This is a genomic window from Parasediminibacterium schistidii (assembly GCF_046546515.1).
Lineage (GTDB): Bacteria > Bacteroidota > Bacteroidia > Chitinophagales > Chitinophagaceae > Parasediminibacterium.
The window spans coordinates 57,672-114,141 of record NZ_JBKHKJ010000017.1 but is presented as its reverse complement, the minus strand read 5'-3'; the positions used below and the strand labels follow the sequence as shown (position 1 = coordinate 114,141).

General features: G+C 40.4%; 51 protein-coding genes and 2 tRNA genes (1 of these 53 running past the window's edge). 18 read left to right on the top strand and 35 right to left on the bottom strand.

The window, feature by feature from the left end; translation table 11 throughout:
• Both ACHFIY_RS11415 and ACHFIY_RS11410 read left to right on the top strand, forming a co-directional pair.
• Positions 1–374 (top strand): PIN domain-containing protein (locus ACHFIY_RS11415; RefSeq protein ID WP_410846222.1); only part of this gene is annotated, 374 nt, incomplete at its 5' end.
• 79 nt (positions 375–453) lie between these two features.
• Positions 454–1,464, top strand: coding sequence for an alpha/beta hydrolase (locus ACHFIY_RS11410; protein ID WP_410846221.1), 1,011 nt, complete (start codon positions 454–456; stop codon positions 1,462–1,464).
• Positions 1,465–1,505: 41 nt separating this feature from the next.
• On the opposite strand, the gene ACHFIY_RS11405 is transcribed toward ACHFIY_RS11410, so the two are convergent.
• The 8 genes from ACHFIY_RS11405 to ACHFIY_RS11370 all read right to left on the bottom strand — a co-directional run bounded on the left by ACHFIY_RS11405 (position 1,506) and on the right by ACHFIY_RS11370 (position 9,867).
• Complete coding sequence (locus ACHFIY_RS11405) at positions 1,506–1,760, bottom strand: SemiSWEET family sugar transporter (RefSeq protein WP_410846220.1); 255 nt, start codon at positions 1,758–1,760, stop codon at positions 1,506–1,508.
• 144 nt (positions 1,761–1,904) lie between these two features.
• Complete coding sequence (gap, locus tag ACHFIY_RS11400) at positions 1,905–2,909, bottom strand: type I glyceraldehyde-3-phosphate dehydrogenase (protein WP_410846219.1); 1,005 nt, start codon at positions 2,907–2,909, stop codon at positions 1,905–1,907.
• A gap of 133 nt (positions 2,910–3,042) precedes the next feature.
• Positions 3,043–3,219 (bottom strand): DUF4926 domain-containing protein, encoded by a 177-nt coding sequence (locus ACHFIY_RS11395; protein WP_410846226.1) that lies wholly within the window; start codon positions 3,217–3,219, stop codon positions 3,043–3,045.
• A 781-nt stretch (positions 3,220–4,000) separates the two neighbouring features.
• The gene (locus ACHFIY_RS11390) at positions 4,001–6,646 is read right to left on the bottom strand and encodes a PKD domain-containing protein (RefSeq protein WP_410846218.1); all 2,646 of its coding nucleotides are present in this window, start codon (positions 6,644–6,646) and stop codon (positions 4,001–4,003) included.
• A gap of 136 nt (positions 6,647–6,782) precedes the next feature.
• Positions 6,783–7,523 carry a ParA family protein gene (locus ACHFIY_RS11385; protein WP_410846217.1) on the bottom strand — a complete coding sequence of 247 codons (741 nt, stop codon included), beginning with the start codon at positions 7,521–7,523 and terminating at the stop codon, positions 6,783–6,785.
• Between the two features lie 199 nt (positions 7,524–7,722).
• Positions 7,723–8,421, bottom strand: a complete 699-nt coding sequence (locus ACHFIY_RS11380; protein ID WP_410846216.1) for a LytR/AlgR family response regulator transcription factor — start codon at positions 8,419–8,421, stop codon at positions 7,723–7,725.
• 116 nt (positions 8,422–8,537) lie between these two features.
• Positions 8,538–8,864: a DUF4907 domain-containing protein gene (locus ACHFIY_RS11375; RefSeq protein WP_410846215.1), complete on the bottom strand. Its 327-nt coding sequence runs from the start codon at positions 8,862–8,864 to the stop codon at positions 8,538–8,540.
• Positions 8,857–9,867 carry a Kelch repeat-containing protein gene (locus tag ACHFIY_RS11370; RefSeq protein WP_410846214.1) on the bottom strand — a complete coding sequence of 337 codons (1,011 nt, stop codon included), beginning with the start codon at positions 9,865–9,867 and terminating at the stop codon, positions 8,857–8,859. The genes ACHFIY_RS11375 and ACHFIY_RS11370 overlap by 8 nt, the downstream gene beginning before the upstream one ends.
• 317 nt (positions 9,868–10,184) lie before the next feature.
• On the opposite strand from ACHFIY_RS11370, the gene ACHFIY_RS11365 reads away from it, so the two are divergent.
• The 3 genes from ACHFIY_RS11365 (at position 10,185) to ACHFIY_RS11355 (ending at position 14,288) form a co-directional block, all read left to right on the top strand.
• The gene (locus tag ACHFIY_RS11365; protein WP_410846213.1) at positions 10,185–11,525 is read left to right on the top strand and encodes a DUF4270 family protein; all 1,341 of its coding nucleotides are present in this window, start codon (positions 10,185–10,187) and stop codon (positions 11,523–11,525) included.
• Positions 11,526–11,538: 13 nt separating this feature from the next.
• Positions 11,539–12,789 carry a BamG family beta-barrel-assembly machinery protein gene (bamG, locus tag ACHFIY_RS11360; protein WP_410846212.1) on the top strand — a complete coding sequence of 417 codons (1,251 nt, stop codon included), beginning with the start codon at positions 11,539–11,541 and terminating at the stop codon, positions 12,787–12,789.
• A gap of 128 nt (positions 12,790–12,917) precedes the next feature.
• Positions 12,918–14,288: a peptidylprolyl isomerase gene (locus tag ACHFIY_RS11355; protein ID WP_410846211.1), complete on the top strand. Its 1,371-nt coding sequence runs from the start codon at positions 12,918–12,920 to the stop codon at positions 14,286–14,288.
• Positions 14,289–14,640: 352 nt separating this feature from the next.
• Here ACHFIY_RS11355 and ACHFIY_RS11350 read toward each other — a convergent pair whose 3' ends face one another.
• From ACHFIY_RS11350 to dusB, 9 genes are all read right to left on the bottom strand, one after another.
• A complete protein-coding gene (locus tag ACHFIY_RS11350; protein WP_410846210.1) occupies positions 14,641–14,904 on the bottom strand; it encodes a hypothetical protein in 264 nt (87 codons plus the stop codon).
• A 252-nt stretch (positions 14,905–15,156) separates the two neighbouring features.
• Positions 15,157–15,420 carry a hypothetical protein gene (locus ACHFIY_RS11345; RefSeq protein WP_410846209.1) on the bottom strand — a complete coding sequence of 88 codons (264 nt, stop codon included), beginning with the start codon at positions 15,418–15,420 and terminating at the stop codon, positions 15,157–15,159.
• A 481-nt stretch (positions 15,421–15,901) separates the two neighbouring features.
• Entirely contained in the window at positions 15,902–18,130 is a 2,229-nt protein-coding gene (locus ACHFIY_RS11340; RefSeq protein WP_410846208.1) for a hypothetical protein, read from the bottom strand.
• The gene (locus ACHFIY_RS11335; protein WP_410846207.1) at positions 18,127–19,146 is read right to left on the bottom strand and encodes a COX15/CtaA family protein; all 1,020 of its coding nucleotides are present in this window, start codon (positions 19,144–19,146) and stop codon (positions 18,127–18,129) included. Before ACHFIY_RS11335 ends, ACHFIY_RS11340 begins: the two co-directional genes overlap by 4 nt.
• Before the next feature lie 240 nt (positions 19,147–19,386).
• Positions 19,387–20,673, bottom strand: coding sequence for an anthranilate synthase component I family protein (locus ACHFIY_RS11330; protein WP_410846206.1), 1,287 nt, complete (start codon positions 20,671–20,673; stop codon positions 19,387–19,389).
• 180 nt (positions 20,674–20,853) lie between these two features.
• Positions 20,854–21,309 carry a hypothetical protein gene (locus tag ACHFIY_RS11325; protein ID WP_410846205.1) on the bottom strand — a complete coding sequence of 152 codons (456 nt, stop codon included), beginning with the start codon at positions 21,307–21,309 and terminating at the stop codon, positions 20,854–20,856.
• Positions 21,310–21,431: 122 nt separating this feature from the next.
• Entirely contained in the window at positions 21,432–22,694 is a 1,263-nt protein-coding gene (locus tag ACHFIY_RS11320; protein WP_410846204.1) for an adenylosuccinate synthase, read from the bottom strand.
• Positions 22,695–23,980: 1,286 nt separating this feature from the next.
• On the bottom strand, positions 23,981–24,667 hold the full coding sequence (locus ACHFIY_RS11315; RefSeq protein WP_410846203.1) for a lipoprotein signal peptidase: 687 nt from the start codon (positions 24,665–24,667) through the stop codon (positions 23,981–23,983).
• 276 nt (positions 24,668–24,943) lie between these two features.
• Positions 24,944–25,981, bottom strand: coding sequence for a tRNA dihydrouridine synthase DusB (gene dusB, locus ACHFIY_RS11310; RefSeq protein ID WP_410846202.1), 1,038 nt, complete (start codon positions 25,979–25,981; stop codon positions 24,944–24,946).
• Positions 25,982–26,209: 228 nt separating this feature from the next.
• Here dusB and ACHFIY_RS11305 point away from each other — a divergent pair, with 228 nt between their 5' ends.
• From ACHFIY_RS11305 to ACHFIY_RS11295, 3 genes are all read left to right on the top strand, one after another.
• Positions 26,210–27,205 carry a CPBP family intramembrane glutamic endopeptidase gene (locus ACHFIY_RS11305; RefSeq protein ID WP_410846201.1) on the top strand — a complete coding sequence of 332 codons (996 nt, stop codon included), beginning with the start codon at positions 26,210–26,212 and terminating at the stop codon, positions 27,203–27,205.
• Positions 27,206–27,213: 8 nt separating this feature from the next.
• Complete coding sequence (locus ACHFIY_RS11300; RefSeq protein ID WP_410846200.1) at positions 27,214–27,420, top strand: putative signal transducing protein; 207 nt, start codon at positions 27,214–27,216, stop codon at positions 27,418–27,420.
• Between the two features lie 145 nt (positions 27,421–27,565).
• Positions 27,566–27,639 (top strand) — tRNA-Gln (locus ACHFIY_RS11295).
• A gap of 327 nt (positions 27,640–27,966) precedes the next feature.
• Here ACHFIY_RS11295 and ACHFIY_RS11290 read toward each other — a convergent pair.
• The 7 genes from ACHFIY_RS11290 to rpoB all read right to left on the bottom strand — a co-directional run bounded on the left by ACHFIY_RS11290 (position 27,967) and on the right by rpoB (position 35,487).
• Positions 27,967–29,184 (bottom strand): BaiN/RdsA family NAD(P)/FAD-dependent oxidoreductase, encoded by a 1,218-nt coding sequence (locus tag ACHFIY_RS11290; protein ID WP_410846199.1) that lies wholly within the window; start codon positions 29,182–29,184, stop codon positions 27,967–27,969.
• A 29-nt stretch (positions 29,185–29,213) separates the two neighbouring features.
• Positions 29,214–29,612 (bottom strand): VOC family protein, encoded by a 399-nt coding sequence (locus ACHFIY_RS11285; protein WP_410846198.1) that lies wholly within the window; start codon positions 29,610–29,612, stop codon positions 29,214–29,216.
• A gap of 99 nt (positions 29,613–29,711) precedes the next feature.
• Entirely contained in the window at positions 29,712–29,984 is a 273-nt protein-coding gene (locus ACHFIY_RS11280; protein WP_410846197.1) for a hypothetical protein, read from the bottom strand.
• Positions 29,985–30,062: 78 nt separating this feature from the next.
• Positions 30,063–30,278, bottom strand: coding sequence for a hypothetical protein (locus ACHFIY_RS11275; RefSeq protein ID WP_410846196.1), 216 nt, complete (start codon positions 30,276–30,278; stop codon positions 30,063–30,065).
• 64 nt (positions 30,279–30,342) lie between these two features.
• A complete protein-coding gene (locus tag ACHFIY_RS11270) occupies positions 30,343–30,714 on the bottom strand; it encodes a sulfatase-like hydrolase/transferase (RefSeq protein WP_410846195.1) in 372 nt (123 codons plus the stop codon).
• Between the two features lie 131 nt (positions 30,715–30,845).
• Positions 30,846–31,292 (bottom strand): sulfatase-like hydrolase/transferase, encoded by a 447-nt coding sequence (locus ACHFIY_RS11265; protein WP_410846194.1) that lies wholly within the window; start codon positions 31,290–31,292, stop codon positions 30,846–30,848.
• Between the two features lie 391 nt (positions 31,293–31,683).
• Positions 31,684–35,487 (bottom strand): DNA-directed RNA polymerase subunit beta, encoded by a 3,804-nt coding sequence (rpoB, locus tag ACHFIY_RS11260; RefSeq protein ID WP_410846193.1) that lies wholly within the window; start codon positions 35,485–35,487, stop codon positions 31,684–31,686.
• Positions 35,488–35,889: 402 nt separating this feature from the next.
• Between rpoB and ACHFIY_RS11255 the strand changes: the two genes are divergently transcribed.
• Positions 35,890–35,963, top strand: a tRNA-Met gene (locus tag ACHFIY_RS11255).
• Here ACHFIY_RS11255 and ACHFIY_RS11250 read toward each other — a convergent pair.
• Positions 35,923–36,099: a DUF4172 domain-containing protein gene (locus tag ACHFIY_RS11250; RefSeq protein ID WP_410846225.1), complete on the bottom strand. Its 177-nt coding sequence runs from the start codon at positions 36,097–36,099 to the stop codon at positions 35,923–35,925. The genes ACHFIY_RS11255 and ACHFIY_RS11250 overlap by 41 nt on opposite strands.
• Positions 36,100–36,393: 294 nt before the next feature.
• Here ACHFIY_RS11250 and rnhB point away from each other — a divergent pair, with 294 nt between their 5' ends.
• A complete protein-coding gene (rnhB, locus tag ACHFIY_RS11245) occupies positions 36,394–36,981 on the top strand; it encodes a ribonuclease HII (RefSeq protein WP_410846192.1) in 588 nt (195 codons plus the stop codon).
• 96 nt (positions 36,982–37,077) lie between these two features.
• Here the strand turns inward: rnhB and ACHFIY_RS11240 are convergent, their stop codons facing one another.
• The 5 genes from ACHFIY_RS11240 to ACHFIY_RS11220 all read right to left on the bottom strand — a co-directional run bounded on the left by ACHFIY_RS11240 (position 37,078) and on the right by ACHFIY_RS11220 (position 43,796).
• Positions 37,078–38,613: an ArnT family glycosyltransferase gene (locus tag ACHFIY_RS11240; RefSeq protein ID WP_410846191.1), complete on the bottom strand. Its 1,536-nt coding sequence runs from the start codon at positions 38,611–38,613 to the stop codon at positions 37,078–37,080.
• 103 nt (positions 38,614–38,716) lie between these two features.
• Positions 38,717–39,832 (bottom strand): redoxin domain-containing protein, encoded by a 1,116-nt coding sequence (locus ACHFIY_RS11235; RefSeq protein ID WP_410846190.1) that lies wholly within the window; start codon positions 39,830–39,832, stop codon positions 38,717–38,719.
• 982 nt (positions 39,833–40,814) lie between these two features.
• Entirely contained in the window at positions 40,815–41,879 is a 1,065-nt protein-coding gene (gene prfA, locus ACHFIY_RS11230) for a peptide chain release factor 1 (protein WP_410846189.1), read from the bottom strand.
• 92 nt (positions 41,880–41,971) lie between these two features.
• Entirely contained in the window at positions 41,972–43,045 is a 1,074-nt protein-coding gene (locus ACHFIY_RS11225) for an iron-containing alcohol dehydrogenase family protein (protein WP_410846188.1), read from the bottom strand.
• Between the two features lie 277 nt (positions 43,046–43,322).
• On the bottom strand, positions 43,323–43,796 hold the full coding sequence (locus ACHFIY_RS11220; RefSeq protein WP_410846187.1) for a regulatory protein RecX: 474 nt from the start codon (positions 43,794–43,796) through the stop codon (positions 43,323–43,325).
• A gap of 565 nt (positions 43,797–44,361) precedes the next feature.
• Between ACHFIY_RS11220 and dnaN the strand changes: the two genes are divergently transcribed.
• Both dnaN and murA read left to right on the top strand, forming a co-directional pair.
• Positions 44,362–45,477 (top strand): DNA polymerase III subunit beta, encoded by a 1,116-nt coding sequence (dnaN, locus tag ACHFIY_RS11215; RefSeq protein ID WP_410846186.1) that lies wholly within the window; start codon positions 44,362–44,364, stop codon positions 45,475–45,477.
• A gap of 159 nt (positions 45,478–45,636) precedes the next feature.
• Entirely contained in the window at positions 45,637–46,941 is a 1,305-nt protein-coding gene (murA, locus tag ACHFIY_RS11210; protein WP_410846185.1) for a UDP-N-acetylglucosamine 1-carboxyvinyltransferase, read from the top strand.
• A gap of 155 nt (positions 46,942–47,096) precedes the next feature.
• Here murA and ACHFIY_RS11205 read toward each other — a convergent pair whose 3' ends face one another.
• The 3 genes from ACHFIY_RS11205 to ACHFIY_RS11195 all read right to left on the bottom strand — a co-directional run bounded on the left by ACHFIY_RS11205 (position 47,097) and on the right by ACHFIY_RS11195 (position 49,791).
• On the bottom strand, positions 47,097–49,196 hold the full coding sequence (locus tag ACHFIY_RS11205; RefSeq protein ID WP_410846184.1) for a peptidylprolyl isomerase: 2,100 nt from the start codon (positions 49,194–49,196) through the stop codon (positions 47,097–47,099).
• Between the two features lie 69 nt (positions 49,197–49,265).
• On the bottom strand, positions 49,266–49,652 hold the full coding sequence (locus ACHFIY_RS11200; protein WP_410846183.1) for a type II toxin-antitoxin system VapC family toxin: 387 nt from the start codon (positions 49,650–49,652) through the stop codon (positions 49,266–49,268).
• Positions 49,645–49,791 carry a hypothetical protein gene (locus ACHFIY_RS11195; RefSeq protein WP_410846182.1) on the bottom strand — a complete coding sequence of 49 codons (147 nt, stop codon included), beginning with the start codon at positions 49,789–49,791 and terminating at the stop codon, positions 49,645–49,647. Before ACHFIY_RS11195 ends, ACHFIY_RS11200 begins: the two co-directional genes overlap by 8 nt.
• Positions 49,792–50,377: 586 nt before the next feature.
• On the opposite strand from ACHFIY_RS11195, the gene nadA reads away from it, so the two are divergent.
• Genes nadA through ACHFIY_RS11180 form a run of 3 tightly spaced genes read left to right on the top strand, consistent with a single transcriptional unit; the run spans position 50,378 to position 52,268 of the window.
• A complete protein-coding gene (gene nadA, locus ACHFIY_RS11190; RefSeq protein WP_410846181.1) occupies positions 50,378–51,385 on the top strand; it encodes a quinolinate synthase NadA in 1,008 nt (335 codons plus the stop codon).
• Positions 51,386–51,436: 51 nt separating this feature from the next.
• Positions 51,437–51,760, top strand: a complete 324-nt coding sequence (locus tag ACHFIY_RS11185) for a hypothetical protein (RefSeq protein ID WP_410846180.1) — start codon at positions 51,437–51,439, stop codon at positions 51,758–51,760.
• On the top strand, positions 51,750–52,268 hold the full coding sequence (locus ACHFIY_RS11180; protein WP_410846179.1) for a hypothetical protein: 519 nt from the start codon (positions 51,750–51,752) through the stop codon (positions 52,266–52,268). The genes ACHFIY_RS11185 and ACHFIY_RS11180 overlap by 11 nt, the downstream gene beginning before the upstream one ends.
• 60 nt (positions 52,269–52,328) lie before the next feature.
• On the opposite strand, the gene mnmG is transcribed toward ACHFIY_RS11180, so the two are convergent.
• Together mnmG and ybeY are read right to left on the bottom strand one after the other, a co-directional pair.
• The gene (mnmG, locus tag ACHFIY_RS11175; protein ID WP_410846178.1) at positions 52,329–54,197 is read right to left on the bottom strand and encodes a tRNA uridine-5-carboxymethylaminomethyl(34) synthesis enzyme MnmG; all 1,869 of its coding nucleotides are present in this window, start codon (positions 54,195–54,197) and stop codon (positions 52,329–52,331) included.
• 221 nt (positions 54,198–54,418) lie between these two features.
• On the bottom strand, positions 54,419–54,847 hold the full coding sequence (gene ybeY, locus ACHFIY_RS11170) for an rRNA maturation RNase YbeY (protein WP_410846177.1): 429 nt from the start codon (positions 54,845–54,847) through the stop codon (positions 54,419–54,421).
• Positions 54,848–54,951: 104 nt separating this feature from the next.
• Here ybeY and ACHFIY_RS11165 point away from each other — a divergent pair, with 104 nt between their 5' ends.
• From ACHFIY_RS11165 to ACHFIY_RS11155, 3 genes are all read left to right on the top strand, one after another.
• The gene (locus ACHFIY_RS11165; protein WP_410846176.1) at positions 54,952–55,179 is read left to right on the top strand and encodes a FeoA family protein; all 228 of its coding nucleotides are present in this window, start codon (positions 54,952–54,954) and stop codon (positions 55,177–55,179) included.
• Positions 55,180–55,188: 9 nt separating this feature from the next.
• Positions 55,189–55,764, top strand: coding sequence for a nicotinate (nicotinamide) nucleotide adenylyltransferase (gene nadD / locus ACHFIY_RS11160; protein WP_410846175.1), 576 nt, complete (start codon positions 55,189–55,191; stop codon positions 55,762–55,764).
• Positions 55,765–55,872: 108 nt separating this feature from the next.
• A protein-coding gene (locus ACHFIY_RS11155) for a trifunctional glycoside hydrolase family 18/polysaccharide deacetylase/glycosyltransferase family 2 protein (RefSeq protein ID WP_410846174.1) crosses the window boundary here: on the top strand, positions 55,873–56,470 show its start. 2,846 nt of this gene lie beyond the right edge of the window; the window shows 598 of its 3,444 coding nt (coding positions 1–598); it begins with the start codon at positions 55,873–55,875; its stop codon lies beyond the right edge, outside the window.

Sequence of the window (56,470 nt, the reverse complement as noted above, 5' to 3'; positions counted from 1 at the left end):
CTGACGTAATCATTGATTTGATAAGTCCAGGCAACATAAGGCATATTGCCACAAAAATTGCCATTTTGGATTTGGTAACAAAACAGCAGGTTTTTATTTCTGGCATTGCCGCAATGGAGTTGCTGGTTGGTGCTACGAATAAAGCGATGCTCAAAAAACTAAAACAAAACCTTACAGCCTTTCATATCATTTATACTGAAACCTCAATAGCCAAATTAGCTGTTGATTTATTACAAGAATACAATTTGAGCCATGGCTTGCAAATACAAGATAGCTTTATAGCTGCAACCTCCTTGCTTAGCTCACTTCCTCTTTTTACTTATAACACTAAAGATTTTAAGTTCATAAAAGGGATTCAACTTTACCAGCCTTAATCTTTAATTGCGTACAAGTTAGACTTAAAAAATGCTTTGCAAACCAAAAACACCGCCTAACTTTATGTAAAGTTTTGCAATGAAAAAATGGCTAAAAATAACACTCGGATCTTTGGTTTGCCTAGTGATTGTTTATGCAGTGGGCCCGCAGCCTGCTACACCACACTATAGCCTTAACTTGCCCATTATCCATGTAAATGCAAGGGACATTGATAAATACGTAGCAGCACAAGAAGCGTTGCACAAGCTAAAGCCTGATAACCAAGCAAGGGTTGTTTGGTACAACGATAGTATTAAGCAGCCCACAGAATATGCCATCGTTTACTTGCATGGGTTTGGTGCAAGCTGGAAGGAAGGCGACCCAACGCATAAAACCATTGCCAAAATGTTTGGCTGTAACTTGTACTTGGACAGGATGGCGGAACATGGCATCGATACATCGGAACAGTTAATGAATATAACCCCTGAAAACTATTGGGCAAGTGCCAAGGAGGCTTTGGCAATAGGTAAGAAACTGGGCAAAAAAGTAATTTTGATGGGTACATCTACTGGCGGCACACAGGCTTTGCAATTAGCGGCAGCTTTTCCAAATGATGTGGCGGGATTGATTTTATATTCGCCCAACATAGCCTTGAAAGACAGCAAGGCTTGGGTACTAAACAAACCATGGGGGCTGCAAATTGCTAGGAAAGTAAGGGGCAGCAATTACTATACACCTGAGGACCAAAGAGCTATTTATAAACAATACTGGTACGCCTCTTACCGATTGGAGGCACTGGTAACTTTGGAGGAGATTTTGAATACTACCATGACTGACAGAACTTTCATGGCTATACACCAGCCAACACTTGCATTGTATTATTACAAAGACGAAGACCATCAGGACGACTTGGTGAGTATCTCTGCTATTAAAAAAATGATGAGTACACTTGCCACGCCAGATACCTTAAAACGATTAGTGGATATGCCTTATGTTGGCAACCATGTTATGGGATGCTCGCTTAAATCGAATGATGTGTATGGGGTAATAAGTGAAACCACTGGTTTTCTTGTAAAAGTAATGGGGATGAGGGTAGAAGCAAAGAAGTAATAGGAAGGAGCAAAGAACTACAGCATTGCCATTATTATAGGTTACTTATACTTTACCTTATAAGTCAAAATAATCAATGCCAATATTAAAGTAATGCCATTGGCAATAAACACTGGGTAGTTCATGCTCATCAGCCCATAGGTGAACCACAGCAAAGTACCAAAAGTAAACAGGGAATACATGGACAAGGAAATGCCCTTGGTGTCTTTTGTCTTAATCGTTTGCAAAGCTTGTGGCAGGAAAGAAGCTGTGGTGCAAAACGCGGCTGAAAGGCCAATTATAGTGGTAATATCCATTTTATAAATTTAAAATGTAAAAGACAAAATGCCATCACCCAAAACTTTAAACAAGCAATGGATGATGGCACTTTTTTAGTTATGAATTATGAGTTATAAGTTATGAGTAAAAACTAACTATAACTCATAATTTATAATTCATAACTAAGATATAAGGCTTGCGAAATATTTAACGCTGCGTACCAATTGGCTTACATAGCTCATTTCGTTGTCGTACCAGCTTACTACTTTTACCAGTTGCTTGTCGCCAACACTGATAACTTTTGTTTGTGTAGCATCGAACAAAGAACCGAAGCTGCTGCCTATAACATCGCTGCTTACAATTTCATCTTCAGTATAACCGAAACTTTCATTGCTTGCTGCTTTCATGGTAGCGTTTACTTCATCTACGGTTGTCTTTTTAGCAACAATAGCCGTTAATTCGGTAACAGAACCTGTGATAACAGGAACACGCTGTGCACTACCGTCCAGCTTGCCTTTCAACACTGGCAATACCAAGCCAATGGCTTTTGCGGCACCTGTGCTGTTAGGCACAATGTTGGCAGCAGCAGCCCTTGCACGGCGCAAATCGCCTTTGGCATGAGGGGCATCCAATGTGTTCTGATCGTTTGTATAAGCGTGGATGGTGGTCATGCTGCCAGCTTCGATGGTAAATGCATCGTTTAATGCTTTGGCCATAGGGGCCAAACAGTTAGTAGTGCAAGATGCGCAACTGATAACGGTTTCGCTGCCATCCAATATTTCATGGTTTACGTTGAAAACAATTGTTTTCATTTCGCCTGTGGCAGGAGCAGAGATAACTACTCTTTTAGCACCAGCTTTGATGTGCAATTCAGCTTTTTCTTTATCGGTAAAGAAACCAGTGCTTTCAATCACTACATCTACACCATGCTCGCCCCAAGGAATTTGGGCAGGATCCCTTTGCGCATATATCTTAACCTCATGACCGTTTACAATGATAGAGTTGTCTGTGTGCGTAACTGTTTGGCCAAACCCGCCCTGCGCACTATCGTATTTTAATAAATGCGCCAAAACTTTTGGGCTTGTAAGGTCGTTGATGGCAACAACATCTATACCTTCCATATTGAAAATTTGGCGATACACCAACCGGCCTATGCGCCCAAAACCATTAATAGCAACTTTAACCATGACTTTAATTTTAAATTGACTTTGTGAAATTCTGTTTTTAACGCCGCAAAGGTAAAGGATTGTAGGTTAATGTGGTTTCGTTTATTGAAAAGATTGGATTTATGCTCTATTTGCGGTAAAGTATGATGCAAAATTAGTATAATTCCATTTCAAAATGAAGCAGCAGCAATTCATCAGATTTTACAGCAAAAGACGAGATCGTTTCGCCGTGCTTATTGGTAAATTCTACCTCAAATATATTTGGTTGCAATTCCTCAACCAATGTACCTACTTGCCCATACACTACTTTTTTTCTGGGTAAGCCTTTAATATGGCTACAGTATCAAATAATTTTAATGCTTCCGTTTTCATTTGTTATTTTTAAGTATTCACCCATAGGACATATAGCCAATAAAGAGAGAGAGAAAACATAGGTTTTTTGTATTTGGCTTTCCTAAGCAATAAAGTTATAGATTATTGGGAAAAAACTATGTTTGGGTGCATAAAATTTTTCGCTTTTTTATTAAAAAGTCAACCTAGCCCCTCCCGAAAGACTGGGACAAGTTACCCAAAGGAAAAGGTAACAGGAACAAGGCAAAACGAAAACCCTCGCACATTTTTATAATATCTATTTTAATGGTATTTTTATTAAAATAGTTTCAGTTTTGCATTTTTTCGGTTTTTTTTCTTTTTTATTCGTTTTCCAAAATTCGTCCCCGCCGTTTTAAATCATTGATTATCAACAATATCCACAAATTTTTATGAGTGTTTTGTGAGTGTTTTGTGCGTACTTTTTGAGTGATTTATGAGTGATTTGTGAGTGATTTGTGAGAAAAAGTGAGTGGTTTGTGAGTGATTTTATGCCCATAAAACAAAACCCTATTTTGGCACTACAACTATTTTAATATTAGTAAAAAAAGAACTACGATTGGGATGCCAAGACACTAGTTTTGTAAGTAGTTTGTATCAAGTGCATTTCTAGCACAAAGATATGTTTTTTATAGATTAGGGTGTATCAGGACAAAGCGAAAAAGTTTTATGCACCCCTATGTTTTCTTTCTTTTCTATTCGCTTAAAACTATGTGGCTATGTGCCTATGTGGTGAAAAAATCTTACCTAATCAACACCACTGTGCCACTCCTGAAAACAGTGTTGCCCAAGTAATCTATGCCCCTTGCCATATACACAAAAGTACCTGAGCTTTGATCTGTGCCATTGAAGGTGCCGTCCCAGCCCTTGCCTATCTGGCTGGTTGAGAAAAGGGGTTGGCCATAGCGGTTGTATATTTTAAAATACTCAAACTTGGCAATGCCCACTGGCACAGGCATGAGTACATTGTTTATATTGCCCGAAGGGGTAAACGCTGTTGGCACAAATATGTCGGGCTTGGTGGTAAATACGCTTACCTTGATGCTCGCTGAGCCGGTGCAGCCCTGTGCCGTGCTGGCTTTTACTGTATAAGGCAATGGGTTAGGCGTGGGGGCATACTTGGCCGTGAGTATAGGGCTAGAGGTATCGGTATAATTGAGGAACGTAGCTGGCGACCAGCTATAGGTAAGTGGGTAGTGCAAGGCCGTGTCTGTAACAATGGTGTATATATGCAGTGGCTCGCCAACCACTACGGTGGTGTCGTTGCCAGCATAGATGGTAACAGGAGGCACAACATATACAGGGACGGACTCTGTAACTGTTTTAGGGCAATACAAAGTATCTCTTGCCGATAAGGTATAGGTAGTAGAACTAAGGGGCCTTACCTTGACTGCTAAAAGATTGTCATTTGCTATTGGTGTGCTACCTAGCGACCATACCTGATATGCCGCCGTTTTTGCAGCTACTAATACAGTGCTATCCCCATAACAAATAGTATTCTCAGGATTGGGGGATACAATACTTGCTTTTGGATAAGGGGATGCATATACCGTGATAGAACTATCTGCCGGGCAATGCCCAAGGTTGGCCTGGACATGGTATTTGGTAATATCTGCCGTTGGCCCTGCCTTGGGATATTTTGCAGTGTAAGTGCTTAGGGTTTTGCCGCCGCCACTTTCTGTCCATAAATAATTTAGGGCATAGCTGATGGGGCTAAGGGCGATGCTGTCCGTTTTGCAGACATGCATGGAGTCGGGTAAGAAATTGACAGTGATAAACTGCAATACATTTACTTTAATATTGGCCGAACCGATACAGCCGTTTTCGTGCACAGTAATGGTATAAGTGGCTGTGTCTTTGGGGGTTACCCTAGGCTCCAGCATGGTAGGGGCATCCAGCATATAAGTAGTGGGGCTCCATACAAAGTCGGTGCTGTGCAGCACTGCTTTTAGTGGCAATGTATCTATACTGCAAATCAAAGTGTCAGTAAAAGGCAAGTAAATATAGGGCTTGTCGTTGGCCACCACCAGCACGGCATCGCTGCCGGTGCAGCCCATGGCACTGCCTACCTGCAAAATAACGTTGGCTGTTTGCGGAGCCCCGTATGTGTGCATAGTGTTTTGGCTTTGGGAAGTATTGGTAGGTGTACCAGCGGTACTGGTATCGCCAAAATTCCATTGCCAGCTACTTATTTGGTCCAGCAAGTTTGAAACAGACTGATCGGTAAATACAAAAGGCGAAGTGTAGCAACTGCCCGTTTCAGTAAACTTGGCTTTAAAACCGGGATATATTTTTACGGTAGCTTTTGCACTATCGTAGCAATTCTTGTCATTATTTGCAACGATAAGCGATAATGTGTAAGTGCCAGCTTGTGTATAGGTATGTGTGCCTACTGAATTTGTACTGGTGGTTGCATCCCCAAAATTCCAAGTATAATAAGAAATATTAGATTGACCACCACTGGATTCATTCTTAAAAGTGAGGGTAAGGCTATCACAATTTCTATATACTGTATCTAGGGATGCGCCTAGTAAACTACAATCGTTTACAACAATTTGTAGCTCTTTTTTTATTGAGTCAATTAGCACGCCCTGCCGCCATTCTTTTACATAAACAGCTATTACGTAAGCACCTGTGGTTGAGGGTGCCGTACCAGAAATTAAGCCTGTGGCAGGGTCAATTGTTACGCCACTGCCTAATGGAGAAGTTCCTGAATACCCTGAATTATAAGATAAAGGGAGATACGGAGGTGTGTTGCCAGTATAATTTAACCCGGGAGCAAATGAATATGATAAAGAATCATGGTTTATTGTGTCAATAGCATTAAACTGGTATGAAAACTTGCCGCTGTAACAAATTACTGCTGTATCGTTAAATGGAAAGCTTGGGCTTGTATTTTGATAATATTGATTATTTGTGCCTGGTATTTGGGCAGTAATTGCCATACCCTGTTTGCTTGTAGTGCCACTTACATTTTTAATAATATCCGATCTATACTGATCTGTAACACTTATTAGGTAACCTTCTGCTGTATTTGGCAAACTAACCGTTTCTGTATATGTATATATTTGATAGCAAATGGTTGGGTAAGGTTTAGTCATGCAAGAACTAAAGCTGCCTTTTGAAACGGTATTTGCTGAAACATAGTGGAGTACATTGCTGGAAATTTTAGCATATTGGCTATTAGCATTAAAGATATTTACCCTTACCGTATCCCTTGGACCACGTGCATTGCAATCAAAAAACATGGTAACCGTTATTTTATAAGTAGATGAACTGGCATCCCCACTCTGGTATTCGTACAAGATATAACCCCCTTTTAGGTGCGATGCGTATAATTGACTTGTAAGCAACAACGATAAAACAATAAGAAAACAAACCTTTTTCATTCAGCACCTTGTTAATAGTTATACTTATCATGATAATAGTACAACTGCCAACGCTGTATGATATTTAAACTTATATCGGTGAAAAGGGGTTTTGAGCGGATTAAAATAGGGATAAGAGGTGGGTTAAACAAAGTTGTTACAAACACACTTTTTTTATTTCTGCCCATAGCTCCCGGTAGCACTGGGCAGCGGGGCTGCCTTTGGCAAAGGTTTCTAGCGGGGCTTCGTTGATGCCCATTTTTTCCACGTCGCTTAGGTAGGGTATGTAGTTTTTAAGGAAACTATTGTTGTGCTGGTAATGGTTAATAGTGGCTTGGTGCAGGTTTTTGCGGCTGTCTACCATGCTGAAAAAGCATTTAATTTTTTCTTTTTTAAACTCCTGTGCTTCAAAATAGCTTATCACGGTTTCGTAGGAGCGGATAGAAAGTGTGGTTGGCACATTGGGCATCAGCACCCAGTCTGCCGCATTAAAAACATTGTCGTGCAGCAGGGATATGCCCGGTGGTGAATCGATGATTACCAAATCGAACCCTTTTTTCAGCGAAGCCAGTAAAGTTCCCAGCCTTTTTTTTGATTGTTTGCCTTCGCTTAGCAGTACATCGGCCTGCCTGGCAGATAGGTCTGCAGGTATTACAGACAGGTTTTTATAAGCCGATGGCTGTATGGTAGTAAGCAAGTCTATATCGCTGTTGAGTACTTTTTTTGTTTCATTTTTCACAGCGGTGCTTACGCCTAGGTAAAAAGAAGCTGAACCCTGTGGGTCTAGGTCCCAAAGTAAGGTTTTGTAACCTTCTTGTGCTGCCAAGTATGCAAGGTTTATTGCGGAAGTGGTTTTGCCTACACCACCTTTCAGGTTGTAAAATGCCAGTGCTACCATAGGTTAAATATACGGCATAAAGGGCTATTTTTTTTACCGATATAAAAATTAACTTCTCTTTTCTATTGTATATTTACAATACAGAACCCTTAGGACACTCCGCCAAACGGTAGCTTTTTTTAAAAGGCTACCGTTTTTTTACTTTATTTCATTCATCCTGTTTCGAGCCTTTGTGCATTAGTGGCAAAACCCTATATAATTACGAATTTTTGCCAATGGCCTCGTCCAATACTTTCCTAAAGGCATTGCCAATAGGTATGGTATAGCTTTCTATGGTTATTTCATTCTTGCTGATATAGTCAATCTGGCTAATGGCCACTATGTACGAGCGGTGTACCCTTACAAAATCGTTTGGGGAAAGCTTGGTTTCAAATTCTTTTAGGTTTTTTAACGTAGTAAGAGGCGTTTTCTTATTTTTTAAAAACACTTGGGTGTAATCTTTTAGGCCAGACAAGAACAAAATTTCTTGAAGGTTTATTTTTATCAGTTTGTAATCGGACTTTACAAAAACAAAATTTTTCTTTTCTGCCAGTTCTGGTTTTGCTGTTTGGAAAAGGTAATCGTGGATATTTTTCTTTAGCGATAGTACCCTTTCTAGGCTTACGGGCGTTTGCAGGTAGGCAAACACCTGCTGCGTGTTCACGATATTTTCAATTTCTGCCCCTGTGCCACAGCATATAAGCAAGGGGGGATTGTGCAGTTTTTTTAGCCATTTTAAAATATTGTTTGTCAGCGAAGGTATAGAGCATATAATAGCAGCAGGCTGATCCGTATGGGTACCAAGCAAGGCGGCCTCATCTACCACCAGCACATTGTTGGAGAAATCTGTGGTGGAAAGGTAGGCTTGCAAAAAAACAGCCTCGGACAGCTGGTGGTGTACAATATAAAAATGGATCATACTATGTATTGCTTGTATTAACGTAAATGTAAGATAGTGCTAAAAACCGGTTTTTATGGTATACATAAAAAGAGGTTAATGAATGTTCATTAACCTCTTTTTAGTATTCTATATTATTACCTAGCTATGCCGAGGCTGTCTAATTCTTTTACAGTAACTGATGGCAAACCTTTGTGGTGGCTTAGCTTTTCAACTACCAAGTTGCCCACCAGCAATGCCTGTTCTTTGCTTACAAACACTTTATCGCCTTCCACGGCTGGGATATTGTTTTGGGTCAAGAAAATTTTATTGTGCAAATAAACTTCGTAGCCCCATCCATTGCCAACCTGAAATGCTTTAACCGCTGAATCGGGGTTATCTTGCTTTTTATGGGTAACCTGCATTACTAAAAATACAACTACTGAAAAGGCAAACAGCACATACACCCAATATTTTTTAATCATTGGTATTTAAAGTAACATTTGGCTGGAATTCTTCTAAGTCATCCAAATAATAAGAACTGCTTTTGCCCATGGAAACAAAACCCCTGTTTTTTAAAGTGAAAGCAACAGCCCCTTCGCGAACAGAACGCTCAAATGGCGTTTTTCGGGCCCAAGTATCGCTTGCAAAATCATATTCCCAAGTCTTTAAAGTATAGCCACTTATAGTACCCAAGGTAAGGTATGCCTTATTGTTCATAACAAAGCTTACGGCATAGTTGCGTGCAATATCGGTATAATCGTCGTCGTAGCTATCGGTACTTACATTGGTAATCCTTCTCAATTCTGTCCATGCGCCAGTAGCAGGTGTGTATTTCCAAAAATCATTCACGTTGGTTCCGCCGCTACCAATGCCTGTAAGTACATAAGCCTCATTGTTGTAAACGAAAGCTGTAGCAGCATAGCGTTTAAAACCGCCAAAGCTTATTTTTTGAGACCACGTATCTGTTGCTGGGGTGTATTGCCACAAATCTTTAAGGTAGCTATTGTCGTACCCACAAGTTATATAACCATTAGCACCGATGCCAAAAGCACTGGCTGCATAGCGGGCAGTGCCGCCAAAGTCGGCTTTTTGCACCCAAGCATTTGTTGCTGGGGAATATTGCCATGTATCTTTGTATTTTATATTGCCATCTGTGCCTGTAGCAACATATCCATTGCTGCCCACAGCAAAACCAACAGCCCCATTACGTGCTACACCAGGAAAATTAGCTATTTGTTTCCAGCCACGCGCAGAATCGTATGACCAAAAATCGTTCAGCCTATTTGTACCATCATATCCTGTACCTAAATATGCAGTATCGCCAATTACAAATGAAGCAGCTTGATACCTAGCAGCCCCATCGCTTTCAGAGCGGGTTACCCAGTTGCCACTTTGCTGTGTATCTGTACTGCTGCTTTTGTTGCATGCAATAGTTAATAAAAAAAGGCTCGCAGGTAAAAAAAAGAAGTACTTTATTCGCTTCATTATGTAAAAAATTTTGATGAAATTATAAGTGGCGGTGTTAGGCAAATAGTTAAAATGGATTTTCGACATATATTTGCTGATGAATGACGGTATTTTGTCTGCCAAACTGTGCTTTATGCAATAAAAAAAACTTAACTTCCATAAAAAAATGTGAATAGCCTTTAGGATATTGCTCTGCCGACAAAAATAGCTTAATTGTCGATATAAAAGCATCGTTCATCCATAGTAACAATTCTGTAACAGGCAGCAGATATAACATTGCCGATATTCAAATGTATTATATTACTTTTGAAAGCATCTTTTAATATATTTCTTCTATGCTATCAAAGCAAATCCTTGTTTTCGCAATATTTTTGTCCCTTTGTGTTTTTTCATGCAAGAAAGTAGATATAAACTTCGGGCAGCAATTAATAGACAACGACTACACCCAGATTATTAAAATAGACACTTTCACCGCAGACCTGTCAACAGTATATGTTGATTCGTTTGTTACCTCGGCAAAGGGTGTTACCATGCTAGGTGGCTATAACGATACTGCTTTTGGGCGGATAGATACAAAATGTTTTTTTGAAGTAGCACCACCCACTTACCAGGCCATATATGACAGCACCAAGCTAGATTCGCTTTACTTAATCTTAAAACTCAACAAAAGTTACTATGGCGATACTACCCAGCCCCTTCATATAGATGTAAACCAACTTTCGGAGCCGATAGTATTTCCCGAGAATGTATATAGTTTTTACAACAACAGGCAATTTGCTGTTTATCCAACACCTATTGGGTTTACAAATGTAATTGTTCAACCAACCAATTATACCGACTCTATTACCATCCGGCTTTCCGATGCTCTAGGCAGTACTTTGCTCAAAAAATTGCAGAACCGTGCAGACCTTGACATGCAAAGCACCTTTAGTTTTTTGCAGTATTTTAATGGGCTAAGGCTTAGTAGCAATGCCAATAGCAAAATGATATTGAACTGTACAGACCAAGTGGTGATGCGGCTGAGCTATAACAAACCCGGCATTGATAGTGCTGGGAAGTATCATACAGATTTTACACTTGCCAATAACCAGCACCATTTTAATAATATAATGGTGGACAGGAGCAAATCAGTGCTTAAAAATATTGGGCCCAATAACAAGATAATACCAAGCTCGCAATTGGGCAATAGGGCTTTTTCGCAATATGCTGCTGGCGTAATGGCAAAAGTAACATTCCCTTCGTTGAAAGAATTGTTGAAAGTACCCAATTATGCCAAGATATTAACTGCACAACTAAAGGTAGTGCCAGTAAGAAACTCGTTCGATACCCGTTTTTATTTGCCCCCTTCGGTAATGGTATCTACCACAGATATAAATAATGGCATAGGTAATCCGCTAAGCACTTATTCCAGTTCTGGTGCTTTGGTAGCGCAGGAAGGTAATTTGTACATAGACCAAACATTGGGCGACAACACTGCCTATACTTATGATATGTCTAATTTTGTAAAAGCACTTATTAAAACAAATTTCGACAATACTACCATTGGTGTTACAGGGTTATTGCTAGTGCCGCCTTTGCCTGCTTTGCAAACGCAGTTTTCCAGGCTTATTATTGGTAGCAAGTACCACCCTGTAAGCAAAACAATACTGGAGATTTATTACGTAACAGTTAAGTAAGCAAACAAGATATATGAATAGGAACCTCATTTTAAGTATTGTATCTATTGTTTGTTGGCAACAGGGTTTGTTGGCCCAAAACAACGCCTCCCCTTATTCTATTATTGGCATAGGCGATATTGAGAAAAGCAGCTTCGACAGAACGTCTAGCATGGGCCATGCGGGCATGGCCTTGTCTTCAAATAGGTTTTTTTATAATGCCAACCCGGCTTCGTATAGCGCTTTGGACGATCGGTTTTTCAATGTAGAAATAGCTGCCCGCTACAAAACCATCAGCTATTCTGGCACGCCTATCGCCCCAACGGCTAATCAATCGTCAGATTTGCAATTCAAGAAACTGGTACTTGCCATAAAAATAAAACCAAAATTGGCAGCAGCTGTAGGCATATTGCCCTTCAGCACGGCCAATTATTCTTTTTATGGCAATAAAACCGTGCAAGGCAGCAGTTTTACGGCCCCTGCTTATTACGAAGGAACTGGTGGCGTAAACCAGTTTTTTTTGGCGAGCAGTTATAAATTCTCAACGCACTTTTCCCTGGGCGCGCAAGTGTCTTATTTATTTGGTCAATTGAACCAAACAGAAACAATTGGTGCCAGTTTTAGCGACAGCTTATTGGTTACGCAACGCAAAATACCCATTGGCACCCCTTCTTTCAAGCCTGGTTTCCAGTACAATGCTAAACTAAACAAAAACTGGCAATTGTTTGTAGGCGGCACGGCTACTTTTAAAACTACTATCAACAGCAATTACCACCTCACAGTTACTGATGGCAACACCTCTTTGCCAAACAACAATGCAGAAGTAATGAAATTTACATTGCCTGCCATATATGCAGGCAGCATAGCTGCTAAGCTAAAAGACAAATACACCGTTGCCGCAGACTATTCTTTCCAAAACTGGGCAAACCTAAATTATAGTGGGCTTAGCTACAACTTGGTAAACAGTAACCACTTTGGCATTGGGTTTGAATCTGCTAAAAAACTGTATAATGGGCTTTTTAGTTTTGAGAAAAATTTTATACAAGCTGGCTTTTTTTACGACAATTCTTACTTGCGCATCAGTGGACAGCAAATTACCGATTATGGGGTAACGGTTGGCGGAGGTTTTAATTCGTTCAAAAATAATTTAGGCGTGCAGCTAGGTGCAGAAATAGGCAGGCGGGGAACCACAACAGGCGGCTTGATACAAGAAAATTACTTTCAGGTAAACGCTGCCTTTAGCTATAGGGATTTCTGGTTTGTAAAAGTGAAAAGGTTCGATTAGGGTTATTTTGAATGTTGAATTTTAAATTTTGAATGAAAGGAAGCTATATCATTTGAAATATCAATAGGTCTTTTGGGTCTATAATTTAAAATTCAAAATTCAAAATTTTAAATAATTAAAAGGTTTTTATGAAAAGATATTTGTTGGGCACAATCATTTTACTGGCTTGCCTTGGTGCTAACGCACAGGTAAAAAAAGTGCTTGCCGATAAAATTGTAGCCCAAGTGGGCGATAAAATAATACTTCGCTCAGACATTACCAATGCCATAGCCGACTATAAAAGGCAAGGCCAAGAGGCACAATTGCCTGCCAACCCAGAATGCGCTTTTTTAGAAGGGCAGCTAATACAAAAAGCTCTGGTATTGCAGGCAGAAAAAGACTCCCTTCCTGTAAGTGAAGACGAAATAGAAGCTGGGTTAGACAATCAAATACGTGGTTTTATAAACGCTTATGGCTCCAAAGACGTGCTGGAGGAAGTAGCGGGAAGAACAGTTTATCAGATTAAAGAAGATTTTAGGCAGGTATTTAAAGAAAGGAAACTGGCAGACCAAATGAGGGGGAAAATATTGGAATCGATAAAAATATCACCTACCGAAGCCAAGGCGTACTATAATAAGATACCAAAGGACAGCTTGCCTTTTTATGAAAGCGAAATAGAACTAAGCCAAGTACAGGCACAGCCAAAGGCAAGCAAGGAAATAGAAGAGTACTGCATAAAACAATTGTACGAATACAAGCGCCAAATAGAAAGTGGAGGCAAAAAATTTGAACAACTGTGCAAGCTGTACTCGGAAGACCCGGGCAGCAAAGACAATGGTGGGCAATACAACATTAACCGTACCAACAAAGAGTTTGACCCTACTTTCACGGCTACTGCTTTTAGGCTGAAAGACGGACAAATTTCAAACGTTATTAAAACCAAGTTTGGTTACCATATTATCCAGATGGTAAGCCGCTCTGGCGATGATGCCATTGTAAGGCACATATTAAAAATACCACCCGTAACAGACGATGAAATAAAAATTTCTGTTGACAAGCTGGATACTGTAAGGAACTTACTAGTGAAAGGAAAAATTACATTTGGAGAGGCTGTTGACAAATTTAGCGACGATGAGAACAGTAAGTTTAGTGGGGGCAACGTAACCGCAAGGGACGGCTCTTCTTTCCTGAATATTGATCAGCTAGACAAAGATTTGGTTATAGTGTTGAAAGACTTGAAACCGGGGCAAATTTCCAAGCCATCTATCTATACAGACGAAAGGGGCAGAAAAATGGTGCGCATTGTATATTTAAAAAACAGGACACAACCACACAGGGAAAACCTGAAAGACGATTACAATAGAGTAGCAGCAAGGGCATTGGAACAAAAAAAACAAGCCACGCTAGAGAAATGGTTTAAAGAGCATTTACCTACCTATTTTATTACCATAGACAATGAATTTAAAACTTGCAACAGCTTGTCTAATTGGTGGAAGTACGCTGCAAACGGGGCTAATTAGGGCTGTTTTTCTTTAGTTGAGTTAATAAAAAATGCCTAAGCCTATATTATAAAGGCTTAGGCCTTTTTTTAGCGGTAGTTGTTAAACCCGGATTTTGCAGTTGACTTCGTTAAGAAAGGCTCAAATGCAATAAAGACAAGTATTTGAGCCGAATTTTTGGTCGAAAACATAGTGTACTATGGCAAGGAAAAAAAATCAAGCAAATGCTTGTGTTTGAAGTATTTGTGGCTTGCAATAGATTTCAACTGCAAAATCCGGGTTTAAAACGGGGGTTAAATAGATATTACTACACTAGGCAACAGCGAAGATTTGAAATGGAGCTTAAATTTCTAGACTAGTGTACTAGTAACTACTAATAAATGCACCTGATAACGCAGCCGCCCGGGGCTTGCTTTCCCGTTTCTTCTTCTGTATAGCCATCTGCTACTGTTACCCAAAGTACATTTACGGTGTAGTAGTGGTGCAGTACCAACTGGTCGTTTTTGCAGCACGAAAAATCTTTGCTGGCTTCATAATGTTTTCCAAACATCATTGTAAAAGGTGCTGTAATAGTTGCTGTAATGATGATACCAACTGCGGCAATAAGGGCAACATTCATTTTTAAACCTGCAAGCATAGCATTTAATTTTTTCGTTTGTGAAAGAAGTTGGAATTTTTAATTTTTGAAAACAAAATTGAAGCTAAACCAAGCCCTATAAAATGCTTGGAACAGAAGCAGCTCTTTTGGAAAAACAACCATTCTGCAATAACTGCAGTAATTGATTGCTATTTTAAAAAAAATTCCTTTTACCCTCACATATACGCAATAAAAAAGCTCCCGGTTTTGGAAGCTTTAAATTTTTTTTAAATATTTCATTACTAGTATAACCTAGTCGTTGCACCTGATAACGCAACCGCCTGGGGCTTGCTTGCCAGTGTTTTCTTCTGTGTAGCCATCGGCTACAGTTATCCAGAACACGCTTACCGTGTAGTAGTGGTGCAGCACCAATGCATCTTTTTTGCAGCACGAAAAGTCTTTGCTAGCCTCGTAGTGCTTGCCAAAAATTTTGGTAAAGGGGGCGGTGATAGTAGATGTGATAATTACGCCTACGGTTGCAATAATGGCAACGTTCATTTTAAAACCTGTAAACATAAAATAATTTTTTTGTGTGAATAATATTGAAATCTTTTTGATTGATTGTTACACAAAGATGATGCTTCCTGCACACTTGCACAATCCCTTAAACTAGGGGACAGCTAATTAAATAGAAGTAATAAGCCATAATTATCTTAATATAATTCTAAGAGGGTTTCGTTCTTGCCCCTCTCCTTCGGAGAGGGGTTGGGGTGAGGTCTCTAAAATAAATAGTATTAACTTAATTATGTCTGCATACTGATAAGAAAATAAATTTTTTAAAAGGCCTTTCAAATAAGTACGGTAAATTATGTAATATGGTTGCCAAAGCGTAAAAAATACACATTACAGGTTAGTTTGGGCTTAAAACTCGATATTTTTGATACTAAAAGCAAATTAGGGAGGTATTTATAGCTAATGGATCCCTATGCTTTCGCTGTGTCATATCAATCTCAATTAACTATACGGAGAAGTTATTTAAGGTATTACCAATCGTTTTTTAGTGCTGAACTATTTGCTGCAGTTGCTGCATAGCGGCAATATTGGCACTGTCTTTTAAGGAAGCTGCAATATCTTTCTTCTCTGCGCTGGTAAGGTGGAAGCTAAGCCCTGCTGGTTTAGCATCTTTACCAGGTATATATTGGAAACATATTTTTTTAAACCCACTGCCATAGCTCTCGTACAAATGCTCTAGCTGGTCGTGCTGGTAATAGTCTTGTATGCTAAACCAATTGTTTTGCAGGAACAACAAAGGGTTTGTAAAAAAACTAAGTATGGTATTGCTTTCTTGTGGCTGGTTCCAGTCGTTTATGGGCGTGTCCCTTATTTGGATCAAGACAAGGTTGGCCGTATTTGCTTGAAACCAGCTTTTACATGCTTCTATTAGCCTTAGGCTAGTTTCCTGCCCATAATTATCCCTTAGCCCTGCATCAATTACGTCAATAATGGGGTTGCTGGGCAGCCATACATTGGGCAGTACATAAGGGAAAGTAGCATTCATGCGCAGGGCACTAAGCATAGAAATATCCATGGCAGACTGCCCTGCAAAAAAACGGTTAAAATCAATGGCATCTGCTTCGTAAGCTGCTCTTCTTGCACTGTCAATGGGGGGCTTCATCAAAAAGCGGAACGGCTGGGTGCTGATAATCATTTTCTTGCCGTCTCTGCTTACTACAGGGTTAAAAATCATAACCGGCACAATGCCTTGCTCCTCTAAATAAGTATAACTTTTTAGTTGCTTGATCAGTATGCCATCCGTGTTTTTGTTCAACTGCTGCTCAAAGGCATAGCCCCTATCCTTTACATAATCGTTGCCGTTTAGGCTAATTTTTTGTACCGGTCCTAGCATATCCCTTGACACAAAAGAAGAAAAAAGTGGGTTTAGTAAATCTTTTGAAATGTTGCTGGCATATTCAGGGTTTTGCAGGTTAATGTTTTTGTTGCCTTTTATTTTTTGTAAATACAGTTCCCTGTAATAGGCAGCCCCCAACATGCCCCCACTTGCCCCATTTATCAATATGGTTTGGGGCATTAGCCTACCATGCAGCAGGCTATCTATCCGTTGAAGGGCATCCATGGCAAAAGCTGCGCTGCGGCTGCCGCCCCCACTTACGTTAATAATGAATACCGTTGGCTTATCGGTATGCTGCCGTTGCTTCCAGTTATTCAATACTTGCAGAAAATGCTGCCTGTCTTCCTCCATGTTCGCATAGCTGGCAATGGAGTCTATGGTGTGTGGGCTGTAAACAGCCCTTTCCTTTTTAGGTGGGTAGTGCAGGCCATATACTTTGTTGCGAGGGTCGAATATTTCGTTTACATACAAATAGTTAAATATAATATATATACATACTACCACTGGTATGCTCCAGCTTTTCAGGAACAGCGAAAAAGCACCGGACACGCCTATTAAAATAGCAAACAAAATAGCGATGCTTGCAGCAGCCGGCAGTTGGAAAAATGCCTTGTCAGAAAAAAAGCCTACTACCACAAGGAAAATGAACGCCACCAATATGGCATACACAGCCGCAAAATGGTGCCGCTGGGCAAGGCTGTCTAAAAATTCCTCGCTGTAGTGCCTTGTGTCCCTTGGCTTCCGTAGGCTAAAAGCAGCACTCAAAAACCAATCTACCCTAAATTCATCTTTGTGTGCAGGCAATGGCTTGCTAATTAGTTCCTCATCATATTGCTTGTTGGCCACTGTTATCATCTGGGCCATGCTGTAGTAAATGCTTTTGTCGGCCGTAAAAAAATACAGGAAGGCAATTAAAATGGCTAGGCTAAAACCAACAAGAAAACCCAGTACAAGCCCTGAAATTTGCAACCAGTTATTATATTCTTCCTTATGCTCGTAAGGGATGGCTTTTATAAAATAAAAAATCAGGAATATTAAAGGTATGATAGCATTGTTGATGCAGTATTTTAAAAATGGCTGGGCAGTAGTGGCTAAAAATTTCAGGTAATGTGCATGTAAAATAAACGTGGTGATGTTCCAGCTCATTATAAAAACACCTACGCACATGCCTACAATAGCTGTACTAAAAAAATTTACCTCACCAAGATATTCTGGGGAAAGGAACAAGGCAACAGCACCATAAGTATTTAAAAAATGACCGGCAATAGTGGCAAACAGAATATACCAAAATAGTAAAAACACCTGGTGCTTCCTGAAATGAAGGAAGAATAGTTGTATGGGCAAGCTGTACCAAAAACCGATGAGCCACTTTTTCATCTTTCAATTTTCAGTCTCAATATACTATTAAAAACCAATGCTATCAAAACAGACGATAATAGTAGGTGTACAGGCTGTGCCGCTTGTGGAAAATCGGCATAAGCAAGCACTACGCCCACAATTATTTCCAAGATAACAACAAATATAAACCGCTGTGCCAGCACAGAAGCATTAGGCCTAATGCGCGACAGAAAGAATATATAAAAACTAAGCCCCGCCACCACTAGGGAAAAACTGCGGTGTATATAAAACCAGAAGTTCAGTTCGCTGATCCATCCACTACGATTCAGGTAGTTAAAATGCTCGGCAATATGGTCTATTTCTGCCCTTACTTGCGTTCCCAGCAGCAGTTGCAGCAAAACAATAACACCTAAGAGAACAGTAAGCAGTACTATTTTTTTAGGTGCTTTTACCCAATGCCGCCCACTGGCCTGAAACAAGATTGCTAGACTAACAAACACCATTGCCAAAGCCCCAAACATATGGATGGTTATTTTTAGCAGAGCTAGGTTGCTGTCAACCACTGTTTTGCCCAGCCATGCTTGGAAGCCAGTTAGCAATACCAACAAAAAACTGAGCAGCACGATAGCCGGTTGATGCCTGAAATATGGAATGCTCCATGCAAACTGGATTAATACAAATATGCCGAGCAATGCACCCAGCAAGCGGTTGATATACTCTATCCAAGTATGCAGCACGCTGAATGTGGCATTATTGTGCTTTTCGTACTGCTTCCAATAGGCAGGGTTATAAGCAAAACCACTAATAAATTTTTCTTTTGCATATTTCAAACTGTCTTTATAAATAATAAATTGTCCCTTTTTATACAAATGGCGGGGCTGAAAAGCAACCTGCTGCGCATCTGTTGGGGGTATGGCACTGCCAAAGCAAGTAGGCCAGTCTGGGCAGCCCATGCCGCTTTGGGTGGTTCGCACAACACTGCCTGCAACAATTACCAAAAAAACAACTACCAGCACAAACCATACGTAACTTGTAAAACTTTTAGCAACTTTCATCTTCCATTCATTAATACATGGTAAAGGTATAGCACAGATGAAATAATTAGCAATTTCACCAATACAAAGCTGGCTTTTGTTAGTTATTTGCTTTACAAGACTTAGAAAGATATAAAGACCAACCCATTAAGTATATCGGTTTCGTGTGTTTAAATGTATAAAATTATTTGACTAATCAATGTTATAAGGATTCTGGGATCAGATTAGCAATTTCTAGTTAACGAAATAGACTCTAAATAATTATCCTAGAACCCTCCTTATCGCTTCGGCTTTCAACAAGCATTCTTTGTATTCTTCTTCCGCATTGCTGTAAAACGTGATTCCTCCACCAACTTGGTAGCTAAGATATTGGTTGGTGGCGTTGTACAAAATGCTGCGGATAACCACGTTGAAATCAAAATCGCCATTGGGTGCAATATAGCCTACGGCCCCAGCATACAAGCCACGCTGCCCAGCTTCGTATTGGTTGATTAACTCCATTACTCTTTTCTTGGGTGCACCCGTCATGCTGCCCATGGGGAAGGTAGCTGCCAGTATATCGGAAAAGCCAATGCCATCCTTTATTTCCCCTGCAATAGTAGAAATCATTTGGTGAACTTGCGGAAAGGTATAAATGCCAAACAACTCGGTTACCGCCACGCTACCTTCCTTGCATATTTTGCTTAGGTCGTTCCTTACCAAGTCAACTACCATTACATTTTCTGCCCTTTCTTTACTGCTATTGTATAGCTGGTGTTTAAGTTTGCTATCTGCCCCTGCATTGCCAATATCCCTTTTAAAAGTACCTTTTATGGGCTGTGAAATGAGTTGGCAGTCTTTTTTTTGCAAATACCGTTCTGGGCTGGCACAAAGCAAGTATTTGTCGCCGTTTTTATAATAGCAGGAAAATGGGTTGGGCGATAATTGCATCAACTGGTTGTACACATCCAGTGGATTGATAACTGCATTAGTAGCAAAAAATTCCTGGCAAAAATTAAGCTCATAGCAATCGCCCCTTAAGATATGTTGCCGAAGTTTTTCTATACTATGCAGGTATGCTTTCTTGGTAATAGATGATTTGATGTTCAAAGAAGTTTGTGGAAGTTTGTTATTGACTGGCTGTATTGCTATAATTCTCTGAAAAATCGTTTCCGGGGCCTCCGTAAGGCTTTCAATCCGCAATTCAGTTAGCGATAGTTGCAATACAATTTCAGGTTGAAAAAAATGTATTTTTTCAAAGCCAACCTTGTCCACGCCATTACTTGCCAATGCAGGGTTGAGTACATCTTTATAATCATAAGCAATATGCCCAAATAGCCAGTCGTTGGTAGTATCTATAAACTCCTGTAGGGCTTGTTGGCCATTTTCCTGTGGGTAAAATGTATTGATAGCACCAACCCCCACAAGGCATTCTACGTTTTGGTGGACAGAGACATAGTGATGGCTATCTAAAAAAGAACAACTGCTATATTGGTTAGCCCAATACAGCAGTTGTTGCTTTACTTCTTGAAAATTTGTTATGGGGAATGCCCTTGTTTTTCTTTGCACTGCTTACAAAACCTTTTATACCAAGATGAATATTGTACACTTCAAGCAGCATAAAAGAAGTTGCCTCAAAGGCGCAAAGACTCAAAGTAGCACAAAAGGATTAAGAAAAACAGGATCGGGAAATTTTATATAGTATAAATGCCCAATCCTGTTATTATTAACAATTACGGTATAAAATGCCTAAAAATCATCGTCGTCATCATCAAAACCGCCTTTGCCGCCTTTGCCAAACAGGTCAAATTCGTTAAAATCTTCGTCTAGCTTAAAGTCATCCTCATCCTCGTCTTTACTTTTTTTTGCACCTGCCTTTTTAGGGGTAGTGCTTTTGCTGCCAACTTTAGACTTAGGGATGTCAAACTCGTCAAAGTCGGGATCCCATTCATCATCGTCCGACTTGTTCCAGTCGTCTTCAATTTCTGGCTCGTCCTCATCGTCGTCATCACTTTTCGTTTTTTTAGCAGATGCTTTTGCAGCCCCTTTCTTAGCGGGCTTTACATCGTCATCATCATTATCTAAATCGTCATCATCGTCATCCTCCAATTGCTTCTTGCTTTTTGGGGTTGCTTTTGGTGAAGGGCTCTCGGCCGCATTCTTCTTTCCTGTGGATTTTGCATCCTTATCAGATTTAATAGCCATGTTCTAATAAGTTTTTTAGACTGTAAAAATTCAAATGAAAATTGTATTAACCAAATATATTTTTGCTTCTGTCTCCTAAAGGGGTAAATTTTATCACCCTTTAGGGGAGAGGGGCAAATAACTTACAACGCTACAATTTGCTCCCTTCCAGGCCCGTTGCTCACATATTTAACAGGTGCACCAACGTACTGGTTGATAAAATTAATGTAATTAGACATTTCAACGGGCAAATTTAATGCCTGTTTTATTTCAGTAGTGTCGCAATTCCAACCTTTGTGGGCTTCCAAAACTGGATCAATTTTCACCTTGGATATTTGGAATGGCACTTCTTCAGTTACTTTCCCACTTATGTTATAAGCTGTACAAACCTTTAATTCTTCAAAGCTATCCAAAACATCTGCTTTTGTCATGATTACTTTCGTAACACCATTAATCATGCAGGCGTATTTTAGTGCAACGAGGTCTATCCAGCCACACCGCCTTGGGCGGCCTGTGGTTGCCCCAAACTCGCTACCCAGCTTTCTTAATTCTTCTCCTGTGGCGTCTTCAAGTTCGGTAGGGAAGGGGCCGCTGCCAACACGGGTGCAATATGCCTTGGTAACGCCCAATACTTCTTTAATCAATTTTGGCGATACGCCCAAACCAGTGCATACGCCAGCAGAAATGGTGTTGGAAGAAGTTACATAAGGGAAAGTGCCAAAATCTATATCAAGCATACTTCCCTGCGCCCCTTCGGCCAATACTTTTTTGCCCGCTTTTATTTGGTTGTTGATGAAGTATTCGCTGTTTACCACATTTAGGGTACGTAAAAATTCCAACGCTTCAAAAAACTCGTCTTCCCAACTGGAAATATCTTCTATAAAGTGGAAATTATCCAGCAATTTTTGGTGCTTCAGGCGAAGTTTTATGTACTGGGATGTAAAACTTTTGTCTAGCAAATCGCCAACCCTTATAGCGTTCCTGCCTGTCTTGTCCATGTAGGCCGGGCCTATGCCTTTTAGCGTGGAGCCAATTTTGCTATCGCCTTTTTGCATTTCGCTGGCTTTGTCCAAAGCACGGTGCGTAGGGATAATAATGTTGGTACGCTCTGATATAAACAAGTTTTTCTTTACGTCTATGCCAAAAGAAGCCACTTTGTCGCACTCTCTTTTTAGGGTTACCGGGTCTAGCACCACGCCGCCGCCAATAATATTGGTAGTGTTTTGGTGGAAAATACCCGAAGGTATTTGGTGTAGTACCACTTTGGTATCGCCCACATACAATGTATGACCAGCATTTGGCCCACCTTGGAAGCGGGCAACTATATCGTAATTGGGGGCAAAAAAGTCAACTATCTTGCCTTTTCCTTCATCGCCCCATTGCAGCCCCAGAATAACATCAACCATAATTTTCTTTTAACAGGCGACAAATGTAAGTGTTGGTTGCTACTCAAATGCAATTTTGTTCAATTTGCCACATACTTATGTTTTCGAAATAACTTTCCCCAATCAGGTTAATTCCTAAAAGATTATTTAACCACAAAGAACACAAAGATTTTGCGCAAAGAAGCACAAAGAAAACCCTTTTTAAGGTAAAACGTTTCACTTTAAGGACACAAAGAACAGTGCAAAAAGGCTTATAAAATGAAAAATGCCTTATTCGGGAATGGGGAAAATTATTTTAAAAGTATTATAAAGAAGATAGCTTACAATATGTTTCCTTTCTTTTTTACTCGCTTAAAGCCAAGTGTTGGTAGCCATTTTTGCGGACTACTTTTGCAACTTTCGGCGACAAACAAAACACGTTTGCACTATATAAGAGAGGGAAAATAGGACACAGCAAAACTGGTTGGACAATCCCAAACAGCAGACCAAGGCAACTTGGCAAAACCTGGTTCCACAACCTGCCCAGGCAGTTTGTGGAACCAAAAAACGCTCACAGGTTGACACAGCTTGTAGCTTGACAAAGTCTCCTCGTCCCACTTGTCCCCAACCTATATGGGGGAATTTTGGGATGCTCATGGGGGAAATATGCCCCCATATAGGATTTTAGTTTTGGACTATACCTTACGGTAGACTAATTTACAGCGATTTACCAATAAGCGGACTTGGCAACCTAAAAAGAATCATTTTTAATACATCATAAATCCTCATTGATACACGATAAATCCACAATGATACACAATAAATCATCATTAAATCCACAATAAATCACTATAACCCCTTCGTCATTAATAAATAAAACAACTGTATATCAATGAGTTACATCAAATAAACAACCTAAAAAGTTGAAAATTAAAAAAATAACCCTGAAAAGAGCACAAAAGAAGGCATTAGGCAGGCTTTAGGCTTTCAAAAAGTTTTACTTTTCCATAAATCTTGTGGCTTTACAATGGTCGTTCACAGGTGGACACCGTTTGGGGTTTCACAAAACACAAAATGGGACACCCCGTACACAAAACGGCTACTTACATGGGCATTGCCGCAAGCAGGGCGTGACGGAACAAACTTCATCTTTTTCTTTTCTATTTAGCTTTTGTACGGTCTGTGCGTTATATATTTGGCTATGGAAAAAAAATCGGCAATATGGCAATCACTGGGCTTCGGTTCCGGGCTTTACCCAGCACTATGCCCCTGCCTGCAGGCAATACCTTGCTCGTTATATGTGCCTATGTGGCGAATAGTAGCCCGGGCTATTCAGCATGGTTGTTAGCAACTCCTGTATTTGTAGTTTGGCCTGTATCAACATCATTAACAATATACCCTTCCAATTCTTTTTTGAAAAATGTATTCTGAAAAACGAGGATTATCATTACCCCAATGGAAATGGAAGCATCGGCAATATTAAACACAGGCTCGAAAAAGTCGAATTGTTTGCCACCCCAAAAAGGTACCCAAGTTGGCAGGGTGGTACTTATAAGGGGGAAGTAAAGCATGTCAACCACTTTGCCATGCAAAAAACTGGTATAGCCTCCTCCCTTGGGGAATATTTTGGCTACATTTTGTATAAAAGGGTCGCTATTTTGGAATATTAGGCCATAAAACATACTGTCTATCAGGTTGCCCAATGCCCCTGCAAAAATGAGCCCTGCACAGATGATAAAGCCTGTGTGGTATTTTTTTGTAATAAAATCCCTTAGTATAAAAACACCCCATATTACTGCTACCAGCCTAAATAGGGTGAGGATTATCTTGCCTATATCGCCACCGAATTTCCAGCCCCAAGCCATGCCTTCGTTTTCTATGAAATGGATGCGGAACCAAGTACCCAGTACATCATGCTCCTCCCCGGCAAAAAAATGCAGCTTGATATAGAATTTCATTGTTTGGTCGGCAACAATTACCAATAGTATAATGAGTGCTAAATACTTTCCTTTCATGCAATATCCTTTATAAAAAGAAGGCAAATATAAGCGTTGGCGTTACTACTTAGGTGCAAGTTTGGTTAATTTGCCACGAGTGCACCAAGACACAAAGCGGCACAAAGTTTTAAGGGCAAAAGAAAAATGATGTTATCAATGCATTTTAACCTTCTTTTTTTCGTGTTTTTGAGCCTTTGTGGCTAAAAAGCATATTCGATGTGGTGAGTAGCAACAAAACCTTTATAGGGTTTGTAACCCTATAAAGGTTAGCGAAAGGGCGTATTGCATACGCCCTTAAACAGGGCATTTTTCGTGGTAATTAATGAGTTCTATCGGGCTGCGAGCTATTTCAAAGCCTTGGTAGTGTATGCTTAGCTCGTCTAGCACTGCTTCTACTTCTTCCATTTCTTTTAGCGTTACCAGCCTGTTCCTAAACTCTTTTATGTTGGGTAGGCCTTTCAGGTAGTTGGCATAGTGCCGCCTCATTTCGTTGATGCCTACCACAGGACCTTTCCAAAGTATAGAGTTGCGCAAGTGCTTTTTGCAAACTTCTACCCGTTCATCCACGGTAGGGCTGGGCAGCAGCTCGCCAGTGTTTATGTAGTGCCTCACTTCTCTGAATATCCACGGGTAGCCAATGGCGGCACGGCCTATCATTACCCCATCTACGCCAAAGCGGTTTTTATAGTCCACGGCCTTTTGAGGGCTGTCTATATCCCCATTTCCAAAAATGGGTATGTGTATGCGGGGGTTGTTTTTTACTTTGGCAATCAATGCCCAATCGGCCTCGCCCTTGTACATCTGGCTGCGGGTTCGGCCATGTATGGCCAGTGCTTTTATACCACAGTCCTGCAGCCGCTCAGCCACTTCCTCTATGTTCTTGGTGTCTTCGTCCCAGCCAAGGCGTGTTTTCACGGTTACGGGCAAGCTGGTTGACTTGATAACGGCCGTAGTAAGCCTAATCATTAAATCAATATCTTTCAACACCCCTGCCCCTGCCCCTTTGCAGGCTACTTTTTTTACTGGGCAGCCATAATTAATGTCCAGCAAGTCCGGATTGGTAACATCTACAATTTTAGCTGCAAGGGCTAGGCTATCCTCATCGCCGCCAAAAATTTGTATGCCAACAGGTCGTTCGTAATCGAAAATATCCAGTTTCTGCCTGCTTTTAATGGCATCCCGTATTAGCCCCTCGCTGCTAATAAACTCGGTGTACATCAGGTCTGCCCCATTGTCTTTGCACACCGCCCTGAAAGGCGGGTCGCTTACGTCTTCCATTGGTGCTAAAAGCAATGGGAAATCGGGCAATTGTATTTTATCTATGAAAACCACGTTCTTTTAATTAGGAATTATGAATTATGAGTCTACCAATATGCCATGCCTGCGGCATTTTACGGAGGGCTTCACCCTCCGCTAACATATTCCGCCCTTTCAGGGCTTGTCTTATGGTTCGTCTATTGCCTTGCATAAAAATTAGCCTATCTTACTTCATTTTACTGACGACTGACGACTGACGACTAAGCCCTTATCTTTGTGCAAAAGTACACGCAAAATTATTTTATGGACGAACAAGATGAATTGATACCGTCAACCAATCCTCACAATATCTCCAACAACCCTATTTATTACAAACGGCAATATGGGCAATATGCACCTGAGCCTATGAACTACTGGACACAGTTTGCATTGTTTTTAGGGCTTGCGGGCGGTGGGCTTGTTGTGGGCAGCCTTGTAGCTGTAATTATTGTAAAGATAATGGTACCAACGGCTAATTTGTTTGAGCTGGACAAAGTAATCATGCAACCAGAGAATGCTAATGCTGCCAAAGTTCTGCAACTGGTAACCACTGTTTTTATGTTTTTCCTGCCGGCATTTTTCTTTGCGTTAATTGTACATAAAAAGCCTTTGGCCTATTTGGGGTTCAACAAAACCATTTCTATCCAGCAAATAGGGCTGGTGATATTAATAGCTTGGGCGGCTATTTTTGTAGGCAGCATATTGGGTGAATGGAACGAAATGATACCAATACCCAAAAACTGGGCTGCTTATTTCAGGAAGGCAGAGGACCAATATGCAGGGCAGGTGGAAGCTATGGCAAAAATGAAGAATATTAAAGACTATTTTGTGGCACTGCTGGTAATAGCCCTAACGCCTGCCTTGGTAGAAGAATTGTTTTTTAGGGGCACCATGCAGCAACTGCTTGTTAGCTGGTTTGGCAATGCTTGGTTGGGCATCATTATTACCAGCATTGTTTTTAGCGCCATCCACATGAGTTATTATGGCTTTTTAACCCGGGCTAGCTTGGGGGTTGTGCTGGGCTTGTTGTATTACTACAGTAAAAATATATGGCTAAATATACTTGCCCACTTTTTGAACAACGCCATTGCAGTTACCTCTTTGTATATATTTTCGCTGCAAGGCAAGCCCATGAAAGATGCCTTAGAAGACCATTTCCCTACTTGGCTAGGCCTTGGCGGCATTGTTTTTTTAGTGGCATTGATGATTAATTTCAAAAGGAAAAGCGAGGATTTATTGGCTGAAAAAGCAAGTTTTTAATTGACCACATGAAAGAATGGCATTTGTTACTCAAAACAAGGAGTTATACCGAAGCTAGCATAGTGCAAGGGATGCTGGAAGAAAACCATATACCCGTGCAGGTGCTGAACAAGCTAGACAGCAGCTACCTGAATTTTGGCGATATAGAAGTGTATGTGCCAGTAACACTAAAAGAAATGGCAAAGGCTTTGCTTGATAAAGCTTTGCTAAATTAAGTTTTATGGTAGTGTTTACCATATAGACATTAAGCCAAAAAAAAGAAAACAGTAGAGAAAACAAAGGTATCCATAAAAAAATTTTGTTCTATACCCTAGCATCCCTATTTTTGCACTCCATCCAATATAACAGTTGGATAAGGATTGGGTTATTGTGTAATGGTAGCACTACAGTTTTTGGTTCTGTCTGTCTAGGTTCGAATCCTGGTAACCCAACCACAAAAAGGCACGATATTAATATCGTGGCTTTTTATTGTACCCCCATCCCCTAAAGGGGGCAAGCAAATTTGCCACTAAGGCACAATGGCTCAAATTTGCACGAAGGAAAGAATTAAAGAAAAGAATTGCGCATTTTTACATTTAGTTTACAGTAGGGTTGCCAAGCTTTTGAAGGTTGGCAACCCTACTGTAAGAATCTGCTAGATTTGGCAACTTTTGAAAAGTTACCAAATACACACAAAGTCAGCCTAGCGAATAACATTGATATAACCTACTCAAACAACTTCCCACCCTAATTTAAAACTTAAAACTCAAAACTTAAAATAGCTAAGAAGCTATAGCCTTAGCAGCTATCCAGCCGCTTGTCCAGGCATTTTGAAAGTTGAAGCCGCCTGTTACGCCATCTATATCCATTACCTCGCCGGCAAAAAAAAGGTTGTTTATTTTTTTGCTTTGCATGGTGTTTGGGTCTATCTCGTTTAGCTTGATACCTCCACAGGTTACAAATTCCTCTTTAAAGGTTGTTTTGCCACTTACATCAAATTGTTGTGCGGTTAGCGTAGCTATTAATTTGTTTTGTGCCGCACTTGGCAGTTCTGCCCAGCGTGTGTCTTCTTTAATACCGCAAAGAGCTAAAAAATAGAGCCATAGCCTGCTGGGCAAGCCAAAGGGGTTTTTGCCGCCAATTTTTTGTGTGGCGTGCTCATTTCTTAGGTATTGCCAATTTTCCCTTAGTTGCTGCTCGTTGGTATCTTGTAGCCAGTTAACTAATATAGAAAACTGGTATTGTTTATCGGCTAGCTCCCTTGCGCCCCAGCCTGATAATTTTAGCACGGCAGGGCCGCTAAGCCCCCAGTGGGTAATGAGCAATGGGCCGCTTGTTTGCAGCTTACTGCCTATTAGTTTTATTTGCGCATTGGCAACACTTACACCCATCAATTCCTTAATTGGGTTTTTGAGCATATTGAATGTAAATAATGATGGCACAGGCGTTTCTATTGTATGCCCCAGCTGTTGCAGCCATGCAAATTTTTCCGCAGTGGCATAGCCGCCTGCGGCAATGCAGATAAAGTCAGCATTATAGATAGCAGCTCCGGCTTTTACTTGCCACTTTTCTTCTTTTTGTGCAATTGACGAAACATCGCAGCCAGTATATACTTCTACTTTGTATTTCGTGGCTTCTTTCAGCAGGCAGTCTACAATTGTTTGGGAATTATCAGTACTGGGGAACATCCGCCCATCTGCTTCTGTTTTTAGCGTTACGCCCCGTTCCTCAAACCAACTAACGGTATGATTGGTATTGAACCAATGGAATGCTTTTTTCAGGAACTGTTTGCCCCGTGGGTAAAACTGTATTAGCTCTGCTATATCAAAACAAGCATGGGTAACATTGCAGCGGCCGCCACCGCTCACCTTTACTTTGCTTAGTAGTTTTTGTTGTTTTTCTAAGAGTAGTACCCGCAAATTGCTATCCATCCGTGCCGCATTTACTGCGCAAAAGAAGCCAGCTGCCCCACCGCCAATAACAATTAGTGTTTTTGCCATGCTTGCAAAGTAAACGAATGGGCAGTATGTTATATTTTTTTCTGTATGCACCAAATATGCCCAAAGGGGTCTTTTATTTCACCTTGCCGATAACCGAAATCATAATCTTGGGCAGCAGTTACTACAAATGCACCCGCCGCAACGGCTTTTTGCATTACGGCATCTACATCTTCCACAAACAAACCAATAGTAGTTGTAACCCCTTTGTTTTTATTGGGTTCTAAATGCCCTTCAGCAGGCTTTTCTTCATGTAAGTGGAACAACACCCCATCAATTGATAGTTCGGCAGCATGTAGGCTGCCATCATCATTGCTCCATCGCATTATTTCGACTGCACCAAAGGCATTTGTATAAAAACGTATATCGCTAATGCCGCTGCTTATATATAATAGTGGGGCGAAGGCTGTTTTTGTGGGTGTGTTTGACATTTGGGATGCTTTAGCCAAAGCTAGGTAATGTTTTTCATTCTCCCATGCTGCGAATGGGTATGCTAAGGGTTGCCAATCTTTTGAAAGTTGGCAACCCTACTATAAACCAAAGAGAAGCTGATAAAATATTATGCCCTTATCCCTATAGCATTTCCTGTTTTTGAAAAAAGCAAGCATTTTATCATACATCTCTTTAGATAAGCTTGCATAATGGGTATCATCGGCTACGTTTATGGTTTCTAATGGGTCTTTTTTATAATCGTCTAATTCTTTTGCATAAACCCGGTCGTTAGTAAAGGGTTCCTTGCTGGTAAAGCCATTGTTTGCCCATAATACAAAACGGTAAAGCTCGGTGCGGATGGAATAGCCCATTATTTTAGGGTTAGTAATACCTTGGCGTTTTTGCTCCTCTTTTTTAAGCTTGCGGGGGTATTGGCTAATAGAGAAATCCTATACCATGGCTTTCTTGTTTTGCATAATGGGCACTAGGCTTTTTCCATCTAGGCTATCAGGAAGCGGCACGCCAGCTAGGTTGCACACTGTGCGGAAAATATCTACATGTTCCGTAAGGGATTTTGTGGCACCGGCCTTGAAGCCAAGTGCGGCAATAATTAATTGGGGAGTGTGTGGCGTTTTCAAAATTGGTATGCTTGTTCCAAAGGTCATTATCGCCAAGATGCCAGCCATGGTCGCCCCATAGGACGATTATTGTATTGTTCAATGCCTCCATTTAATCTAGGGCATTCAGTAGTATGCCTACTTGTGCATCGGTATAAGAAATGGCTGCATAATAGCCATATATCAATTCCTTTTGTTTTTCTCGTTGTAGGTCAATATGATTTAAGCCATCTGAAAAAGTAGTAAAATCAGGTATACCTGTATAGACTCTTAATTCGTTTGAATTATGATAAGCAATGTCTTTCCCATTCTTTGAATGTTGTTGGAATTTGGCCAAAGGCATGTCTTCCCGCTTGTAAAGATCCCAGTATTTTTTGGGCGACACCAACGGCAAGTGCGGCTTGTGGTAGCCTACGGCCAAGAAGAAAGGCTTATCAGCCTTTCTTCTTGGCAAGCAGGGCATTGGCCCCATCCTCGTATGCATTATCGGGCAAATTTATGCATTCGGAAGAAGGCCCTTGTTTGCCACCGGAATTTTCGTCGCCCTCCTTTGCTTCCTTTCTGTTTTTTATTTCCCCTGATGCTGCCAAATGCAGTTGTGCCAAGACCATTGGCCTAATCGCTATCCTTCGCTTTTATATAAGGCATGCTCCAAGAAAAGGCTTGGTCATTTTTCTCGGCAATGGTAGCATGGTATATCTTGCCTATGCCAACGGTGGTATAACCTTGCGTAATGAGGTATTGCGGCAGGGTAACAATATCTGGGTTCATATCCCGCATTTTGGTTTTCAAGTCCCATATCTTGGTATAGTCTGGCCGTTTACCTGTCATGATACTAGCCCTTGTAGGGCCACAAACAGCTTGCTGGCAGTAATTACCCATTTTTGCCAAGCGGTCTATATTGGGTGTTTTAATGAGGGTATTTCCATAGCAACCCAATACTGGTTTTAAATCGTCAATGGCAATAAAAAGGATATTGGGCTTTTTTGCATGGGTACCAATAGCAAGAGAAGTAGCAGGCAAGCATTTTTTTTCATACAGCGTTTTTAAAAGGTAAAGCATTGCCAAGGTAGGCTAAACTGCTGTGCTTAGTACCTTTATCTGCGTGAACGTTTGCGGCATGTGCTTACAACATAGGTATTAAGTAGTTAATATAAAAAATGTCTGTTCTAATATTCCTCAACAAAAATCACGCAATGTCAAAAAATAAGGCTTATGGTTGTTAAGCCATATAAACTAGGTGGATGGCACTGTTAGTTTTATAATAGAATCCCAAAGGGAAATACCTGCTTTTACTTTTATATTACAATGATTAGCGAATGTTAAAGTGAAAAAAAGTAAAATAAAAAATAACGTTATTTTACTTTTGAGCAGGAAAAGCAATGCACTTAAAATCATAAAAAAAGGCTCATCTGTTTACAGATGAGCCTTTTTCAATATTAAACTAAGTTCCTTATTCAAATTTCAAATCTAAGCCTAATCCCCTTAGTTCATGAACCAATACATTGAATGATTCTGGGATACCTGGTTTAGGGATGTTTTCGCCCTTCACAATGGCTTCGTAGGTTTTTGCACGGCCAATGATGTCATCCGATTTCAATGTCAGCAATTCCTGCAAGATGTTGGATGCACCATAAGCTTCCAGTGCCCAAACCTCCATCTCACCAAAACGCTGTCCACCAAACTGTGCTTTACCACCCAGCGGTTGCTGCGTAATCAAGCTGTATGGCCCGATTGAACGTGCGTGCATCTTATCATCCACCATGTGGTGTAGTTTAATCATATAGATTACACCTACAGTAGCTTTTTGGTCAAAACGTGAACCTGTTTCACCATCATACAAGTATGTGTGTCCATTCCTAGGGATACCTGCTTGCTTGCACAAATCTTCAATTTGCGTAGTGCTGGCACCATCGAAAATTGGGGTAGCGAATTTAAGGCCTAGTTTCAAGCCTGTCCAGCCCAAAATGGTTTCATAAATCTGCCCAAGGTTCATCCGGCTTGGTACGCCCAATGGGTTCAGTACAATGTCAACCGGTGTACCGTCTTCCATGAATGGCATGTCTTCTGCGCGAACAATTTTGGCCACAATACCTTTATTACCATGGCGACCCGCCATTTTATCACCCACTTTCAACTTACGTTTTACAGCGATGTAAACTTTGGCCAATTTCAACACACCTGCTGGCAATTCATCACCAATAGAGATATTGAATTTTTCACGCTTGTACCTGCCCAACTCCTCATTGAACTTAATGGTATAGTTGTGCAACAAAGTATTGATGTAATGATCTGTTTCTGCTTCGCCAGTCCAATTTAATGGGTTAACGTTTGCAAACTCAATTGAAGAAATATTCTTTTGATTGAATTTAGCGCCTTTGCCTATCAATACTTCACCAAAGTTGTTGGTAACGCCTTGGGATGTTTTGTCTTTTAGCAATGTTTGCAGTTTGCTCAACAGGTTTTCCCTTATCTCATCAACCAATACATGGTGTGCTTTTTCTACTTTTTCCAACTGTGCTTTTTCCTTAACCTTCGTATTCTTGTCTTTCTTTGCACGTTGGAAAAGCTTTTTATCTATCACCACACCTTCAGTACCGTTTGGTGCTTTTAAAGAAGCATCTTTTGCATCGCCCGCTTTGTCGCCAAAGATGGCACGCAATAGTTTTTCTTCGGGTGTAGGGTCGCTTTCGCCTTTTGGCGTGATTTTACCAATCAGTATGTCGCCTTCTTTAATAGTTGCGCCAATCCTGATGATACCATGCTCATCCAAATCTTTAGTAGCTTCTTCGCTGATATTGGGTATATCAGGCGTTAACTCCTCTTCACCTAATTTGGTATCGCGAACTTCCAGTTCATATTCATCAATGTGAACGGAAGTAAACATATCTTCCCTTGCAACCCTTTCATTGATTACAATGGCATCCTCAAAGTTGTAACCCTTCCAAGGCATGAACGCAACTACTAGGTTCCTTCCCAAAGCAAGTTCGCCATCTTTTGTAGCGTAACCTTCAGTGAGGAAATCGCCTTTTACCAATTTTTGTCCTTTTTTTACAGCAGGACGTAAATTGATACAAGTAGCTTGGTTTGTTTTAATGAATTTAGTTAATTTATAAACAACCAAATCTTCGTCGAAAGAAACCAAACGGTCTAAATCGTTCCTGTCGTATCGAACGTGTATTTCGTTTGCATCTACAAACTCCACAACACCTGTACCTTCTGCATGTATCTGGATACGTGCATCACGGGCAGCTTTACCTTCCAAACCAGTGCCAACAATAGGTACTTCCATACGCACCAACGGCACAGCCTGGCGTTGCATGTTCGAACCCATCAAGGCACGGTTGGCATCATCATGCTCTAAGAAAGGAATAAGGGAGGCACTCAAACCAACAATCTGGTTAGGCGCAACATCCATATATTCAACCTCGTTCTTGTCTAATATTGGGAAGTCACCAGTATCCCTGGAAACTACTTTATCTTCAAGGAAGTTGCCGTCATCATCAATAGGAGAGTTTGACTGCGCTACTTTTACGTTTTCTTCTGCTTCTGCACTTAAGTACAACAATTGGGTAGTATCTACCTTGGCGTTTTCTACTTTACGGTATGGGGTTTCGATGAAGCCCATATCGTTAATTTTTGCGTGTACGCAAAGAGTAGAAATCAAACCAATGTTTGGTCCTTCTGGTGTTTCAATGGTACACAAACGGCCGTAGTGGCTATAGTGTACGTCACGCACCTCAAAACCTGCCCTTTCCCTACTCAAACCACCTGGCCCTAGCGCTGAAATACGACGTTTGTGCGTAATTTCTGACAACGGGTTTGTTTGATCTAAGAACTGGGACAACTGAGAAGTACCGAAGAATGAATTGATTACAGAGCTAAGTGTACGTGCATTGATCAAATCTACCGGGGTAAATACCTCATTGTCACGAACGTTCATACGCTCACGGATGGTACGAGCCATACGGGCCAAACCAACGCCAAACTGTGCATACAATTGCTCGCCCACAGTCCTTACACGACGGTTGCTCAAGTGATCAATATCATCAATTTCAGCCTTGGCATTCGTTAAACGAACCAGGTATTTTACAATTTCAATGATATCTTGTTTGGTCAATACTTTTTTAGTTAAAGCATAGTCCAAACCTAGTTTACCATTTATTTTATAACGGCCTACTTCGCCCAAGTCGTAACGCTTGTCGCTGAAGAATAATTTATCAATAATACCACGTGCAGTTTCGTTATCTGGGGCATCAGCACCACGCAATTGGCGATAGATGTGCTGAACCGCCTCCAACTCACTGTTCGAAGTATCTTTATTTAATGTATTGTAGATAATGGCATAATCTCCACCCACATCTTCCCTTTGAAGGAATATGCTTTTTATTTCCATTTCTATAATAGTGTCAACACCATCTATATCCAGGATGCTGTCACGTTCCATTACAATTTCATTCCTTTCAATAGAAACTACCTCGCCTGTATCTTCATCAACGAAATCTTCTACCCATGTGCGGAGTACACGCGCAGCCAGTTTCCTACCTACATGTTTTTCCAGTTCTGCTTTGCTTGCAGGAACTTCATCGGCCATACCAAACAAAGCCAAAATGTCTTTGTCTGTTTCAAAACCAATAGAACGCAAAAGGGTGGTAACCGGGAATTTCTTCTTACGGTCAATGTAGGCGTACATTACATTGTTAATGTCTGTGGCAAACTCCATCCAGGCACCTTTGAAAGGGATAACCCTTGCAGAGTAAATTTTAGTGCCGTTCGGGTGGGTAGATTGGCCAAAGAACACACCCGGTGAACGGTGCAATTGGGATACTACTACACGCTCAGCACCATTTACCACAAATGTGCCACGAGGTGTCATGTAAGGGATGTTGCCTAGAAATACATCCTGTACAATAGTCTGGAAATCCACGTGTTCCTCATCGTTACAGCTCAAACGCAGCTTGGCTTTTAAAGGCACAGCGTAAGTAAGGCCACGTTCCATACACTCGTCTATTGAATACCGTGGGGGATCAATAAAGTAGTCCAAGAACTCCAATACAAAGATGTTCCTTGTGTCGGTAATGGGGAAGTTGTCTTTAAACACACGGAACAACCCTTCATTGTTACGCTTGTCTGGCGTAGTTTCCAACTGGAAAAATTCCCTGAAAGACTGTAACTGGATGTCTAATAAATCGGGAGTCTCGGCCAAATGCTTAGTTTTGCCAAAATTCACCCTGTTGTTCACAATAGTTGTTGACATATTATTTTATAAACCGGTTTTTTTGTGAAAATAAACCACCATTTATCAAGTGTTAACAGCCTGTAAAAGCCTTGCAATCAATAGATTATAAGCCTGTTTGCACAGGAAAACAACCCCTAAAATGCTAATTAGCCCAAAATAAAGGATGGCAAAGGTAAGGTTTGGTAGGAAATTTTGGCAATAAATTTTTATCTTAACATTTTTATCTCCCAAATTCAAAAAAAATCCGTACTACAACCTTCATTTTCTTTTTAAAAAGAAGCGTTTATAAGTAGGGTAACTAGAAAAACAGATGTTTCAGCCAACCATTTTAATGTGCATAAGTTTTGCAATCTCATGGCATAAAATAAAAATGAAAGCTGTTTTTATAAATCCTCCTATATTTGCCGCCCTTAACCCCATGGCGAGGTAGCTCAGTTGGTTAGAGCATCGGATTCATAACCCGAAGGTCGGGAGTTCAAATCTCCTCCTCGCTACATTAGTTTCGTCTTGCAACTTAAAGCCAAGAACTTGCATTTGGCCAAATACCCTGCCATTGAAATGCCTTACTTCCCCCCCCAATTTTACGGAAAATTGGTTTACTTCCCAAGTAAAATTTGACCATTGTTTTATTTGACCATTGCTTTATTTGACCATTGCTTTAATTGATGGATTTACATATTACCGCAAATAGGCGGTGTTTTAGAGATTTAATCGCCGCAATTGTTTATGCTTTACTCTTTTATTACTGCATATAGAACCCCTCAAACAATATGATTGAAATGGGTGCATACAAGATTTTTCGGATGGTATGTGACAAATAATGTGTCTTTTTGTAGAAATAAAAAATGGCTATCATACGGGCATTCAAAATATTTTCAAACCTTAATAGGTTGGTTTACAAAATTTGCCAAACAATTTTATCTAATGCTCATCAATACCTATCAAACAACAGTACCAGAAGCTGGGTGCGATGAAGCTGGCAGGGGATGCTATGCAGGGCCGGTGTTTGCGGCGGCGGTTATTTTACCAGTTGATTTCTACCACCCTTTGCTAAACGACAGCAAGCAAGTAAAGGAAAAAGACAGGGATCAATTGCGAGCATATATAGAAGCTAATGCTATGTGCTATGCCGTCGCTATGGTAAGCAATGAAGAAATAGACCGTATCAATATCCTGAAAGCCTCTTTTAAAGCCATGCACCTGGCAATTGCGCAGCTAACCATTACCCCAGGCTTGCTGCTGATAGATGGCAACCGTTTTACACCCTACCCTTTTATCCAGCATACCTGCATAGTGCAGGGCGATGGCAAATATGCCAACATTGCCGCAGCAAGCATACTTGCCAAGACCTACCGGGATGCGTATATGAAAACCCTGCACGAAAGCTACCCATTGTACGGCTGGGAAAAAAATAAAGGCTATGGAACGCAGGTGCATAGGGATGCAATAGCAGCACATGGGTCAACGCCTTATCATAGGATGAGTTTTAATATTTTGGGAAAGAGGGAGTAAGTATTTTTTCGCCACTAAGGCACAAAAACTCAAAGGGGCACAAAGGGGATAAAGAAGAAAAAGGGTTTGGTGATTTTGTAGTTTAGTGGCTACATTCTATTGCAAAACAGGTGGCGGCAATTGCCTGCATTGCCGAAGGCGGTATATTTTAAAGTACCGCACCATTTTGCCCCCTCGAATTTGATTGATAATGGTAGGCGGCTCTATGGTAGTAAAATACTTGCTGTATGTTTCCGCCACTTTCAAAGGGGCATTGGAAGGCACGATGCAATACGCATCATCGCCCAGTTGCAAGGGCTTAAATGTTTCGTTCAGCCAGGCAAATTTGTGTATCTCGGTTAGTTTACCAATGCCCAGCAATGGCTGCCCGGTAACCCTTGCAACATAAAACAGCTCATGCCCTGCTGGGAACCAGTTGGCTGCAACAATAGGAGCATCTTTTTTCATTGTGCCCGTGGCAATATCCTTTTTTACTAGCGTATTAAATGCTTCCCCAAAATCTTCCCAGCCACTAATGTCTAGCGTAGGGCAGTATTCGCCATAGTCATCCAAATGCTTGCTGCCCACATTAAAAGGGGCAAACCTTGCCAATGCAATGCCGCCTATCAATACGAACAACACAATGCCCCCAGCTATCTTAATAAACAATGGGTAAACGGTATTGCTTTTTGCTGCTAAAAAAGCTGCTGCTATAAAGTAAAGCGGTATATAACCCGGCCCACTCCAGTGGGGCAAGGAGGCATTGAACAAAGCGATGCCCCAAAAAAATAAAATCATGGGCAAGCCCATGCACAATAGCCAAGCATTGATGGGTTTTGGAAAGATGGTTTTGTTGCGGATGAAATAAATGACAGCTACTATGATGAGTATGTACACAACTGGGTTCTGGTAGGCCAGCTCGCCAATTATTTCTTGCAATAGGTTGTCCCACTCTGCCACGGTATGTTCCACCCTTTCTGAATGGAACTTATAAGTAATAAAATCGTTCTGCACATTCCAATATACGATTGGTATAACGCAAAGCAATGTAACAGCTACACCCAAGTATAACCGCCAATTGAGCAGCCATTTTATTCGCTGCAACAGAATAAACAAGCCAAAACCTACCCACAAGTACAGGCCGTGTACCTTGCACAAGCAGGCTAGGCCAATGGTTAAACCCAAGCCCAGCCAATAAGAAAGTTGCTTGTCTTTTTGCAATACAATAATCTGTGCCATGAGGTATAATGCACCTGTCCAAAATGGCATTTGCGGGCTATCGGGCAGAATAAACATACCTGCTATAAAGCCGCTATAAACCGAGCAGTTATAAACTAAGGCAGTATACCACGCTGTTTTTTCGTTGGCTATCAACTTTCCAGTTTGGAAAATGAAATAAGTGCTGATGCCGCAACCTATGATGGCACCCAATCGGAGGGACAACCCCGAAGCCCAATGCAGGTTCAGCGAAGTAAGCCTGATGAGCAAGCCCACCATTGGCGGATGGTCGAAATGGTTATAGTCGGGTTGAAGGGCATAAGTCCAGTAATAGACTTCGTCATTGCCCAGTTCTACCAAGCATGCCACGATTATTTTTATAGCTGCCGCAATGATTGTGAGGAGGAGAAGATGCTTTTTGTAATTTTTTTCCATTGCTGTTGAATAACCACAAAGTACACAAAGATTTTTCGCAAAGGAACACAAAGAAAAAGAAGGTTAACCACCAGGGCACACAAGGATTTAGAATAAATTTATTTTACTTAAAAATGCCAGCCAATGCGTTGATTAAATCTGTGCCACGCAAATCTTTGGCAATTATTTTACCAGTGGGATCAAGCAGGAAATTGGCAGGGATAGATTGTACGCCATAAGTATTTGCGGTGCTGCTTTTCCAGCCTTGGAGGTCGCTTAGCTGGTTCCATGCAAGGTGATCCGTGGCTATGGCTTGCTGCCAGGCGGCTTTATCTTCATCTAGGCTAATGCCTACGATGGTAAAATTTTTATCTTTGAACTGGCTATATGCTTTCACCACATTGGGGTTTTCCTGGCGGCAGGGCCCGCACCAGCTTGCCCAAAAATCGAGCAATACATATTTGCCTTTGAAAGATGCCAATGATACAGGCTGACCGTTTATATTATTTGAAGTAAAAGATGGAGCCAAGGTGCCTACTGCTGTTGACTTTAAAGCATCAAGTATTTGCTTTAATTTTTTGCCATAATAGGATTGTTGTATGCTTGCATCTAAGCTATTGTAAGCCGTTTCTGTATTTTGCAACTTAGAATCGTAGCTATTTAGCTGATAGGCAAAAAAGGCCGACACATAACTTTTCGGGTTGTTTTTTATATTTTGAGTTATGGCTTGCTTTTCTTCACTGTCTAGCGACATGCCTGTTGTTTGCAGCGATTGAATAGCTGCTGTATCGTGTGCTTCATATCGCTTTTTAATGCTGTCTTCCAGCAGTTTCATCTTGCCAGTATAAGTTTTGGTAATGCCCATGATGGCCGATAGTTCTTTATTACTATTGCCCCCGTTTACCATTGCATTGTTTAGGTCTGATTTTTTGCCTGTAATATCAATGTTGCCCGGCTCTAGGAAAAGGGTAATAGCTTGCTGGCTTTCCTGCACAGAAGCGGGGAAATAAATATTGGCAAGCGTAGGCTCGGCAATGGTATTTTTAAAGGTAAAGCTACCGTCTTTTGCCAAGTAAGCCGTATCTGGCTTTGCCTCGGGTATGGTTTGCCTGCAAACAATCATTTCACCGCTTGCGGCACTATCTATTTTGCCACTAATGGTATAAGACCCACTTGTAGTTTTTTGCTTGCACGAAACTGCAAAGGCGATATATAATAAAGCAATAACAAACTTTCTCATTGATGTGTGATTTGTAAAATTGAAATTGCCACAAAGGTGCAAAGAATCAAAGTGGCACGAAGTAATATTCCTAAAATGATTATTTAATCACAAAGAACACAAAGATTTTGCACAAAGAAACACAAAGAGCGGAGTAACCCCCCGGCCGATGGCCACCCTCTGATAGGGGAATTGAGAAGCGTTTCACTTGCCCCCCAAACCCCTAAAGTGGCAAAAATTAAGGGCAAAGAAAACATAAAGAACAGTGTGAACAAGCAGATAAAATGAAAAAAATCTTATTCGGCAATAGGAATGTTATTTTGAACACAGTTTTTGCAGTTGAAATCTAATGGAAAATCTGGGTTGAAAGTATTACAAAGCGCAGGTTTGAAATGGATTTTTTTTCTTTTTTTTCCGCAATTTATTTTTTTTCGATCCTATCTTTTTATATTTAACTCGTTGATATTCAACTTTTTATGTTTTTTTAAGCTTTATTTTTTATGATAATTTAAGTGAATTTTATGATAATTTATTCATAATGGAATGATAGTTTTATTATAGGAAACTGATAATTTATTGATAATACACTTATAAGATTTTGATAGTGGATTATCATTTTCCTAAGCCAACTAACATCTGATGCGAGAGGCAATCCAAAGATGCCCTAGTTGCTACTTTAACTTGGATTTTATACAAAATTCGCATGCATATGTATATAGCCCAAAATAAAAATCCTATATGGGGGGAATATGCCCCCATGAGTATCCAAAATTTCCCCCATATAGGATGCTTGTTGAGCAGCAAACAGTAGGGCATTTACCCATGTAAGTAAAATTATATATTTTATACTTTTACCAAATAGAAAACAACAAAAAAGAAATTTTGAAATGCACCCTTTTGATTGCCGGAAGTATTATTCAAGCATCTCTTTTTCCATCACACCACTGTTTTTTTTCGGAGATAAAATCTATGCTGCTTGTGCCTCTGTGGTGAAAAATACAACCTATTGGTTTGTCGCCATCTTCTCTGCATTTTCTGCCAATTGCAATGCCTCAATAAACTCTTCTATATCGCCATTTATTACCGCATCTAGGTTATATGAGGTAAGGTTGATACGGTGGTCGGTTACACGGCCTTGGGGCCAGTTGTAGGTGCGTATCTTAGCACTCCTGTCACCGGTGCTTACCAATGTTTTCCGCCGCTTGGCTATTTCGTCCTCGTGCTTGCGTACTTGCTCTTCATATAGCTTTGTACGCAGCATGGTCATGGCTTTTTCACGGTTGCCTAGCTGGCTGCGTTCTGTTTGGCAAATAATTACCACGCCAGTAGGTATGTGGGTAAGCATTACCTTGGTTTCTACCTTGTTTACGTTTTGCCCACCAGCACCGCCGCTTCGTGAAGTTTCCATTTTTACATCGGCAGGATTCAGTTCAAAATCCACTTCTTCTGCCTCGGGCATTACGGCCACAGTGGCGGCAGAAGTATGTACCCTGCCTTGCGTTTCTGTATTGGGCACACGCTGCACACGGTGCACGCCGCTTTCAAATTTCAGCGTGCCATATACGTCTTCCCCTGTTACCTCAACCAATACCTCTTTGTAGCCACCCACCGTGCCTTCGCTTTCGCTGGCAATGCTGGTTTTCCAGCCTTTCTTGCTGCAATAGCGCAGGTACATGCCCAATAGGTCTCCAGCAAACAAACTAGCTTCGTCACCACCGGTTCCTGCCCTTATTTCTAGGATGGCGTTTTTGTCATCTTGTGGGTCTTTGGGTATCAGCAGCTTGGTCAACTCTTTTTCCAAGTCTTCTTTTTGTGTTTCCAGATCTGGTATTTCCATTTTGGCCAGTTCCTTCATTTCCTCGTCCCCACTGCCAAGGCTATCTTTCAGGTATTCATAGTCGGCCATTACCTTTCGGTACTGCTCGTAAGGGTCAACAATCTTTTGCAAAGCCTTGTATTCCTTGCTCAGCTTGCCAAATTCCTTTTGGTTATTGATTATTTCAGGGTTGGTGAGGGCTACGCCCACTTGTTCAAACCTTGCTTTTATTGCATCTAATTTATCCAGCATGAATTGTGATCTATATTAAAATGAAAATGCTAACCTTTATAGGGTTTTGAACCCTATAAAGGTTTTGTAGCGGGCAGCCGCAAGGGCTGCCACTACAGTTTCTCGTACAAGGCCCTCAACTTTTCCCTTGTCATTATTTCCTGCCAGTTTTTGCCCAGTGCATTTTCCCATAAGGGTTTCATGCCCATGCTTACGTTTATCATGGTTTCGAACTGTGCATCTGTAAGGCCACTACAAATACCTTCGGGTATGTAAATATTGTTGTCAGCCACCATTTTTTTAAACTCGGCCACGCCAGCAGGGTAGTATTCCTCTATATGGTTCATCACTATGCAGTTGCCTATGCCGTGCTTGGTGCCTAGCAAGTAGCTTAGCCCATAGCTAACCGCGTGTGCCACGCCCACTTGGCTATAAGCAATGCTCATGCCGCCTGCGTAAGAAGCCATCATCAGCTTGTCATCATTACTATCCGTCCATTCTTTTTGCCCTAGGAATATTTCACGGCAAAGCTGCAATGCCTTGTCGCCATAGCTTTTGCTAAACTCGTTCAAGTAAGTGCCTTCTAGGCTTTCTATGCAGTGGATATAGCAGTCCATTCCTGTATAAAACCTTTGGTTTACTGGGGCATCCTTGGTTAATTCTGGGTCTAGCACTATTTGGTCAAACGGGGTAAAGTCGCTGTTCATGCCTAGTTTGCGCTCAGGACCTGTTAATACGGTAGTCCTAGAAACTTCTGCACCTGTGCCGCTAAGCGTAGGTATGCCTGCTTTGTACACGCCTGCTACCTTCACCAAGTCCCACCCTTGGTAGTCTGCACTAGAACCTGGGTTTGTCATCATCAGGCTTACTGCTTTGGCCAAATCCATTGTACTGCCTCCGCCGATGCCGATGATGCCGCTTACTGTGCCAAATTCAGCTTTCAAGCCTGCTGCTAGCGCATCTACCTGTTTGGTTTTAGGTTCGTGCGTTACGTCAACATAAATTATTTTATCCTTGCCACGCAAAGGCACACGGTTGGGCAATGCCTTGCCTTCGAAAAAATAATCTACCAAGAAAATCATAGGGGCTTCGCCCTTGCGTTGAGGTTCTAATATACTGTCTAACTGGTTAAAGCTACCCCTGCCATACACTACATAGCTAACCATCTTAAAATTGCGGAACTGCATCTCTGTATTTCTATTTTGCCAATGAACCTGCAAATGTGAGAAATAAAAGGAATAAGGGAAGGAAAAACTTTTATCTTAACTAATGCAAATGGCTTAACCACAGAGGAACGCAGAGCTTTTCACGCAAAGAAGGCGCAAAGGGGATGTAGGCGGAAGATAAAACGCTACGCAAACCCCAACCCATAAAGGAGCAAAAAATAGGGGGTAATAAAACGGTGATTATTGCTTATTGCTTGGGTAGTAACACCCTCCTTTTAATCCATCTAATCCCATTAAATCATGGTTTAGACATTATTGCAGCAATTGCTTTTGAAACAAACGTGTGTTCAAAACCTTTTTGCAGCAAATAAGCGGTTGTTTTTCCCTGCCGGGCAATGTAATGTTCCCCTTTTAGGCTTTCCCATTTTTTTGTGGCCAGTTGTTGCAATGTAGGTATATATTCTTCCTCATCAATGGCTTTTAAGGCCAAGATAATGCAAAAATTGCTTACTCCTTTTTGCTGCAATTCATACTTTATTTTAACCCTGCCCCAGTGTTTTATCCTAAACCTGCCACCTGCAAAAGCAATGGCAAACCTTTCTTCATTTAAAAAACCTTCTTCTATCAGTTGGCTAAGTAAAATTTCAACATCTTTTTTATACAACCCATAGCTATACAGCTTTCTAGCCACTTCCCTGTGCCCCCTTTCTTGGTAAGCACAAAAGGCTTTTATTTTTTGGAATGCCTTTTCTGGCGTTAATGATTGTTTCAAAGGTATTTTTCTTGCTGCTTTACAAATTTGAAATCACTCAGTTAATGAGTGATGTTTCCGAAATAACTTTACTCATTTTGTGAGGTTTTTCCTACAAAACCTCTCAGATAGGCTGTTCAGAATAGGCATTAAAGACTTCATAAAGTTTTAAGCGGAGGTTTAACCACAAAGCACACAAAGTTTTTCGCAAAGAAACACAAAGAAAGCTTGCCTTTAAGGTAAAACGTTTCACTTAAAGAACACAAAGAAAGGTTCAACGGTACTATTAAACAGTAAATATTATCATGCGTATTAGTAGCTTAAAATTGCACTAAAGCCCCTATGATTCTGAACATCCTGCCTGTTAGTTTTTTAAAAACCTAACAGGTCTAAATTGGGAAAATTATTTTGACAACTTTACTGACGAAAGTTTTAATTCAATTATACTATATGATTTACTGCTAACAGTCTTAAATATGCACCCCTATACAAAAGTTTTATGCTTCAAGCACTATGCAAGTGGGGCAATATTGATAATTTAGATAATTTACAGTAGGTTTGTCGCTAATATAAATTTTTTGTTGAAATGAAGTTCATCGTATCATCATCTTCTTTGCTAAAGCACCTGCAACAAATCAGTGGTGTAATCAATGCTAATACCGTGCTGCCCATACTTGAGGATTTCTTGTTTGAAATAGAAGGCAAGAAACTAAATATTGTTGCTACCGATTTAGAAACCGTAATGCGGGTGCAAATGGACGTGGAAAGCAAGGAAGACGGCAAGGTATGCATACCTGCAAAAATATTGATTGATTCCCTTAAAAATATCGCTGACCAGCCTTTGACTTTCAGCATCGACAAAAACTTTGCCGTGGAAATTACCAGCGACAATGGCAAATACAAATTGCCAGGCGAAAACCCCGACAATTTCCCCAAGGAGCCGGCCAATGACGATACCACTGCCTTCCCAATGAGCAGCGGAGCTTTGATAACAGCGATAAATAAAACGCTGTTTGCAGTTAGCACCGATGACCTTAGGCCAGCCATGACAGGCGTTTATTTTGAATTGTCGGAAGACTTTGTGCAATTTGTAGCAACAGATGCCCACCGTTTGGTCCGCTATAAAAGGACGGATACGCAAGCTACTAAAACAGATAGCTTTATTGTGCCTAAAAAGCCTTTGAACCTGCTGCGCAATGCCTTGCCAGACAATGACGATGAAATAATAGTAAGCTATAACAGCAACCATTTGTTTGTAACCCACGGCGACATACAAATGATTTGCCGCTTGATAGATGCCCGTTTCCCTGATTATAAAGTAGTAATACCAGCAGATAATCCTTATAAACTGGTTGTTACCAAGGCCGATTTTCAAAATGCGCTCCGCAGGGTAAGTATTTTTAGCAATAAAAGCACCAACCAGGTAGCACTAAGCATCAACGGCAGCGAACTAGGCATGGCTGCCCAAGATATAGATTTTAACTTTGAGGGCAACGAACGCATGAGCTGCCAATACGATGGCGAAGACCTGCAAATAGCTTTCAATGCCAAATTCTTAATAGAAATGCTGAACGCTGCCGATACCACTGAGGTAAGGCTAGAGCTTTCCACGTCAACAAAAGCAGGGTTGATAAAACCTAGCGAGCAAGCAGAAGGCGAAGACCTGTTGATGCTGGTGATGCCATTGATGCTGAATAATTAATAGCAATATAAACTTTTTGAATACAACCCGGTTTATCATAACCGGGTTTTTTATTTTATACCCTTTATAGGGCTTTGAACCCAATAAAGGTTTAAGAATTTGGCACTATTTTTACCAACTGAACTGTCAATTATCAATTATTAATTATCAATTAATTACATGGCTTCATTTATTGTAAACGGGGGAAACAAATTAAAAGGGGAAATTGTGCCGCAAGGCGCTAAAAACGAGGCGCTCCAAATAATCAGTGCAGTGCTGCTAACGGCAGAGCCTGTTACCATCCACAATATACCAGACATTGTGGATGTAAACTTGCTGATAGAACTGTTGGAAGGCATGGGCGTAAAAACATACAGGGCAAACAGGCATACTTGCACTTTCACTGCAGACGAGGTTGACACAGATTATTTTACATCCGATGCTTTCCGAAGCAAGGGCGGCAAGCTAAGGGGGTCTGTTTTGTTGGCAGGGCCCATGCTGGCTAGGTTTAAAAAAGCATATATACCCAAGCCGGGCGGCGATAAAATTGGCCGCAGGAGGTTAGACACGCATATTATAGGATTTGAAAAACTAGGCGCAACATTTACTTATAATGACGACCTGCATTTTTTTCAACTTTCTGCCCCGCAATTGCATGGGGCTTATATGCTGCTGGACGAGCCTTCTGTAACAGGCACGGCAAACATAGTGATGGCGGCCGTACTGGCCGAAGGAACTACCACTATTTACAATGCGGCCTGCGAGCCATACTTGCAACAGCTTTGCCACATGCTGGTGCGGATGGGTGCTAGGATAAGTGGGATAGGCAGTAACATGCTGGTAATAGAGGGCGTTTACAAGCTGTCTGGCACCACGCACACCATGCTGCCAGACATGATAGAAGTGGGCAGTTTTATTGGCCTTGCCGCCATGACGCAGAGCGAAATAACCATTAAAGGGGCGGGCATACAGCACTTAGGAATGATACCTGACAAGTTTGCCCAAATGGGCATCCAATTCCAAATAAAGGGAGACGATATTTATGTGCCTGCACAAGACAGTTACGAGGTAACTACTTACCTAGATGGCGGTATACTTACCATTTATGACCATCCATGGCCTGGCTTCACGCCAGATTTAATCAGCATCATGCTGGTAGTAGCTACGCAGGCAAAGGGCAGCGTGCTGATACACCAAAAAATGTTTGAGAGCAGGTTGTTTTTTGTAGATAAACTGATAGACATGGGCGCACAGATTATCCTGTGCGATCCGCACCGTGCTACCGTTATAGGGTTGGGCAGGAGCCACTCGCTAAGGGGCATTACGATGAGCAGCCCGGACATCAGGGCAGGGCAGGCATTGCTGATTGCTGCATTGAGTGCAGAAGGCAAAAGCACTATCCAAAATATTGACCAGATAGATCGTGGCTATCAAAATATCGACACAAGGTTGAGGGAATTAGGGGCAGATATTGTGCGGAAATAAATGTTTTTTTGCTTTTTTCGCCACATAGGCTCGAAGGCTCAAAGTGGCACAAAGAAAAAAGAAGAAGAAATATTTTAAATCTGTGCTATTTTACAAATAAAAAGAGGCTGCCCTTTTGTGGCAGCCTCTTTTTATTTAGATAAACTATCTATCTATTAATAGAATTTGCTCCTGTAGTCTTTTATTACGGCAGCTTTGCGGAGGGCTTCGCCACTGCGGTAGAAAGCAGAGCGTTGGCTTTGCACCAAGCTTTGCTTAACAGCTTCTAAATCGGTAGTGCTAGATTTTGCACCTATGTTTTCTACACGGATAACATATACGCCAGATGCACCTGCTATTGGCGTGCTAACAATACCTTTTAATGATTTGTTGAAAGCTGCACCTACCACTTTTGGTTCCATGCCTGCACCGGGTATGAATGAATTGCTAAACAACAAACTGTCTGCTTTTAAAACCGCAGAGCCTGTACTTTTTGAAAGTGCTTCTAGCGTAGTGGCCGTGAACTTGCTTTCTATTATTTGTTTTGCTTTTTTCTGGTTGCGCACAATGGCTTCTACTTGTGGGCGCAGTACAGATGCTGGCGGCAAACCTGGCTTGCTAACTGTGCTAACAATAGCCACTACATATTTATCGCCTACTTCAAACGGCTCAGAAATATCGCCTGCGCTGTGTTCGTACACCCATTTTACCAAAGTGCGTGATTGGCCTAAGCCGCCTACGTTGGCATCGTTTTCTTTTATTTCGCCAGAAGGTATTGCTGTTTTATTCAGTTTTTTAGCATTGTCGTCAAATTGCTCTTTCGATTTGCTGGTTGCAGAAAACTGTGCTGCTGCCGTGCTGGCCGCTGAAACTGTTTCAGGACTGGCAAGAACTGGCTTAGCCAAAAATGCTACTTGGTAAGCAGTTTGCGGATTTTTTTGCCCCAATACTTCTATATAGTGGTAGCCGAAATCGGTTTTTACAACGCCTTTGCTGCCAACAGGCTTGTCGAAAGCAAACTCGTTGAAAGGAGGTACCATTTGCCCTTGAGGGAAAAAGTCGTACACCCCGCCTTTGTTTTTACTGCCCGGATCGTCGGAATATTTTAAACAAAGCTGCTCGAAATTGGCACCCCCTTTTATGGCAGTTTCTATACTATCTGCTTGTTTCTTGGCAATAGTGTCTTCTTTTACCTGTTGACCGCTGCGGCCATCGGTGGTGGCAATTAAAATGTGGCGGACTTTTGCGCTATCAGGCCATTGTTTTGTACCCATTACTTTTGCAATTACTACATTGTTTCCTTCGTAGTAAGGACCAAATGTTTGGCCTGCTCCTAGCTTAACAAGCGTGTCTTTTTTAGAAGATTCTAATTTAGCTTTAGAAAAATAGCTTTCTTTAAAAGGTATTTCTGTACCTACTTTACCTAAGTAAGCTTTTGCATCTGTTGCTGCGGCAAAATCATTTTTCAAAGCCAGAACTTGGTTGGTCGTGTTAGTACTATCGGAACCATTAGGTGTGGCATCAAATGCTATATAGTTGATGCTACGGGTTTCATCGTCTTTGTCAAATTCTTTGTGGTGCTTTTTGGCATAATCCAAAATATCATCATCAGATACTTTAACTGTAGAGTCAACGATACTGCCATAAGGCACAGACACATAAGATATAGAAGCAACAGCGTTGTTGTCTGCTTGTGTTTTTTCTACCAGCCATTTTGGAGTGTACACTGCTTTTTGCAACAGATCATTGTACTTGCTGCGCAATTTTTGCTGGATAGCTGGCTTTAGGTAAGCCTCGTTTATCATTTCAATTTGCTCGGCATTTTTGCTTTTTTTAATTTGTGCAATAATCTGCTTTGCTTTTTCCACGTTGAACTGGCCAGTAGCTTCGTCTGTAAACTCCCTTTTCAAAGGGGATGTTTGCGGGTTGAACAATATCTCGCTCAATTCATTGTTGCCAACTGTCAAGCCAAGTTTATCGTACTCTTGCTCGTTCACAATACGGTCAACCTCTTGGTTCCATACATTGCCCACCAATTGCTCCCTAGGGCCAGCTTGCTGCCCATACATTTTTTCTGTTAGCGATAGCCTGCTTTCAAAATCGGCACGTTCTATCACTACACCATTTATTTTACCCAGCGTGGTGGTGTTGGAAAACAACCCACCTCTTGAACCACCCAATGCACGGTCTTGCAGTATAAAGGAAATTAACGCCAATGCAATAAGCCCGAACATAATCAAGGCACCTTTATCACGAATTCTTTGAATAACAGACATAATACAATATAGATTAATAAAATTTTTTAGGATGGCAAAAATAGGGGAATAAATGTGCAAAAAAATTAGCTAAGGTGTGTATTTTATAGTGGATAGCCCTTTGAAATTAAAATCGTCAAAGTTACTGGTTACTAATTGCTTTTTATTAGCAATACAAATAGAGGCTATTAGCAAATCGGTACACTTTCCCTTACCAGAAATTTGCTGCTGCATACACAATGTTTTCCCGACTATATCACTTTTGGTAGAGGCTGTTAATAACGAAAAACTATCTAGGAAATTTTTTGACCAACGCTTGTCTATTTTTTTGGCACCCGCTAGAAATTCGATGTAGGTAGGATAGGTAATATAAATTTTATCGATGTTTTGTTCTACAGCAAAATCAAATACATCTTTCCTATTTCTAAATAAGGCTATTAATACATTGGTATCTACCACTACTTTTTTTTTAGCCATACCTATAATCGTGTTTTTTTGCTATTGCAGCCGCTATTTTCAATGCTTCTAATCTTCCTGGTTCTGGTTTTGCCTTTTTAATTATTGGCTTTTTAACAATGGATGGAGTAGGAGCGGCTTTTTTTTGTATTGCAGCCATGTTTTTAAATTTTGTGTAAAAATATATTAAGGTAGCTTAAAGTTTGAAAAAAAATTTGTTAAGCATATATGCTTTATAATTGCAATAAATGATTCTGTGGCTGACCTTTACAATTGAGTTTTACACTTTCTATTTTTACCCTGTTTTTTAATAACACCAATTACAAAAATGGCAAATTATTTTATTCCACAAAGTGCTTGTTGATAAACCATAAAAGCAGTGTATAACCCTACTTTTTTACTTTTGCAACGGGGACATTTGCTGTGTAAACAGATTTGGAACTGTGGCAAAAAAAGTTAAGGGGCAAAAGGTTATGCTTATTTATCCATGTTAAGCCAATATTAATAAATTGTTAAGTTAGTTATGTGTACAAACTGCTCAAATAAATACACCATTGTTAAAAAGCCATCACAATGCTTGCTACAAAAGGAATACATCATACAGCAACAATGTGGATTGACGTGGATAACCGATAGATAATTACCTTCGCACACTGGGGATAAGTAAGTTATCCCGATATCCACACCCGTAATAGTAGTAGTTGGTTATATAAATACCTTATTATTATTTAATTATTACCTGAGTTATGAACATTAGCAAAGCCACGGAACAACTGGAACAAAACGGATACCTGAATCTGGAAGTAGATGCACAGATTGATTTGTTTGCGGAGATTGAAAAATTGAAGAAAGAAAAAAATGCCATTGTGCTGGCGCACTATTACCAGGAGTCGGATATACAAGACGTGGCAGACTATATAGGCGATAGCCTTGGGCTGGCGCAAAAAGCGCAAAGCACCAATGCAGATATGATTGTATTTGCGGGTGTGCACTTCATGGCCGAAACAGCCAAAATACTCAATCCCTCAAAAAAGGTACTGCTGCCCGATTTAAAGGCAGGTTGCTCTTTGGCTGATTCTGCCCCGGCAGACTTGTTTAAAGCCTTTAAAGAGAAGCATAGCGACCATTTAGTGATATCCTACATCAACTGCACATCGGAGATAAAAGCATTGAGCGATATTATCTGTACCAGCAGCAATGCAGAGAAGATTATAGAGAGTTTACCTAAGGAGCAAAAGATAATCTTTGCCCCAGACAAAAACTTAGGCGGCTACCTAAATAAAAAGACTGGCAGGAATATGCTGCTATGGAACGGTGCTTGTATGGTGCATGAGATATTTAGCCTGGAGAAAATAATCAAACTAAAGATACGCCACCCGGAAGCGGAAGTAGTGGCACACCCCGAATGTGAGGAAGCTGTGTTGCGGATAGCTGATTTTATTGGAAGTACCACACAGATACTTAAATACACCGCTACATCCCCTGCAAATACCTTTATTGTGGCTACGGAGACAGGTATACTGCACCAAATGCAGAAGGATGCCCCAAATAAGACCTTTATACCTGCACCACCGACTAATAATTGCGCTTGCAATGATTGTCCTTACATGAAATTAAACACGCTAGAAAAGCTTTATTTGTGCATGAAATACGAATTACCAGAAATTACCATGGATGAGAACCTGCGTATAGCCGCAAAGAAGCCAATTGTTAGGATGTTAGAGATAAGTAGAAAGGCGGGGTTAATAGGGTAGAAAAATTAATAGTAATCAGTATAACATAGTTAATATAATTTTAATGTAATTATGAAAAATAGAGGGAGGTTTCAGGCTCAAGGTAATGGCTTAGAAAAATCATCGCCATGGGCAACAGACGATACTCTTTTTAAAGGGACTGCTTTAGATTTGCTTAGAGATTTAACATTACAACTTAGCCCAAATGAATTAGATCAGCGTATATTAGCATTAGGAAAGGCGAGGAATTTTGTGATGAAATGCCCTTTTGAAGGTGTAGGGCCATTAAAGAAAAGTTTCTCGAATGATTTGCAAAATAGAGCAATAAGAATAGATATAGAAGTAAATTCTGGTATCGCTTTTGTAACATTAAAAAATGCCGAAAATGGAAAATGATATATTGCTTTATAATCAATTTTTAATTAAAAAAAATATTTATAACCTTAATGTTGGATTTTGGAGCAAAAAATTAAAGAAAATTTTGCAAGAAAAAATTTCAGCCAAATCTCAATTTATAAAAAATAAAAATGAATTAGGCTTTAGTTTTTATGATGGAAATCCTATATTTAGTTATTATGATACTACAAAAAGTAAAGCACTACGAATAATTCAAGAGGATCCTATGGAAATAAAAAACTTCAATGAGATAAAACTTATTGATGCTTGGATAGATAAGGTTAACATAGCAATAACTTCATCTGGTGACGGGATTGAAGTGCAAGAATTGGTTATTTCTCTTTTTCTTACACGTAATAGTGCGGATGTCTCTTTAGAATTAATAAAAAATTGGTTTTTTGGAACACTTACAGAAAATACAATTAATGACTATGTAAAGCTAAGTACAACAGATAGTATATCAATTTTTCCGCAAACTCATTTAATTTCAGATGAGATCTATAAATAGGATAAGTATTTAGTCAATTTTAAAGGTTTAAAAAACTTTCAAAATTGACTAATATGAATACTACCTCCCCATAAACACCATCAATATCTGAATATCACTAGGATTAACCCCGCTTATCCTACTTGCTTGCCCCAATGTTTTTGGGCGTATTTTTTTGAACTTTTGTAAAGCTTCATTGGAGATAGCATTTAGCTTATCAAAATTAAAACTATCTGGTATAACCATGTTTTCCAGGTGGCTCATCTTTTGTACTAGTTCTTCTTCGCGTTTAATGTACTGTTCGTACTTTATTTGTATTTCGGCTTGTTCTACTGTGTCTGTATCATACTCGGCTAAAGCTGTAGATAAAGTAGGAACATAGGCCAACATATTACCCAGCTCTACATTAGGCCGCAGGATTATTTTACTAGCCTTTTGTTTTTCATCAATGGGTGAAGATTGTATAGTTTCAAAGTATGGGTTAATATCATCTGCCTCAACATTAAACCCAGCCATTATTTTTTTAATTTCATTCACCCCTTTCTTCTTGGCCAGTACTTTATCCAAACGTTCTTGTTTGGCTAGGCCAAGGTTATAGCTTAATTCAGTCAGGCGTATATCTGCATTGTCTTGCCTTAGCAATGTCCTGTATTCTGCACGGCTGGTAAACATGCGGTAAGGTTCGTCTGTGCCTTTATTTATGAGGTCATCTATCAGTACACCAATATAGGCTTCGCTCCTGCTCAATACCAATTGTTCTAAATGGTGAGATTTTCTGTGTGCATTAATACCAGCCATTAAACCCTGACAAGCAGCTTCTTCATACCCCGTAGTCCCATTTATTTGCCCAGCAAAGAATAGGTTCTGGATAAGCTTAGTTTCCAACGTATTGGTCAACTGTGTAGGTGGAAAGTAATCATACTCTATTGCATAGCCTGGCCTAAAGAACTTACAGTTCTCAAAACCTGGTACGGTTCGTAAAGCTTTTACCTGAACATCTTCTGGCAATGAGGTAGAAAAGCCATTTACATATATCTCCACTGTGTTCCAACCTTCTGGTTCTACAAACAACTGATGCCTGTCCCTTTCTGCAAACCTGTTTATTTTATCCTCTATGCTAGGGCAGTATCTTGGACCACGGCCTTCAATCCTACCCTGGTACATAGGGCTACGATCAAAACCTGTCTTTAATATTTCGTGTACATTTGTATTGGTATAGGTTATGTGGCAGCTCCTTTGTTGGTCAGGCTTAATGCGGTCTATGTCTAAATAAGAAAAGCCTGTGATAAAATCATCGCCTTTTTGTTCTTCCATCTTGGAGTAATCAAGGCTACGGCTATCTACCCTTGGTGGTGTGCCAGTCTTCAAGCGGTCGCTATCAAAACCATAAGCAACTAATTGCTCTGTAATACCCGTAGCGGCTTTCTCCCCTACCCTGCCCCCACCTAATTGCTTTTCACCTATATGGATAATGCCATTTAAGAAAGTACCACTTGTTACAACAACACTTTTAGAACGGATAGTATTACCTAGTCCAGTAACTACACCACAAGCTTTACCATTTTCTATGATAATAGAACTAACCATATCCTGATAGAAGTCCACATTAGGTGTTTGTTCCAGCATCTCCCTCCATGTAGTTGCAAACTGCATCCTATCGTTTTGCGCTCTAGGACTCCACATGGCTGGACCTTTACTTTTATTGAGCATCCTGAATTGTATCATGGTTTTATCGGTTACTATGCCGCTGTAGCCACCCATTGCATCTATTTCACGCACTATCTGACCTTTTGCTATACCACCCATTGCTGGGTTGCAGCTCATTTGTCCAATAGTTTGCATATTCATTGTTATTAGTAAAACCTTGCTGCCCATATTAGCGGCTGCGGCTGCGGCTTCACTACCCGCATGTCCTGCACCCACTACTATTACATCGTATTCTGAAAACATTTATTTGTAAATTAGTGTGCAAAGATAATTATTGTAGTTGGCTTTTACCACGAAGGCACAAAGGCTCAAAGTTGCACGAAGAAAAGGATAAAAATAAACAGGTAAAAAGACAGTGTTCCACGTGGAACACTAGTGATTTTAAATTGAAAATATTTAAGAAATTAAAAATTAAAGGCTAGATATGTATCGTTAGAGTATATTATGTTCCACGTGGAACAATATTACAAGGAAATATATTGAGTAATATAAAAATCTTCTTTACCTCTCATTGCTTTAATATCCTTTTTAGTTTTGTCTTTATAACCACAGAGGTGTAAGCATCCATGAAATATTACCCTTAGTGTTTCATTAATAAGATTTGTGCCTTGTATAATGGCGTTATCCTTTATTCTATCTAAACTAATATACACCTCCCCTATTATAGGTTCGCCCTTTTCTTGTAAGGAAAAAGTGATAATATCAGTATAATAATCGTGGTTTAGATGGTTGTTATTTATTTGTAGCAAGTAATCGTCGGAACAAAATATATAATTGATACTATCTAATTCCTTTCCTTCCTTGGTAAATAAGGCTGCAATGAAGTTTTTAAGCTTGGTTTTATCAGGAAAAGATAGCTTCCTGTCTGCATAATTGAATTTAACGATTGGCATATAATATCTGTTAATGCAAAGGTTACTCCAAAATTCGTAACAAAATGGCAGCTAGTCAATTTACTTTTGCAGTACAGTATATTTTAGCTGTTTAATAAGTGATAATGAAAAGGCTAAGTGAGTTAAGGGTGGGGCATAAAGCAATAATACATTCATTTGAGAAAGATGATATTTTTATAAAGCTAATGGAAATGGGCTGCGTGCCAGGAGAGATAGTGAAAGTAATACAAGTAGCACCCTTGGGCGACCCTATTTCTATATCTGTAGCAGGATATAATTTAAGCCTGCGTTTGAGCGAGGCAAACAGTATTTTTTTGGAGGAAGAAGCCTAAATTAGCCACATGAAAATTGGTTTGTACTTCGGTTCTTTCAATCCTATCCATATTGGCCACTTAATTATTGCTAACCATGTAGCTAATTTTACTGATGTAGACCAAGTGTGGCTGGTAATAAGCCCGCAAAACCCATTAAAACCTTCGCATCATTTACTGAACGAATACCACCGCTTGCACCTAGTGCAAAAGGCTGTCGAGGGCAATAAGTTGCTAAAAGCATCGGATGTGGAATTTAAGCTACCAAAACCCTCTTATACTATCGATACCCTAATTTACCTTCAAGAAAAATACCCGTTGCATGACTTTAACATAGTAATGGGCAGTGACAGTTTTTTAAATATAAATAACTGGAAAAACGCTCAAATATTACTCGCCAATTATCCTTTTATTGTTTATAACAGGCCGGGATTTTCTGTCAATAATTCGATAAACGTAAAAAAAGGTTTGAAAATACTAGATGCCCCTTTGCTGGAAATATCTGCCACTGCTATCCGAAGCCGGATAAAGGATGGGAAAAGTATTCAGTACCTTGTTTCTGACATAGTGAACCATGAAATTATAGAGAATGGATATTATAAATAATTGGAAAAATCTAATTATTTATTCTGCTTTTTAGTTTTTAGGTTGCTATTTAACCAGTAAATAACGTAATTACAGTGCATCTTTGTACCTTATAGTATTATATTAGGTATGCCTCATTCAGCACAAATTTTTCAAACAAACAACCCTACTCGTTGGCAAAGGCTTAAATGGGGGTTAAGGATTATTGCCCTTATTGTTGTAATTGTGATTGTTGTTATCACCATTACGCTTAGGAGTATAGCAACGTCTGAAAGCAAGATTCCTTTGGAATCAAGGGCTATTAAAAAAGTATTATCTGGTAATATACCTGCCTATCGTGAAAGTGAAATTGGCAAGAAATTCAGGGGGTTTAGCAAATATATAAGTGGACAATGGGCAGTGGGTAGAGGGCAAGGGCAAAATGATACTGCCTTAAACTTGTCTTCATCTAGTTTGTTTAACGACAGCCTAGGTATCCGTGCAGCATTTTATATGAATTGGGATTTGCAAGCTCATTTGTCGCTAAAAAAAAATGTGTCTAAGTTGAACTTAGTAATACCTGAATGGTTTTTTATTGACCCAAATGCAGATACATTAATAGTTAATATAGAAAAAAGAGACTATGATGTTATCAAAAGGGCTCAGGTTCAAATGATGCCCATGCTCTCCAATAGTATTAATACACAACCAACTACAGATGCTTTTAGGCGTGTTATCAATGACCCTA

Coding starts and splice junctions, on each gene's coding strand:
- ACHFIY_RS11410 (WP_410846221.1), top strand. CDS start 454: ATGAAAAAATGGCTAAAAATAACACTCGGATCTTTGGTTTGCCTAGTG.
- ACHFIY_RS11405 (WP_410846220.1), bottom strand. CDS start 1,760: ATGGATATTACCACTATAATTGGCCTTTCAGCCGCGTTTTGCACCACA.
- gap (WP_410846219.1), bottom strand. CDS start 2,909: ATGGTTAAAGTTGCTATTAATGGTTTTGGGCGCATAGGCCGGTTGGTG.
- ACHFIY_RS11390 (WP_410846218.1), bottom strand. CDS start 6,646: ATGAAAAAGGTTTGTTTTCTTATTGTTTTATCGTTGTTGCTTACAAGT.
- ACHFIY_RS11385 (WP_410846217.1), bottom strand. CDS start 7,523: ATGGTAGCACTGGCATTTTACAACCTGAAAGGTGGTGTAGGCAAAACC.
- ACHFIY_RS11380 (WP_410846216.1), bottom strand. CDS start 8,421: ATGATCCATTTTTATATTGTACACCACCAGCTGTCCGAGGCTGTTTTT.
- ACHFIY_RS11375 (WP_410846215.1), bottom strand. CDS start 8,864: ATGATTAAAAAATATTGGGTGTATGTGCTGTTTGCCTTTTCAGTAGTT.
- ACHFIY_RS11370 (WP_410846214.1), bottom strand. CDS start 9,867: ATGAAGCGAATAAAGTACTTCTTTTTTTTACCTGCGAGCCTTTTTTTA.
- ACHFIY_RS11365 (WP_410846213.1), top strand. CDS start 10,185: ATGCTATCAAAGCAAATCCTTGTTTTCGCAATATTTTTGTCCCTTTGT.
- bamG (WP_410846212.1), top strand. CDS start 11,539: ATGAATAGGAACCTCATTTTAAGTATTGTATCTATTGTTTGTTGGCAA.
- ACHFIY_RS11355 (WP_410846211.1), top strand. CDS start 12,918: ATGAAAAGATATTTGTTGGGCACAATCATTTTACTGGCTTGCCTTGGT.
- ACHFIY_RS11350 (WP_410846210.1), bottom strand. CDS start 14,904: ATGCTTGCAGGTTTAAAAATGAATGTTGCCCTTATTGCCGCAGTTGGT.
- ACHFIY_RS11345 (WP_410846209.1), bottom strand. CDS start 15,420: ATGTTTACAGGTTTTAAAATGAACGTTGCCATTATTGCAACCGTAGGC.
- ACHFIY_RS11340 (WP_410846208.1), bottom strand. CDS start 18,130: ATGAAAAAGTGGCTCATCGGTTTTTGGTACAGCTTGCCCATACAACTA.
- ACHFIY_RS11335 (WP_410846207.1), bottom strand. CDS start 19,146: ATGAAAGTTGCTAAAAGTTTTACAAGTTACGTATGGTTTGTGCTGGTA.
- ACHFIY_RS11325 (WP_410846205.1), bottom strand. CDS start 21,309: ATGGCTATTAAATCTGATAAGGATGCAAAATCCACAGGAAAGAAGAAT.
- ACHFIY_RS11320 (WP_410846204.1), bottom strand. CDS start 22,694: ATGGTTGATGTTATTCTGGGGCTGCAATGGGGCGATGAAGGAAAAGGC.
- ACHFIY_RS11315 (WP_410846203.1), bottom strand. CDS start 24,667: ATGAAAGGAAAGTATTTAGCACTCATTATACTATTGGTAATTGTTGCC.
- ACHFIY_RS11305 (WP_410846201.1), top strand. CDS start 26,210: ATGGACGAACAAGATGAATTGATACCGTCAACCAATCCTCACAATATC.
- ACHFIY_RS11300 (WP_410846200.1), top strand. CDS start 27,214: ATGAAAGAATGGCATTTGTTACTCAAAACAAGGAGTTATACCGAAGCT.
- ACHFIY_RS11290 (WP_410846199.1), bottom strand. CDS start 29,184: ATGGCAAAAACACTAATTGTTATTGGCGGTGGGGCAGCTGGCTTCTTT.
- ACHFIY_RS11285 (WP_410846198.1), bottom strand. CDS start 29,612: ATGTCAAACACACCCACAAAAACAGCCTTCGCCCCACTATTATATATA.
- ACHFIY_RS11280 (WP_410846197.1), bottom strand. CDS start 29,984: ATGGGCTATTCCATCCGCACCGAGCTTTACCGTTTTGTATTATGGGCA.
- ACHFIY_RS11275 (WP_410846196.1), bottom strand. CDS start 30,278: ATGACCTTTGGAACAAGCATACCAATTTTGAAAACGCCACACACTCCC.
- ACHFIY_RS11270 (WP_410846195.1), bottom strand. CDS start 30,714: ATGCATACGAGGATGGGGCCAATGCCCTGCTTGCCAAGAAGAAAGGCT.
- ACHFIY_RS11265 (WP_410846194.1), bottom strand. CDS start 31,292: ATGCTTTACCTTTTAAAAACGCTGTATGAAAAAAAATGCTTGCCTGCT.
- rpoB (WP_410846193.1), bottom strand. CDS start 35,487: ATGTCAACAACTATTGTGAACAACAGGGTGAATTTTGGCAAAACTAAG.
- rnhB (WP_410846192.1), top strand. CDS start 36,394: ATGCTCATCAATACCTATCAAACAACAGTACCAGAAGCTGGGTGCGAT.
- ACHFIY_RS11240 (WP_410846191.1), bottom strand. CDS start 38,613: ATGGAAAAAAATTACAAAAAGCATCTTCTCCTCCTCACAATCATTGCG.
- ACHFIY_RS11235 (WP_410846190.1), bottom strand. CDS start 39,832: ATGAGAAAGTTTGTTATTGCTTTATTATATATCGCCTTTGCAGTTTCG.
- prfA (WP_410846189.1), bottom strand. CDS start 41,879: ATGCTGGATAAATTAGATGCAATAAAAGCAAGGTTTGAACAAGTGGGC.
- ACHFIY_RS11225 (WP_410846188.1), bottom strand. CDS start 43,045: ATGCAGTTCCGCAATTTTAAGATGGTTAGCTATGTAGTGTATGGCAGG.
- dnaN (WP_410846186.1), top strand. CDS start 44,362: ATGAAGTTCATCGTATCATCATCTTCTTTGCTAAAGCACCTGCAACAA.
- murA (WP_410846185.1), top strand. CDS start 45,637: ATGGCTTCATTTATTGTAAACGGGGGAAACAAATTAAAAGGGGAAATT.
- ACHFIY_RS11205 (WP_410846184.1), bottom strand. CDS start 49,196: ATGTCTGTTATTCAAAGAATTCGTGATAAAGGTGCCTTGATTATGTTC.
- ACHFIY_RS11200 (WP_410846183.1), bottom strand. CDS start 49,652: ATGGCTAAAAAAAAAGTAGTGGTAGATACCAATGTATTAATAGCCTTA.
- ACHFIY_RS11195 (WP_410846182.1), bottom strand. CDS start 49,791: ATGGCTGCAATACAAAAAAAAGCCGCTCCTACTCCATCCATTGTTAAA.
- nadA (WP_410846181.1), top strand. CDS start 50,378: ATGAACATTAGCAAAGCCACGGAACAACTGGAACAAAACGGATACCTG.
- ACHFIY_RS11185 (WP_410846180.1), top strand. CDS start 51,437: ATGAAAAATAGAGGGAGGTTTCAGGCTCAAGGTAATGGCTTAGAAAAA.
- ACHFIY_RS11180 (WP_410846179.1), top strand. CDS start 51,750: ATGGAAAATGATATATTGCTTTATAATCAATTTTTAATTAAAAAAAAT.
- mnmG (WP_410846178.1), bottom strand. CDS start 54,197: ATGTTTTCAGAATACGATGTAATAGTAGTGGGTGCAGGACATGCGGGT.
- ybeY (WP_410846177.1), bottom strand. CDS start 54,847: ATGCCAATCGTTAAATTCAATTATGCAGACAGGAAGCTATCTTTTCCT.
- ACHFIY_RS11165 (WP_410846176.1), top strand. CDS start 54,952: ATGAAAAGGCTAAGTGAGTTAAGGGTGGGGCATAAAGCAATAATACAT.
- nadD (WP_410846175.1), top strand. CDS start 55,189: ATGAAAATTGGTTTGTACTTCGGTTCTTTCAATCCTATCCATATTGGC.